The sequence below is a fragment of the Comamonas sp. E6 genome, from assembly GCF_001010305.1.
In the GTDB taxonomy this organism is placed as follows: Bacteria; Pseudomonadota; Gammaproteobacteria; order Burkholderiales; family Burkholderiaceae_C; genus Comamonas; species Comamonas thiooxydans.
The window spans coordinates 1-57228 of the sequence record NZ_BBXH01000002.1; the positions used below are offsets into that span (position 1 = coordinate 1).

At 58.7% G+C, this 57228-nt stretch carries 49 protein-coding genes, 1 other RNA gene and 3 pseudogenes; 22 read left to right on the forward strand and 31 right to left on the reverse strand.

Annotated elements, in window-relative coordinates:
* Positions 1-52: 52 nt before the first annotated feature.
* Positions 53-811 carry a 3-hydroxyacyl-CoA dehydrogenase gene (locus CSE6_RS00120; RefSeq protein WP_059439650.1) on the reverse strand — a complete coding sequence of 253 codons (759 nt, stop codon included), beginning with the start codon at positions 809-811 and terminating at the stop codon, positions 53-55.
* 271 nt (positions 812-1082) lie between these two features.
* A complete protein-coding gene (locus tag CSE6_RS00125; protein ID WP_003067688.1) occupies positions 1083-1631 on the reverse strand; it encodes a phasin family protein in 549 nt (182 codons plus the stop codon).
* 351 nt (positions 1632-1982) lie between these two features.
* On the opposite strand from CSE6_RS00125, the gene CSE6_RS00135 reads away from it, so the two are divergent.
* The 7 genes from CSE6_RS00135 (at position 1983) to CSE6_RS00165 (ending at position 10142) form a co-directional block, all read left to right on the forward strand.
* Positions 1983-2462 carry a thioesterase family protein gene (locus CSE6_RS00135; protein ID WP_012837589.1) on the forward strand — a complete coding sequence of 160 codons (480 nt, stop codon included), beginning with the start codon at positions 1983-1985 and terminating at the stop codon, positions 2460-2462.
* Positions 2463-2692: 230 nt separating this feature from the next.
* On the forward strand, positions 2693-3928 hold the full coding sequence (gene pncB / locus CSE6_RS00140) for a nicotinate phosphoribosyltransferase (RefSeq protein ID WP_059439651.1): 1236 nt from the start codon (positions 2693-2695) through the stop codon (positions 3926-3928).
* A gap of 82 nt (positions 3929-4010) precedes the next feature.
* On the forward strand, positions 4011-5429 hold the full coding sequence (locus tag CSE6_RS00145) for a sodium:proton antiporter (RefSeq protein WP_012837591.1): 1419 nt from the start codon (positions 4011-4013) through the stop codon (positions 5427-5429).
* 115 nt (positions 5430-5544) lie between these two features.
* On the forward strand, positions 5545-6522 hold the full coding sequence (locus CSE6_RS00150; RefSeq protein ID WP_059439652.1) for a D-glycerate dehydrogenase: 978 nt from the start codon (positions 5545-5547) through the stop codon (positions 6520-6522).
* Positions 6523-6658: 136 nt separating this feature from the next.
* A complete protein-coding gene (locus CSE6_RS00155; RefSeq protein WP_012837593.1) occupies positions 6659-7066 on the forward strand; it encodes a tautomerase family protein in 408 nt (135 codons plus the stop codon).
* Positions 7067-7341: 275 nt separating this feature from the next.
* Complete coding sequence (gene rmuC, locus CSE6_RS00160; RefSeq protein ID WP_083994654.1) at positions 7342-8952, forward strand: DNA recombination protein RmuC; 1611 nt, start codon at positions 7342-7344, stop codon at positions 8950-8952.
* Positions 8949-10142 (forward strand): MFS transporter, encoded by a 1194-nt coding sequence (locus tag CSE6_RS00165; RefSeq protein ID WP_034358972.1) that lies wholly within the window; start codon positions 8949-8951, stop codon positions 10140-10142. The genes rmuC and CSE6_RS00165 overlap by 4 nt, the downstream gene beginning before the upstream one ends.
* A gap of 64 nt (positions 10143-10206) precedes the next feature.
* Here CSE6_RS00165 and lapB read toward each other — a convergent pair whose 3' ends face one another.
* The 9 genes from lapB to gyrA all read right to left on the reverse strand — a co-directional run bounded on the left by lapB (position 10207) and on the right by gyrA (position 22346).
* Positions 10207-11364, reverse strand: a complete 1158-nt coding sequence (gene lapB / locus CSE6_RS00170) for a lipopolysaccharide assembly protein LapB (protein WP_003067672.1) — start codon at positions 11362-11364, stop codon at positions 10207-10209.
* Positions 11354-11689 (reverse strand): lipopolysaccharide assembly LapA domain-containing protein, encoded by a 336-nt coding sequence (locus CSE6_RS00175; RefSeq protein ID WP_034378993.1) that lies wholly within the window; start codon positions 11687-11689, stop codon positions 11354-11356. The genes lapB and CSE6_RS00175 overlap by 11 nt, the downstream gene beginning before the upstream one ends.
* A 110-nt stretch (positions 11690-11799) precedes the next feature.
* Entirely contained in the window at positions 11800-12120 is a 321-nt protein-coding gene (locus CSE6_RS00180) for an integration host factor subunit beta (RefSeq protein ID WP_003067668.1), read from the reverse strand.
* Between the two features lie 109 nt (positions 12121-12229).
* The gene (gene rpsA / locus CSE6_RS00185; protein WP_003057144.1) at positions 12230-13912 is read right to left on the reverse strand and encodes a 30S ribosomal protein S1; all 1683 of its coding nucleotides are present in this window, start codon (positions 13910-13912) and stop codon (positions 12230-12232) included.
* 199 nt (positions 13913-14111) lie between these two features.
* Positions 14112-16184, reverse strand: a complete 2073-nt coding sequence (locus CSE6_RS00190; protein WP_059439654.1) for a bifunctional 3-phosphoshikimate 1-carboxyvinyltransferase/cytidylate kinase — start codon at positions 16182-16184, stop codon at positions 14112-14114.
* A 107-nt stretch (positions 16185-16291) separates the two neighbouring features.
* Positions 16292-17188 (reverse strand): prephenate dehydrogenase/arogenate dehydrogenase family protein, encoded by an 897-nt coding sequence (locus tag CSE6_RS00195; RefSeq protein ID WP_012837598.1) that lies wholly within the window; start codon positions 17186-17188, stop codon positions 16292-16294.
* On the reverse strand, positions 17188-18288 hold the full coding sequence (gene pheA, locus CSE6_RS00200; RefSeq protein ID WP_003067663.1) for a prephenate dehydratase: 1101 nt from the start codon (positions 18286-18288) through the stop codon (positions 17188-17190). Before pheA ends, CSE6_RS00195 begins: the two co-directional genes overlap by 1 nt.
* A 122-nt stretch (positions 18289-18410) precedes the next feature.
* Positions 18411-19520, reverse strand: a complete 1110-nt coding sequence (serC, locus tag CSE6_RS00205; RefSeq protein WP_059439655.1) for a 3-phosphoserine/phosphohydroxythreonine transaminase — start codon at positions 19518-19520, stop codon at positions 18411-18413.
* A 129-nt stretch (positions 19521-19649) separates the two neighbouring features.
* Positions 19650-22346: a DNA gyrase subunit A gene (gene gyrA / locus CSE6_RS00210; protein WP_034358983.1), complete on the reverse strand. Its 2697-nt coding sequence runs from the start codon at positions 22344-22346 to the stop codon at positions 19650-19652.
* A gap of 229 nt (positions 22347-22575) precedes the next feature.
* Between gyrA and ompA the strand changes: the two genes are divergently transcribed.
* The 5 genes from ompA to CSE6_RS00235 all read left to right on the forward strand — a co-directional run bounded on the left by ompA (position 22576) and on the right by CSE6_RS00235 (position 26547).
* Positions 22576-23220 (forward strand): outer membrane protein OmpA, encoded by a 645-nt coding sequence (gene ompA / locus CSE6_RS00215; protein ID WP_003067660.1) that lies wholly within the window; start codon positions 22576-22578, stop codon positions 23218-23220.
* Positions 23221-23303: 83 nt separating this feature from the next.
* Complete coding sequence (gene ubiG / locus CSE6_RS00220) at positions 23304-24017, forward strand: bifunctional 2-polyprenyl-6-hydroxyphenol methylase/3-demethylubiquinol 3-O-methyltransferase UbiG (protein WP_003067659.1); 714 nt, start codon at positions 23304-23306, stop codon at positions 24015-24017.
* A gap of 5 nt (positions 24018-24022) precedes the next feature.
* Complete coding sequence (locus CSE6_RS00225) at positions 24023-24682, forward strand: HAD-IA family hydrolase (protein ID WP_034379006.1); 660 nt, start codon at positions 24023-24025, stop codon at positions 24680-24682.
* 19 nt (positions 24683-24701) lie between these two features.
* Positions 24702-25078, forward strand: a transfer-messenger RNA (tmRNA) gene (gene ssrA / locus CSE6_RS00230).
* Between the two features lie 218 nt (positions 25079-25296).
* Positions 25297-26547 carry an integrase arm-type DNA-binding domain-containing protein gene (locus CSE6_RS00235; protein ID WP_012837638.1) on the forward strand — a complete coding sequence of 417 codons (1251 nt, stop codon included), beginning with the start codon at positions 25297-25299 and terminating at the stop codon, positions 26545-26547.
* A gap of 1732 nt (positions 26548-28279) precedes the next feature.
* Here CSE6_RS00235 and CSE6_RS00250 read toward each other — a convergent pair.
* Complete coding sequence (locus tag CSE6_RS00250) at positions 28280-28462, reverse strand: hypothetical protein (protein WP_123974922.1); 183 nt, start codon at positions 28460-28462, stop codon at positions 28280-28282.
* A 177-nt stretch (positions 28463-28639) separates the two neighbouring features.
* Between CSE6_RS00250 and CSE6_RS25965 the strand changes: the two genes are divergently transcribed.
* A complete protein-coding gene (locus CSE6_RS25965; protein ID WP_019043395.1) occupies positions 28640-28777 on the forward strand; it encodes a hypothetical protein in 138 nt (45 codons plus the stop codon).
* Positions 28778-29029: 252 nt separating this feature from the next.
* Here the strand turns inward: CSE6_RS25965 and CSE6_RS00255 are convergent, their stop codons facing one another.
* The 8 genes and pseudogenes from CSE6_RS00255 to CSE6_RS00295 all read right to left on the reverse strand — a co-directional run bounded on the left by CSE6_RS00255 (position 29030) and on the right by CSE6_RS00295 (position 36262).
* A complete protein-coding gene (locus CSE6_RS00255) occupies positions 29030-29680 on the reverse strand; it encodes a hypothetical protein (RefSeq protein WP_012837641.1) in 651 nt (216 codons plus the stop codon).
* 305 nt (positions 29681-29985) lie between these two features.
* Positions 29986-31110: a porin gene (locus CSE6_RS00265; protein ID WP_012837642.1), complete on the reverse strand. Its 1125-nt coding sequence runs from the start codon at positions 31108-31110 to the stop codon at positions 29986-29988.
* A gap of 123 nt (positions 31111-31233) precedes the next feature.
* The gene (locus tag CSE6_RS00270; RefSeq protein ID WP_122974738.1) at positions 31234-31548 is read right to left on the reverse strand and encodes a tripartite tricarboxylate transporter substrate-binding protein; all 315 of its coding nucleotides are present in this window, start codon (positions 31546-31548) and stop codon (positions 31234-31236) included.
* A 12-nt stretch (positions 31549-31560) separates the two neighbouring features.
* Complete coding sequence (locus CSE6_RS00275; RefSeq protein WP_012837644.1) at positions 31561-32535, reverse strand: tripartite tricarboxylate transporter substrate binding protein; 975 nt, start codon at positions 32533-32535, stop codon at positions 31561-31563.
* A 342-nt stretch (positions 32536-32877) separates the two neighbouring features.
* Complete coding sequence (locus CSE6_RS00280; protein ID WP_034358988.1) at positions 32878-33630, reverse strand: IS5 family transposase; 753 nt, start codon at positions 33628-33630, stop codon at positions 32878-32880.
* 44 nt (positions 33631-33674) lie between these two features.
* Positions 33675-34601: pseudogene (locus CSE6_RS00285) on the reverse strand (IS481 family transposase).
* Positions 34602-34739: 138 nt separating this feature from the next.
* Positions 34740-35234: a bacteriohemerythrin gene (locus CSE6_RS00290; RefSeq protein WP_012837647.1), complete on the reverse strand. Its 495-nt coding sequence runs from the start codon at positions 35232-35234 to the stop codon at positions 34740-34742.
* 65 nt (positions 35235-35299) lie between these two features.
* Complete coding sequence (locus CSE6_RS00295) at positions 35300-36262, reverse strand: PDR/VanB family oxidoreductase (protein ID WP_012837648.1); 963 nt, start codon at positions 36260-36262, stop codon at positions 35300-35302.
* 277 nt (positions 36263-36539) lie between these two features.
* Between CSE6_RS00295 and CSE6_RS00300 the strand changes: the two genes are divergently transcribed.
* From CSE6_RS00300 to CSE6_RS00310, 3 genes are all read left to right on the forward strand, one after another.
* On the forward strand, positions 36540-37883 hold the full coding sequence (locus CSE6_RS00300; RefSeq protein WP_012837649.1) for an MFS transporter: 1344 nt from the start codon (positions 36540-36542) through the stop codon (positions 37881-37883).
* A 43-nt stretch (positions 37884-37926) separates the two neighbouring features.
* Positions 37927-38919: an ABC transporter substrate-binding protein gene (locus tag CSE6_RS00305; protein WP_012837650.1), complete on the forward strand. Its 993-nt coding sequence runs from the start codon at positions 37927-37929 to the stop codon at positions 38917-38919.
* 290 nt (positions 38920-39209) lie between these two features.
* On the forward strand, positions 39210-39803 hold the full coding sequence (locus CSE6_RS00310) for a MarR family winged helix-turn-helix transcriptional regulator (protein WP_012837651.1): 594 nt from the start codon (positions 39210-39212) through the stop codon (positions 39801-39803).
* Between the two features lie 61 nt (positions 39804-39864).
* Here CSE6_RS00310 and CSE6_RS00315 read toward each other — a convergent pair whose 3' ends face one another.
* Together CSE6_RS00315 and CSE6_RS00320 are read right to left on the reverse strand one after the other, a co-directional pair.
* Positions 39865-41040: a Gfo/Idh/MocA family protein gene (locus CSE6_RS00315; RefSeq protein ID WP_029158425.1), complete on the reverse strand. Its 1176-nt coding sequence runs from the start codon at positions 41038-41040 to the stop codon at positions 39865-39867.
* A 19-nt stretch (positions 41041-41059) separates the two neighbouring features.
* Positions 41060-42391 (reverse strand): Rieske 2Fe-2S domain-containing protein, encoded by a 1332-nt coding sequence (locus CSE6_RS00320; RefSeq protein WP_012837653.1) that lies wholly within the window; start codon positions 42389-42391, stop codon positions 41060-41062.
* Positions 42392-42818: 427 nt separating this feature from the next.
* Here CSE6_RS00320 and CSE6_RS26660 point away from each other — a divergent pair, with 427 nt between their 5' ends.
* Positions 42819-42941: a hypothetical protein gene (locus CSE6_RS26660; protein WP_255443327.1), complete on the forward strand. Its 123-nt coding sequence runs from the start codon at positions 42819-42821 to the stop codon at positions 42939-42941.
* Positions 42942-43334: 393 nt separating this feature from the next.
* Here the strand turns inward: CSE6_RS26660 and CSE6_RS00325 are convergent, their stop codons facing one another.
* The 3 genes from CSE6_RS00325 to CSE6_RS00335 all read right to left on the reverse strand — a co-directional run bounded on the left by CSE6_RS00325 (position 43335) and on the right by CSE6_RS00335 (position 47432).
* Positions 43335-44873 carry an IS3 family transposase gene (locus CSE6_RS00325; RefSeq protein WP_034358991.1) on the reverse strand — a complete coding sequence of 513 codons (1539 nt, stop codon included), beginning with the start codon at positions 44871-44873 and terminating at the stop codon, positions 43335-43337.
* A 298-nt stretch (positions 44874-45171) separates the two neighbouring features.
* Entirely contained in the window at positions 45172-46248 is a 1077-nt protein-coding gene (locus CSE6_RS00330; protein WP_012837655.1) for an IS110 family transposase, read from the reverse strand.
* A 416-nt stretch (positions 46249-46664) separates the two neighbouring features.
* Positions 46665-47432 carry an IclR family transcriptional regulator C-terminal domain-containing protein gene (locus tag CSE6_RS00335; protein ID WP_012837656.1) on the reverse strand — a complete coding sequence of 256 codons (768 nt, stop codon included), beginning with the start codon at positions 47430-47432 and terminating at the stop codon, positions 46665-46667.
* A 109-nt stretch (positions 47433-47541) separates the two neighbouring features.
* Here CSE6_RS00335 and CSE6_RS00340 point away from each other — a divergent pair, with 109 nt between their 5' ends.
* Genes CSE6_RS00340 through CSE6_RS00360 form a run of 5 tightly spaced genes read left to right on the forward strand, consistent with a single transcriptional unit; the run spans position 47542 to position 52192 of the window.
* Positions 47542-48510 carry a tripartite tricarboxylate transporter substrate binding protein gene (locus CSE6_RS00340; RefSeq protein WP_019043844.1) on the forward strand — a complete coding sequence of 323 codons (969 nt, stop codon included), beginning with the start codon at positions 47542-47544 and terminating at the stop codon, positions 48508-48510.
* A gap of 15 nt (positions 48511-48525) precedes the next feature.
* Entirely contained in the window at positions 48526-49767 is a 1242-nt protein-coding gene (locus CSE6_RS00345; protein WP_019043843.1) for an aromatic ring-hydroxylating dioxygenase subunit alpha, read from the forward strand.
* Complete coding sequence (locus tag CSE6_RS00350; RefSeq protein WP_019043842.1) at positions 49764-50228, forward strand: nuclear transport factor 2 family protein; 465 nt, start codon at positions 49764-49766, stop codon at positions 50226-50228. Before CSE6_RS00345 ends, CSE6_RS00350 begins: the two co-directional genes overlap by 4 nt.
* The gene (locus tag CSE6_RS00355) at positions 50225-51172 is read left to right on the forward strand and encodes a PdxA family protein (protein ID WP_019043841.1); all 948 of its coding nucleotides are present in this window, start codon (positions 50225-50227) and stop codon (positions 51170-51172) included. The genes CSE6_RS00350 and CSE6_RS00355 overlap by 4 nt, the downstream gene beginning before the upstream one ends.
* A gap of 9 nt (positions 51173-51181) precedes the next feature.
* A complete protein-coding gene (locus tag CSE6_RS00360; protein ID WP_019043840.1) occupies positions 51182-52192 on the forward strand; it encodes an FAD-binding oxidoreductase in 1011 nt (336 codons plus the stop codon).
* A gap of 20 nt (positions 52193-52212) precedes the next feature.
* Here the strand turns inward: CSE6_RS00360 and CSE6_RS26665 are convergent, their stop codons facing one another.
* The 6 genes and pseudogenes from CSE6_RS26665 to CSE6_RS00400 form a co-directional block, all read right to left on the reverse strand.
* Complete coding sequence (locus CSE6_RS26665) at positions 52213-52842, reverse strand: DDE-type integrase/transposase/recombinase (RefSeq protein WP_122974732.1); 630 nt, start codon at positions 52840-52842, stop codon at positions 52213-52215.
* Positions 52843-53071: 229 nt separating this feature from the next.
* Positions 53072-53371, reverse strand: a pseudogene (locus CSE6_RS00375) (transposase); the annotation flags it as partial.
* Between the two features lie 605 nt (positions 53372-53976).
* Positions 53977-54720: a hypothetical protein gene (locus tag CSE6_RS00385; protein WP_123974928.1), complete on the reverse strand. Its 744-nt coding sequence runs from the start codon at positions 54718-54720 to the stop codon at positions 53977-53979.
* An 80-nt stretch (positions 54721-54800) separates the two neighbouring features.
* Positions 54801-55124 carry a helix-turn-helix domain-containing protein gene (locus CSE6_RS26765; protein WP_080571293.1) on the reverse strand — a complete coding sequence of 108 codons (324 nt, stop codon included), beginning with the start codon at positions 55122-55124 and terminating at the stop codon, positions 54801-54803.
* 118 nt (positions 55125-55242) lie between these two features.
* Complete coding sequence (locus CSE6_RS00395) at positions 55243-56316, reverse strand: hypothetical protein (RefSeq protein WP_012837667.1); 1074 nt, start codon at positions 56314-56316, stop codon at positions 55243-55245.
* Positions 56317-56401: 85 nt separating this feature from the next.
* Positions 56402-57178 (reverse strand): annotated as a pseudogene (locus CSE6_RS00400) (YqaJ viral recombinase family protein); the annotation flags it as partial.
* Positions 57179-57228 lie beyond the last annotated feature (50 nt).

Genomic DNA, 57228 nt, shown 5'->3' on the forward strand with positions numbered 1-57228 from the left:
CTTTGCCCGGATCCGGAGAGAAGGCCTTGCGGCAAGGCCTTTGATTTACCCATTATTTCGGGGCCATACGAATGGCGCCGTCCAAGCGGATGACTTCACCATTGAGCATGTCGTTTTCCAGGATTTGCTTGACCAGCTTGGCGTAGTCCTCGGGCTTGCCCAGGCGACTGGGGAAGGGCACGCTGGCGGCCAGAGCATCCTGAACTTCCTGCGGCATGGTGAACAGCATGGGGGTGCCGAAGATGCCGGGAGCAATCGTCATATTGCGAATACCGCTGCGAGCCAGGTCGCGAGCAATGGGCAGTGTCATGCCGACCACGCCGCCCTTGGAGGCAGAGTAGGCGGCCTGACCGATCTGGCCGTCATAGGCTGCGACGCTGGCGGTAGAAATCAGCACACCGCGCTCGCCGGTAGGCTCTGGCTCATTCTTGCTCATGGCATCCGCTGCCAGGCGAATCATGTTGAAGGTGCCGACCAGGTTGACCATGATGGTCTTGGTATAGACGGTCAGGCTGTGCGGGCCGCTCTTGCCTACGGTTTTCTCGGCCGGTGCAATACCGGCGCAGTTGATCAGGCCGGCGAGTTTGCCCAGGCTGGTGGCTTTGGCGACCACGGCCTGACCATCGGCCTCATTGCTGACATCGCAGCGCAGATAGACGCCATCGATCTCACTGGCTACGGCCTCGCCGCGCTCTGCATTCATGTCGGCAATCACGACCTTGCCGCCGTTGGCGGCCAGCATGCGCGCCGTACCTTCGCCCAAGCCTGAAGCGCCACCGGTCACGATGAATACGCGATCCTGAATCTGCATGAACTGTCTCCTTGTTCGATGTCTATTGACGTTGACGTAAACGTCAATTATGCACAGAGTGAAGGAACTGGCGACCTGAGGAAAGCGCGCATAAAAAAAAGCCCAATCGGGAAGACTGGGCTTTGAAGGGATCCATGAAACGGGGGTTTCAGGAGGATCCAAGGAGACAACTTGCGCAAGGTCAGCATCTGATTCAATGTATGCCGACCTGACATGCTGGTGATTATAGGGTAAACCCTAGTCTTTGCCAAGCATGTCAGTAACCATGTTCTTAACGCTTGGCAGCGGTCGTGGCCTTGACAGCTTCGGTTGCTGTCTTGGTGGCAGCGTTGAAGTTGGCTTCGGCCATGTCGGAGGCTTGCTTCACAGCCTTTTGCACGGATTCGAAAGCGTTGTTGGCGGCAGAGACTGCGCTCTTGACCATGGCAACAGCGGATTCGGAACCGGCAGGAGCATTCTTGGTCGTGTTGTCCAGCAGGGCATTGAAGTTCTTGCGAGCTTCGGTGGACTGGGCTTCCAGCGTCTTGTTGAATTCGCCGGCAGTGTTGCTGGCGATGTCGTACAGGTGGCGGCTGTAGGAAGCGGTTTTCTCGGCCAGCGGCTGGAACAGGCCTGCTTGCAGAGTCAGCAGTTCCTGAGCGTCCTTGACGCTGAGCACGGCCTGGGTGTGCTGGGCAGCTTCGGCCAGTGCGGCGCGCGAGGCGGTGACGTTCAGTTCCACCAGCTTTTCCACGCCTTCGAAAGCTTTGCTGGTCAGGCCGAACAGTGTCTCGAAGTGGGCTTTTTGTGCGCTCAGGATTTGGTCAGGGGTCAGGCTCATGGCAATTCTCCAAAATTACGGATCTAACAAAGGGATCGGACCGGAGGAAACGTCTGCCCTGACATGACCGCTATCTTTGCCAGCCGTATGTTGCAGTGCAGCATGGGTGCATTGTGAAAGAGAATTTGTGGCAATGCAAGCTTTAATTTGTTGCGCTGCAGCAAAAAAATTAATGACTCTTTGTTTTTGATAAGTATCTGATTTTTAAAAGACTTTGTTATGTCTGATAACTGACAAAAATTGAAGTGGCGTGTTTTCTTTGTGCGGTGCGTCATGCGTTGATGAGTGACAACCTGCAAGCCCTGTCGCGGTGGTGCTGGCGGCGCCGGGGCGGCTCTGCAAAATGACTGCATGACTGCATCGTTATCTCATGGCAAACCTTTGCGCGCCCAGCCGCAGGCGCGCGACTCCTATCCCGTGTTTCGTGAAATCAGCACCCGCTGGTCGGACAACGATGTTTACGGTCATGTGAACAACGTCATCTACTACAGCTGGTTTGATACCGCGGTCAATGCGTATCTGATAGAGCAGGGCGCGTTGGATATTCATGATGGGCAGACGATTGGCCTGGTGATAGAGACCCAGTGCAATTACTTTGCCTCGTTGGCTTTCCCGCAAGCCGTGGAAGCGGGTATTCGCGTGGCCCATCTGGGGAGCTCCAGCGTGCGCTATGAAGTGGGTCTGTTTGCCAGGGGGGCGAGCCAGTCGGCTGCTGCCGGGCATTTTGTGCATGTCTATGTCGACAGACAGACGCGCCGGCCCGTGCCTTTGCCCGAGCCCTTGCGGGCGGCACTACAGTCACTGCTGCGTGCAGAGCCCGCTGGTGAATAGCAAAAACGATAGCTTCTTGCGTATGTATATCAAAGGTTTGATTCTGATCCGATTGATATATCTGGCGGCAAATCCGAAGCCCGCATCTGCAAGAAGCGCTTAGGGGCCGTGAGTACGGTGCAGGGTGTGGAATCGCCTACACTCACCAGTCTCTGTTGAGGCTGGCGCAGCCTGTGTTTTGAGCCAGCCTTGTTCCATGACTGAACGGACCGTCAGGCCCACCGTCGTCCATGATCATCACCAGTCTGCTAGACACCGACCTGTACAAATTCACGATGATGCAGGTGGTGCTGCATCAGTTTCCGGGCGCGCAGGTGGAGTACCGCTTCAAATGCCGCAACCCTGGCGTGCAACTGGCTCCGTACGTCAATGAAATCCGCGAAGAAATCCGCTCTCTGTGCAAGCTGCGCTTTCAAGATGCCGAGCTGGCCTATCTGAGTTCGCTGCGTTTCATCAAGAGCGATTTTGTCGATTTCCTGAGCCTGTTCCAGCTCAACGACAAATACATCACGGTCACGCCCCTGGCCAGCGGCGAGATCGACATCACCATCCAGGGCCCTTGGCTGCACACCATCTTGTTCGAGATCCCGGTGCTGGCCATCGTCAACGAGGTGTATTTCCGCAATACCCAGCCCGTCCCCAACTTTCTGGAAGGACGCAAGCGCCTGGACGAGAAGATCGAACTGCTGCAGGCGCCTGGCCTTGAGTCGCTCAAGATTGCCGATTACGGCACCCGCAGGCGCTTTTCCAGGGCCTGGCATGAAGAGGTGCTGCGGGTGCTTTGCGCCAGGCTGGGTCATTCGGGGGCGGCGCGCGTCAACGGCCAGCGCAAGGGGCAACTGGCGGGCACCAGCAATGTGCTGTATGCGATGAAGCTGGGCCTGATCCCGCTGGGCACCTTGGCCCATGAATATCTGCAGGCCTGCCAGTCGCTGGGCCCGCGCCTGCGCGACAGCCAGATCTTCGGCTTCGAGTCCTGGGCGCGCGAGTACCGGGGCGATCTGGGGATTGCGCTGTCCGACGTCTATGGTATGTCGGCCTTTCTGCGTGATTTCGATCTGTACTTCTGCAAGCTTTTTGACGGTGCGCGTCATGACAGCGGCGACCCGTTTGACTGGGGCGAGCGCCTGATAGCGCATTACAAGGCCAACAAGATCGATCCGTTGAGCAAGGTGCTGATCTTCAGCGACGGGTTGACCATCCCCAAAACCATCGGGCTGTTCGAGCGCTTCAACGGTCGCTGCCAGCTGGCGTTCGGCATCGGCACCAATCTGACCAACGATTTGGGAAATCCCCGCGAGCATGTGCCATTGCAGATCGTGATCAAGATGACGCGCTGCAACGGCCAGCCCGTGGCAAAGCTATCGGACACACCGGGCAAGAGCATGTGTGACGATGAAAAATACCTGGCCTATCTGCGCCAGGTGTTCAGCATTGCGCCGCCGGAGCCGGTTTCGCCTGCATAGAAATCAAAGAATCATTGGCGGGAGTTATGCCTGTTGCAGGGCAAAGAGCAGAGAGGATGGGCGTTTGAACAGCAAATCTTTTATGAAAGCCGCTGCGGCCGCGCTGCTGACGCTGGCAGCGGCCACCGCGCAGGCCGCAGACATTGACGGCGCAGCCATGTCCGTGGCCTGGGGCCTGCCGTTTGTGGGCATGCTGCTGTCCATTGCGCTGCTGCCGCTGCTGCTTCCGCAATTCTGGCATCACCATTTCGGCAAGGTCACCGCCGGCTGGGCGCTGGCCTTCCTGCTGCCTTTTGCGCTGGTCTATGGTCTGGGCGCGGCGGGCGTGAATCTGGTGCATGCCTTGCTGGCCGAGTATCTGCCATTCGTGATCCTGCTGACCGCCTTGTACACGGTGGCCGGAGGCATCTATGTGCGCGGCAATCTGCGTGGTTCGCCGGGGTTGAATACCGCCATCCTGGCCATTGGAGCGGTGCTGGCCAGCTTCATGGGCACGACCGGGGCTTCGATGCTGCTGATACGTCCCTTGCTGCGCGCCAACGACAACCGCCGTCATCAGGCTCATGTGGTGGTGTTTTTCATCTTCATCGTCTCCAATGCCGGGGGGGCGTTGACGCCGCTCGGAGATCCGCCGCTGTTCCTGGGCTTTCTGAAGGGGGTGGACTTCTTCTGGACGGTGAGCCATATCTGGGGCCCGATGCTATTCCTCACGCTGGCGCTGCTGGCCATCTTCTATGTGATAGATCACAAGCTGATGGGGCAAAAGGGCGAGACCGATCTGCCCGATCCCACGCCCAGCATGGATGTGACCGGGGCTCAAAGCCGCCTGGGCTTTGAAGGCCGTGTGAACTTTGTGCTGCTGATGGTGGTGGTGGCTCTAGTGCTGGTCAGCGGCATCTGGCGCACTCCTGCGGGTATCGAGATCGCCGGGACCCATGTGGGCCTGCCCGGTCTGGTGCGCGATCTGGGTTTGCTTGCCGTGGTTCTGCTTTCGCTCAAGCTCACACCCGCTCGTGTGCATCAGGCCAATGAGTTCGGCTGGGGTCCCATGCAGGAAGTGGCCAAGCTGTTTGCAGGTATTTTCCTGACCATCATTCCCGTCATCGCCATGCTTAAAGCCGGTGTCGATGGCCCGTTCGGAGCCGTGGTGCGCGCAGTCACCAATGCCGATGGCACGCCCAACCCGGCCATGTATTTCTGGGCCACGGGTCTGCTGTCCTCCTTCCTCGACAACGCTCCGACTTATCTGGTGTTCTTCAATACCGCCGGTGGCGACCCCGCGCACCTCATGACCGAGATGGCGCTGACGCTGACAGCCATTTCTGCCGGTGCCGTGTTCATGGGAGCGAACACATACATTGGCAATGCGCCCAATCTCATGGTCAAGGCGATTGCCGAAGATCGCGGCGTGAAGATGCCGGGCTTTTTCGGCTACATGCTCTGGTCGGTCTGCGTGCTGGTACCTCTGCTGGTTTTGATTACCTGGATTTGGTTTAGGTGATGGCTCTCCCCTTGAGGGGGGTGACATCATTGCTGCGGGACGGTCCTTGCTTGATAGCTCGGGCTGTGCCGGGCGAGCTGATATGTTCTAAAAAGATGAATGAGGAGACAACGCGATGAGTCAAAAGCCCCGTATCTTGATTGCCCGCGCCATTTCACCCGAGGTGGTGCAGCGGTTGCAGCAGCATTTTGAAGTGCAGTCCAATCAGGACGATGTGGTCTGGTCTCCGGCAGAGCTGGCACAGCAGTTGCAGGGCAAGGATGGCGTGCTGACCACGGGTTCGCAGCGCATCGATGCCGAGTTGCTGACCGCCTGCCCGCAGCTCAAGATCGTGGCCAACATGGCTGTGGGCTACAACAATTTCGATGTGCCCGCGATGACGGCCGCAGGCGTGCAGGGCACGAATGCCCCCGATGTACTGACCGAGACCACGGCTGATTTCGGCTTTGCCCTGCTGATGGCCACGGCGCGCCGCATTGCCGAGAGCGAGCACTATCTGCGTGCCGGGCTCTGGAAGGACTGGCATTACGACCTGTTTGCGGGTGCCGAGGTGCATGGCAGCACGCTGGGTATCCTGGGCATGGGCCGCATCGGTCAGGCCATTGCACGCCGTGCGGCCTACGGCTTTGGCATGGAGGTGATCTATCACAACCGCTCGCGTCTGGATGCTGCGCTGGAAGCCGAGTGCAAGGCCAGCTATGTCGGCAAGCAGGAGCTGCTCGAACGTGCAGACCATCTGATGCTGGTGCTGCCATTCACCCCCGAAAACCGCCACACCATAGGCGCGGCAGAAATTGCGCAGATGAAGCCCACAGCCACGCTGATCAATATTGCGCGTGGCGGCATCGTCGACGATGCGGCTCTGGCCCAGGCACTCAAGGATAAGCGCATTGCCGCAGCGGGGCTGGACGTGTTCGAGGGTGAGCCTGTCGTGCATCCGGATCTGCTGACCGTGCCCAATGTGGTGCTGACACCTCATATCGCCAGCGCCACCAAGGGTACGCGTACGGCCATGGCGGGGCTGGCGGCAGACAACCTGATCTCGTTCTTTGCCGGCAAGGGGCCGCTGACGCCCGTCAATCAGTTGGCCTGATGCCGAGATTAGGCCGTATCACGTCATATCAGTTTGAGGGCGAATACGTGCTCTGAGTGCGTTGTCGGCTTTGATAATTTCTGCCCGCTTGGCGTCTGTGCGCACAGCGGGCTTTTTTATATCAAGCGAGACAGCAATGCCTTTTATCCGCACCAGCGTCCACAAGGACACCACGCCCGCCCAGCGCCAGGCCATCGTCAACGGTATTCATCAGGCCCTGATCGACGGCATCGGCATGCCCGCCGATGAGCTGTTCAACATGGTTGAGGAATATGACGAGCAGAAGTTCTTCTTCAGCCGCACTTTCAACGGCTACAAGCGCTCGGACCGCGTGGTCGTGGTCGAGATCACCATGCGCCGTGGGCGCAGCGATGCCATGAAGCGCGCGCTGTATGCCAACATCGCCGCCAATCTGGAAAAAGATGCGGACGTCGCACCCAGCGATGTGTTCATCTTCACGCACGAAAACGACTATTCCGACTGGTCCGTGGGCGGCGGCAAGTTCGCCATGGCCATTGCCCAGCAAGTGGGCCCCGACGCCTGATTCTTGCGTCAACCGATTGCAGCCTTGCTGTCACCAAGGCTGCAGTCGGAAGCAGCACTTCTGATCGCATTGAATTTTTCTTGGCTCTGAGGACTGATAATTTGCCTGCGCGCTAGTGCTTGCAAACTTCAGTCTGCAATGCCTAGGGCGGAAATTCAATGAATAGGTCTGTAGCGCTTTTCTGATAAGCGCTTGCAGCTATGAAAAAAGAGTGCGAAAGGCGTGGCAAGACAGTGACTACGTGGTGGCTTGGGTTGGCGGCGCTGGCCGTATTGATGGTGGGCCTGCTTCTGGTGCTGCTGTGGTGGCTGCAGGGGCTGCGCCGTCAGACGGAACTTGCTCTCGGCCCTGATGCGATGAGGCTGCAAGCCCAGCTGCTGCAGGGATTGCAGGCGCTGGATGTCAGGCTGCAGCAGTTGGAGCGCAGCAGCCAGAGTACCCAGATGACGGTGGCCAAGAGCGATGGAGCCCTGGACCGTGTCACCCAGCATGTGCAGACCCAGTTGGCCCAGGCCCAGCAAGATGCACTGGCCGCACGGCGCGAGCAGGCGGCGGCGCTGGCATCCTTTCGTGAAGACGTTGCCCAGCTAGCGCAGCGGCTGACGGGTGACAGCCAGCAAGCCCGCGCGGCACTGGCCCAAAGCAGTGCCGAGCAGGCAGTCCATGTCCAGCAGCGCTTCGAGGCCCTGGCCGAGACGACGCGCGGCACGCTGGACTCGCTCAAGGGCGATATCCAGCAGCAGCTCACGCATATGAGTACCAATATGGGGGCTGCGCTCAAGGATCAGCTGGGAAGCAATGGCGAGCAACTGCGCCATCAGTTTGCCGTGTTGCAGGATGCGGTGAGCCAGCAACTGGCTGCGCTGGCGCAGGGCCAGCAGACCACGGCCGAGCAACTGCGCACAACGCTCAACGAGCGACTGGCCACGATTCAGAGCGAAAACTCCCTCAAGCTCGACGAGATGCGCCGCACTGTCGATGAAAAACTGCATGCCACGCTGGAGCAGCGTCTGGGCGAGTCCTTCAAGCTGGTCAGCGATCGGCTGGAGCAGGTGCACAAGGGGCTGGGCGAGATGCAGACCCTGGCGGGCAGCGTAGGCGATCTGAAGCGCGTGATGACCAATGTGAAGTCGCGCGGCACCTGGGGCGAGCTGCAACTGGGCAGCATCATCGACAATGTGCTCACGCCCGAGCAGTACGCGAGAAACGTCAAGACCGTGCCTGGCAGTGATGAGCTGGTCGAGTTCGCCATCCGGCTGCCGGGCCGCAACGACGAGCAGCCCATCTGGCTGCCCATCGATGCCAAATATCCGGTCGAGCATTACCAGCGCCTGCAGGATGCCCAGGACAGCGCAGATCGCGTGGCCATTGCCGCTGCAGGCAATGCCTTCGAGACATCGATTCGCGGCGAAGCCAGAAAGATCGCGAGCAAGTACATCGCGCCGCCGCACACCACGGACTTTGCCGTCATGTATCTGCCCACCGAGGGCCTGTTCGCCGAAGTGCTGCGCCGTCCGGGACTGGTCGAGGCGCTGCAGAATGAGCATCGCATCGTGATTACCGGTCCCGCGAATCTGGCCGCCATGCTCAGCAGCCTGCAGATGGGCTTCAAGACGCTGGCGATCGAGAAACGCTCCTCCGAAGTCTGGGGCGTGCTCGGTCAGGTCAAGACCGAGTTCGGCAAGTTCGGCGAGGTGGTGGAGGCTACGCGCAAGTCCATCGATGCCGCCGCGCGCAAGTTTGATCAGGTGGGTGTGCGCACGCGCGCCATTCAGCGCCATTTGCGCAATGTGCAGGAGCTGCCGAATGGAGACGGTCAGGGTCAACCCCTGTTTCCGGCTGCGTCGGCTGAGGGTGATCAGCTTGCCGCCGAGGACCAGGAATGAACGCGGCCCTGCTGCGCCTGATTCTTGCGCAAGTCTGTATCCACGGCACCATGACGGGCATGCGCATGGCCACGCCGCTGCTGGCGCTCAAGGAGGGCTATAGCGCGGCTGCGGTCGGCATGCTGCTGGCGCTGTTTGCGCTGACCCAGGTGTTTCTGTCCCTGCCCGCGGGGCGCTATGCGGACCGTCACGGGCTCAAGCGCCCGCTCATCATCAGTGTGGTGGCCGCCTGTTCCGGAGCGGGAGTGGCGGTGCTGTTCCCGATTTATCCGGTGCTGTGCCTGAGCGCTTTGCTGACGGGCGGCGCAGCCGGCATGGCACTGATCGCCCTGCAGCGCCATGTGGGGCGCATGGCGCACAACAAGGACGAGCTGCGCAAGGTCTTCAGCTGGCTGGCGATCGGGCCGGCCATCTCCAATTTTTTGGGGCCTTTCGCGGCCGGTCTGCTGATCGACTACGCCGGCGGCGAAGCGGCCAGCACCACAGGTTTCAGGGCGGCCTTCCTGCTGCTGACCCTGATGCCTCTGGCGGCCTGGTTCTGGGCAAGAACGGTGCAGGAGCTGCCCGCGTTGCAGACCGAGAGTGCGAACCAGAAGGCAACGGCCTGGGATCTGGTACAGAACCGGGGCTTCAGGCGCCTGTTGCTGCTGAACTGGGCGCTTTCCTCTTGCTGGGACGTGCACACCTTTGTCGTGCCAATTCTGGGCCATGAGCGCGGACTGCCTGCCTCGGTGATAGGCAGCATCCTGGGTGCTTTTGCGATTGCTGCGGCCGTGATCCGCATGCTGATGCCCATCATCACGCGCCGCCTGGCCGAATCGCAGGTGGTGCTGGGGGCCATGGTTGCGGCCTGCGCCTTGTTCATCGCCTATCCCTTCATGCCAGGAGCCTGGACCATGGGTGCCTGTTCAGTCTTGCTGGGCGTAGTGCTGGGATCGGTGCAGCCCATGGTGATGAGCATGATCCATCAGATCACGCCACCCGAGCGCCATGGCGAGGCGCTGGGATTGCGCATGATGGCCATCAACGGCTCCAGCGTGCTGATGCCGGTGCTGTTCGGCTCGCTGGGCACGGTGGTCGGTGTCTCGGCTCTGTTCTGGGCCGTGGGGGTTCTGGTCGGCGTGTCTTCGCGCCTGCCCTGGTTGATCGGCAAGCAGGATATGCCGGCCGATGAGTGGGGTGACCATTAAACGAGCCGCCTGCATGCATTGAAAAAGAGCGCCCAGGGGCGCTCTTTTGTCTTCTGGAAGTGCTTTACAGCTCTTCGACCCTGCGTGCGGGGTAACTGTCCCAGCTCTGACAGCCGGGGCAATGCCAGAAATGGGTGCGGGCTTCAAAGCCGCAGGCTGCGCAGCGGTAGCGGGTCAGGGGCTTGGTGGCGTGGTTCAGCGCCTTCTGCACGGTGGCATGGTACTGCTCTTCGGTCAGTGTCTCGCCTTCCAGCCATTGGGCGGCAGCCACCAGGGAAGATTCATGCTCCAGGTGTTGCACCAGGCGCTGGCGGCCGGGGGCTGCAGCGTCACCGCTTTTCTGATCGACTGCGACCAGTGCCTGCAGCAGATCCAGCGAGGGTGCCTGTTCATAGTGCTTGAGCAGCAGATCGCGAGCCTCGGCGAGCGCGCCTGTTGCCTCGGCCACTTCCACAAGCAGGCTGGCTGCCAGGGGCAGGGCTGCTGGGCTGTTCTGCGCCAGCGCCTGAAGACTTGACAAAGCCTGTGCGGAACGGCCCTGTCGATGCTGGAGCTGGGCGAGCTCCAGTCGGGGACGCGGAGCTTGCGGCGCAGTCTCCAAGGCCTGTTGCAGCTGCGCAAACGCCTTGTCGAGCTGGCCATGGGCCACCTGGGATTGCGCGTCTTCGCAAAGATAGTGGGCCAGCCGGGTGCTGAAGTCCCCCTGGCCGGCGGCCTGCATCTTGCGCACGATGGCCGCTGCCTGGGCCCAGTCGCGCGAGCGCTCGTAGATGGCCAGCAGCGCCAGGCGTGCTTCGCCTTCGTACTGCGTGCCTTCCAGGCGGTTCAGTGCCTCCTCGGCGCGGTCCAGCAGGCCGGCCTTGAGAAAGTCCTGTGCCAGTGCATGCTGGGCACGGTCCCGGTCGGGGCGGGTGAGGTCGGCGCGGCTGAGCAGATGCTCGTGGACGCGCACTGCACGGTTGTATTCGCCGCGGCGGCGAAACAGGTTGCCCAGTGCAAAGTGCAGTTCGGTGGTATCGGGGTCGTTCTGTACGGCCTCGATAAAGGCATCGATGGCCTTGTCCTGCTGCTCGTTGAGCAGAAAGTTCAGACCTTTGAAGTACGCCTTGGGAGCCTGGCGGTTGTCGGCTCGCACCTGGCGCAAATCCCAGCGGGAGGCCAGCCAGCCCAGCACAAAGGCTGCAGGCAGGCCCAGCAAAATCCAAGTCAGATTAAATTCCATGCACGTCGCCCGGCGCAATGATCGAAGAAGAGTTCTGTTCCTTCACCGCAGGTGCTGCACTGGTGGCGTTGGCTGCGGCGTTCGGTGCCTGTTGAGTGGCCTGTGCTTCGCGCGCTGCGCTGCGATGCTTGAGCCAGCGTGGCACCATGCCCAGCACTCCGACAAAAAGGCCCAGCGCGAAAGCAGCCAGAACCACCAGCACCAGAGGTGCCGTCCAGGCCGTGCCAAAGAAGAAATGCACGGTGGCGTCTTGCTGGTTGTTGAGTGCGAATGCGAACAGAGTGAAAAAAATGGCTGCCTTGAGCAGCCACAGCAGGTATTTCATGCTTCCCTTTATGCGCCTTGTGTGACGGGAAGATTTTAGGCCAGCCCATGCGCGGACTGGCAAACGGACGGCGTGGTCAGCCCTGATGTGGCTGACGGTGCCCGCGGACTTCAGGCGATCTGCGGCTGCTGGGCAGCGGAGTCTTCGGCCTTGAGATTGTCCACGGCTTCGCGCAGGGCCTTGCCGGGCTTGAAATGAGGCACGCGCTTGGAGGGAACCTGAACGGACTCGCCGGAGCGGGGGTTGCGGCCTATGCGGGGCTGGCGGTGATTGATGGCAAAGCTGCCAAAGCCGCGAATTTCAATACGGTGACCGCGCACCAGGGCATCGCTGACGGCATCCAGAATGGTTTTGACGGCCTGCTCGGCATCACGTTGGTTGAGTTGGCCAAATTGGGCGGCAAGTTCTTCGACGAGATCGGATCGGGTCATCGGGTGGCGGAGGCTCTAGGTTGAAAACAACAACGGGCGCACAGGGCGCCCGTTGTCTTTGACGCTTGGCGGTCAGTCAGGCGAGCTGGCTGACCGGCTGATGCAAGATTTACTTGTCAGCGTCCAGCTTGGCGCGCAGCAGAGCGCCCAGGCTGGTGGTACCAGCGTTTTCCTTGGAGGACTGAGCCGACAGGGAAGCCATGGCGACTTGCTGTTCAGCGTGATCCTTTTGCTTGATGGACAGCTGGATGTTGCGGCTCTTGCGATCCACGTTCACCACCACGGCAGTCACTTCGTCGCCTTCCTTCAGGACGGAACGAGCATCTTCCACGCGGTCTTGCGAGATTTCGGAAGCGCGCAGGTAGCCGATGATGTCTTCGCCCAGGTCGATTTCAGCGCCCTTGGCGTCCACAGTCTTGACCTTGCCGGTCACAACTTGGCCCTTGTCGTTCACGGTCACGAAGGTCGTGAAGGGATCGCTGTCCAGCTGCTTGATGCCCAGGGAGATGCGCTCGCGCTCAACGTCCACGGCCAGCACGATGGCTTCGACTTCTTGACCCTTCTTGTAGTTACGAACGGCGGCTTCGCCGGCTTCGTTCCACGACAGGTCAGACAGGTGCACCAGGCCGTCGATACCGGCAGCCAGACCCACGAACACGCCGAAGTCGGTGATGGACTTGATGGGGCCCTTCACGCGGTCGCCGCGCTTGGTGTTCTGGGCGAATTCTTGCCAGGGGTTAGCCTTGCACTGCTTCATGCCCAGGGAGATGCGACGCTTGTCTTCGTCGATTTCCAGAACCATGACTTCCACTTCGTCGCCCAGGGACACGAGCTTGGTGGGAGCAATGTTCTTGTTGGTCCAGTCCATTTCGGAAACGTGCACCAGGCCTTCGATGCCGGGTTCCAGTTCCACGAATGCGCCGTAGTCGGCAATGTTGGTGACCTTGCCGAACAGACGGGTAGCGGAGGGGTAGCGGCGAGCCACGCCCATCCAGGGATCGTCGCCCATTTGCTTCAGACCCAGGGACACGCGGTTCTTTTCGGTGTCGAACTTCAGGATCTTGGCAGTGATTTCCTGGCCGGCAGTCACCACTTCGGAGGGGTGACGCACACGGCGCCATGCCATGTCGGTGATGTGCAGCAGGCCGTCGATACCGCCCAGGTCCACGAACGCACCGTATTCGGTGATGTTCTTGACCACGCCCTGAACGATAGCGCCTTCCTTCAGGGTTTCCATCAGCTTGGCGCGCTCTTCGCCCATGGAGGCTTCCACCACAGCGCGGCGCGACAGCACCACGTTGTTGCGCTTGCGATCCAGCTTGATGACCTTGAATTCCAGGGTCTTGTTTTCGTAGGGAGTCAGGTCCTTGATGGGACGTGTGTCGATCAGCGAACCGGGCAGGAATGCGCGGATGCCGTTGACCAGAACGGTCAGGCCGCCCTTGACCTTGCCGGAAGTGGTGCCGGTCACGAATTCGCCGGATTCCAGAGCCTTTTCCAGCGACAGCCAGGAAGCCAGACGCTTGGCGGTGTCACGGGACAGGATGGTGTCGCCGTAGCCGTTTTCGATGGAGCCGATGGCCACGGACACGAAGTCACCCACTTGGACTTCGACTTCGCCCTGGTCGTTCTTGAACTCGTCGAGGGGCACGTAGGCTTCCGACTTCAGGCCGGCGTTCACCACCACGAAGTTGTGCTCAACGCGCACGACTTCAGCGGTGATAACTTCGCCAGGACGCATTTCGGTGCGTGTCAACGACTCTTCAAAAAGGGCGGCAAAAGATTCAGACATGTAGTTCCTTGCCCGCAACCAGGTTTCCGTCGGCACCATTGCCAAGCGTTTTTAAGACTGATTGCGGAGGTTGTGGGTTTGAGGCCCACGGGGGTTAAAGGTTAACAACCTTGCTGCCGGTCCGCGGTCTGCGAGAACCTGGCATCAAGGGCCAACAAGCCAGATGCAGGGCTGGCCTTGAAACTTCAAGCTAGAAATTTCAAGGACGACCGAACGGCTGGCGTTCCTGCCACCACGACAGCACCTGGGCAACCACTTCTTCAATGGTCATCTCGGAGCTGTCGAGCTGCAAAGAATCCTCGGCGGGCTTGAGCGGAGCGGTGCTGCGATTCATATCGCGCGCGTCGCGCGCCTCAAGGTCTGCCAAAAGGGTGGACATATTAGCTGAAATTCCTTTGGAAATCAACTGTTTATATCGGCGCTCGGCGCGGCACTGGGCAGACGCCCACAAATAGACCTTCAGCGGGGCGTGGGGGAAGATGACCGTGCCCATGTCGCGGCCATCGGCAACCAGCCCAGGCAGGGCCTGGAAGGACAGCTGCAGATCCACCAGCGCGGTGCGCACGGCAGGCAGGGCCGATACGCGCGAGGCATTCATGCCGGCTTCTTCGCTGCGAATGGCCAGGCTGATGTCCTCGTCGCCGAGCCAGACACGCTGCTGCGCATCGAAGCGCACGGGCATGTCCAGTGCCATCTCGGCAATGGTTTCCTCGTTCGACTCGTCAAGCGTCATGCCGGCACGCGATGCGGCCAGGCCGGTGATGCGGTACAGCGCGCCGGAGTCCAGCAACTGATAGCCCAGGGCTCTGGCGACTTCTGCGGCAATCGTGCCCTTGCCGGAGGCCGTTGGCCCGTCGATGCAGATCACGGGAATATGCTCGCGCTCGGCTTCGCTGACGGAGAACAGCGCCTCGAAATAGTCGGGGAAGGTCTTGGCCACGCATTTTGGGTCTTCTATGCGCACCGGCAGCTTGGCCGGGTTGAAGGCCGCCAGGGAGAAGCACATGGCGACGCGGTGGTCGTCATAGGTGTGGATGCTGGCCGCTTTCCAGGCGGCCTTGCCGGCTGGAGGGGTGATGCGGATGTAGTCAGCCCCTTCTTCCACCGAGGCGCCGAGTTTGCGCAACTCGATCGCCATGGCGGCAATGCGGTCGGTTTCCTTGACGCGCCAGCTGGCGATATTGCGCAGCGTGGTCACGCCGTCGGCATACAGCGCCATGGTGCCCAGCGTCATGGCCGCGTCGGGAATATGGTTGCAATCAAGGTCGATGGCCTTCAGAGGCCAGCTGCCACGGCTGACCTGCAGCCAGTTGGGGCCGCTTTCGATCTGTGCGCCCATGGCCTGGGCGGCCTCGATGAAGCGGATGTCGCCCTGGATCGAGTCCTGGCCCACACCCAGAATGCGTATGCTCTTGGGCTGCGGCGCGTTGTCGGCATCGGCGTCATCGGTGGTGCCGGTGGCAATCGCGCCCAGAGCGATGAAATAGCTGGCCGACGAGGCATCGGCCTCCACATGGATGGCGCCCGGCGACTGATAGCGGCTGCCTGCGGGGATCACAAAGCGCTGCCAGTTGTCGTTTTTCACGGCGATGCCGAAGCGCGCCAGCAGCTCCAGCGTGATGTGGATATAGGGCCTGGAGATCAGCTCGCCCACCACTTCGATGGTGATGTCGCGCTGTGCCCCGGGGACATTGGCCAACAGGGGCAGGGCCATCAGCAGCGAGGTCAGGAACTGGCTGGAGACATCGCCGCGTACCTTGATGGATTCGCTGCCCAGCTGGCTGAAATCGGGCTGGCCGATCTTCAGGGGCGGAAAGCCTTCATCCTTCAGGTAGTCGATCTTGCAGCCCAGCTGGCGCAGCGCATCGACCAGGTCACCGATAGGGCGTTCGTACATGCGGGGAATGCCCGTCATCTCGAAGTCACCGCCCAGCACCGACAGCGCCGCAGTCAGCGGGCGCATGGCCGTGCCGGCATTGCCCAGGAACAGCGTCGCCGCGGTGCCGGCCGGCAACTGACCGCCGATGCCGGTGACGTCAATCGCCTGGCCGGGTGTGACGGCATCCGGGGTGATGCTGCAGCCCAGCTGCTTGAGTCCGGCCAGCATGACGCGGGTGTCGTCCGAATCCAGCAGGTCGTGAATGGTGGTGGTGCCCTGGCTCAGCGCCGCCAGCAGCAGCACGCGATTGGAGATGCTTTTGGAGCCGGGCAGGCTGACGCTGCCGTTGGCGGAATCCAGTGCGGGCAGGTCCAGAAATTCAGTGGTGAACATAAAACTCTCGTAACCCCCTGTGCAGCCTGGCTGCTTCGACACCGGGCTGCGCGGCGGGCGTTGCCCGGTGTCTGTGGCGGTTGGGTGAATAGATCGACGCCGCTAGTTTAAGAGCCTCGCTTGCCGCCCATGGTCCATTCGGCGCGTGCGGCACTGGCCAGGGTCAGGCGGTCCTGCAGTCCCTGGCCGTCGTTGGCCTGCATCAGCCCTTCGAGCTGCTCCAGCGCCTGGCGGAACTGACGCGACTGGGCCAGGACCTGATCGCGGTTGGCCAGCAGCACATCGCGCCAGAGCTTGGGGTCGCCTGCGCCTATGCGCGTGAAGTCGCGGAAACCGGGTCCGGCCAGCGCCAGCATATCGTCGGCGCCGGGCTGGTTCAGCACGCTTTGCATCATGGCAAATGCCAGCAGATGGGGCAGGTGGCTGACGGTGGCGAGTGCGCTGTCATGGGCCTCGGGCGACATGGCCGTGACCTTGCATCCCAGGGCCTGCCACAGCGCCTGGGCCTTGGCCAGATGCGCGGTCAGCGTGCGCTCCGTCGGTGTCAGCACGACCTGGGCGCCCTGGTAGAGCTTGACATCGGCGTGCTCCACGCCGGCCACTTCCTTGCCGGTGATGGGGTGGGCGGGCACAAAGCTGCCGATCTGGTCGCGCAGTGCCGAACGTGCGGCCTGCACCACATCGACCTTGGTGGAGCCCACGTCCATGATCATCATCTGGGGCGTGACCAGATGCTTGATGGACTTGAGCGTGGCCTCGGTGGCCGCCACGGGCACGGCCAGCAGCACCAGATCGGCGCCGGCCGCCGCCAGCAGGGCGGAAGGTGCCTCCACGTCGATCACGCCCATCTGGCGCGCACGTTCGGTGGTCGAAGGCGATTTGCTGTAGCCCACCACGCGCTTGACCAGGCCGGCCTTCTTGAGTGCCAGGGCGAAGGAGCCGCCCATCAATCCGCAGCCGATCAAGCCGAGCTGCTCGAACGGCTGCAATTCCTGAGTCGCCATCACTTGCTCACCGGGTAGGTGCCCAGCACCTTGTAGAACGCGCACAGGCCCTGCAGCTCCTGCAGGGCGGCGGCCACATTGGCCTGGGCCGGGTGGCCTTCGATGTCGATGTAGAAGTAATACTCCCATTGGCCGGTGCGGGCCGGGCGCGACTCGAAGCGCGTCATCGAGACGCCGTGCTTTTTCAGCGGCACCAGCAGGTCATGCACGGCACCTGCGGTGTTGGGCACCGAGACCACCAGGCTGGTGCAGTCGCTGCCGCTGGGCGCGGCCGTGGCCAGCGTGTGCGGCAGGCAGATGACGGCAAAACGCGTGCGGTTGTAGGCATCGTCCTGGATCGCGTGGCTGACGATGTGCAGGCCGAACTGCTGGGCGGCGCGCTCACCGGCAATGCCGGCCCAGTTGGGATGCAGGGCCGCCAGGCGCGCGCCTTCGGCATTGCTCTCCACGGGGCGACGTTCGGCATGGGGCAGATGTTTGGACAACCAGCCCTGGCACTGGGCCAGAGCCTGGGGGTGGGCGGCCACGACCTCGATGCCGTCCAGCGTGTTGCTGGTGCGCATCAGATTGTGGCGGATCAGCATGCTGACCTCGCCCACCACATGGCAGGGCGTGTGCAGGAACATGTCCAGCGAGCGCGTGACCACGCCTTCGTTGGAGTTCTCCACGCCCACCACGCCGTACTGGGCGCTGCCGGCGGCCGTGGCGTGAAAGACTTCCTCGAAACTGTTGCAGTACATCAGGTCGGCCGCGCCGCCGAAGTACTGGATCGCCGCTTCCTCGCAGAAGGTACCGGCCGGGCCGAGCACGGCCACGCGCTGGGGGGATTCCAGCGCCAGGCAGGCCGACATGATTTCGCGCCAGATGGCGGCCACATGCGCGCCCTTGAGCGGGCCGGGGTTGTTGGACTTGATCTTCTCGATCACCTGGGCCACGCGGTCCGGGCGGAAGAAGGCCGAGCCTTCCTTCTTCTTGAGCTCGCCCACCTGCTCCGCCACATGGGCGCGCTGGTTGACCAGCTCCAGCAACTGGCGGTCCAGGGAATCGATCTGGTTGCGCAGCGACAACAGCTCGGGGCTGGCTTGGGGTTCTTGGCTCATGAATCTCTCAAATTTCGTAGCTGCTGGCGCTTGTTGCACAAGGAATTCAAACCAATACCTTGGTGAAGTACTTGCAGATCAAGCGGTGGCAGCTCATCTTTTTACAAGGCTAAGGGTGGGGCTCAGGCCTGACGTTGCTCGAAGTCACGCATGTAGTCGACCAGCGCCTGCACGCCTGCTATGGGCATGGCGTTGTAGATGCTGGCACGCATGCCGCCCACGGACTTGTGGCCCTTGAGCTGCAGCAGGCCGGCTTGCTTGGCGCCGGCCAGGAAGGCGTCATTGCGCGACTCATCATGAAGGAAGAACGGAATGTTCATGCGCGAGCGGCAGTTCGCGGCCACCTTGTTCACGTAGAACGAGGATTGGTCCACATAGTCATAGAACAGCTTGGCCTTGGCGATGTTGCGCGCTTCCATGGCGGCCACGCCGCTGAGGCCGCCTTCGGTCTGGCGCTTGAGCCACTGGAAGGTCAGGCCGGCCATGTAGATGCCCCAGGTGGGGGGCGTGTTGTACATGCTGCCGTTGTCGGCCACGGTTTTGTAATCAAACGCCGAGGGGCAGACGGGCAGGGCATGGCCCAGCAGGTCTTCGCGCACGATGACGATGGTCAGGCCCGCGGGGCCGATGTTCTTTTGCGCGCCACCAAAGGCCAGGCCCACGCGGCTCCAGTCGATGGAGCGCGAGGCTACATGCGAGGAAAAGTCGATGACCAGCGGTGCATCCGAGCCCAGGGCCTGGAGGTCGGGCAGCTCGTGGAATTCCACGCCGTGAATGGTCTCGTTGCTGCAGATATGCACATAGCTGGCGCCACGGCTCAGATTCCAGCTGCTGGCGGCGGGAATCGTGGTGTAGTCGCTGTCCTTGGCGCTGGCGGCCACATTGGCATCGCTGGCGTACTTGGCGGCCTCCTTGGCCGACTTCTGGCTCCAGCTGCCGGTCACCACAAAGTCCACCACGCCGGCGCGCGACAGATTCATGGGCACGATGGCGTTTTCGGCAATGCCGCCGCCCTGCATGAACAGGATCTTGAAGTGGGCGGGCACGGCCAGCAGCTCGCGCAGATCGGCTTCGGCGGCTTCGTAAATGCTGATGAATTCCTTGCCGCGGTGGCTCATTTCCATCACCCCCATGCCGGAGTCGTGCCAGTCCAGCATTTCGGCGGCTGCGGTTTGCAGCACTTCTTCAGGGATGGCGGCGGGGCCTGCGGAGAAGTTAAAAGGGCGGTTCATCAGATTTACGCTCAAAACATGTGAAAGCGCTTGTCTGGCTTGCGCTTTCAGCTATCAAAACATTGGGCCACGGGCATGGGGCCATGCCCGTGGCGTCCGGTCCGTATCGGGGCAGCCGGGGCTGGCCGATCAGGAGGCGTCGCCGGACTCGGCTGCGCCTTCGGCGCTGGCACTGCCGGATTCATCGGCTTCGCCGTCCTCGCCGGCATTGTCGTTCGCATCATTTTCGACGATGCGCTGCAGGCCGATGAGCTTGGCACCTTCGTCCAGATTGATCAGCGTCACGCCTTGCGTGGCGCGGCCCAGTTCGCGGATTTCCGCCACCCGGGTGCGCACCAGCACGCCGGTGTCGGTGATCAGCATGATCTCGTCCTCGGGCGCCACCAGGGTGGCAGCCACGACCTTGCCGTTGCGCTCGGACTGCTGGATTGCAATCATGCCCTTGGTGCCGCGGCCGTGGCGCGTGTATTCGCTGATGGCCGTGCGCTTGCCGTAGCCGTTTTCGGTGGCGGTCAGCACGCTTTGCGAACCCGCCACCACGTTGCCCGTGCCGTCGTCGGCCTCGGCGACCAGCATGGCGATCACGTTCTGATGCTCCTCGATGTTCATGCCGCGCACGCCGCGCGCATTGCGGCCCATGGGGCGCACATCGTTCTCGTCAAAGCGTACCGCCTTGCCGCCGTCGCTGAACAGCATCACATCATGCTTGCCGTCGGTCAGCGCAGCGCCGATCAGGTAGTCGCCCTCGTCCAGGCCGACAGCAATGATGCCGGCCTTGCGCGGGTTGCTGAACTCGGTCAGCGCCGTCTTCTTGACGGTGCCCATGCTGGTGGCCATGAAGACGAAGTGATCTTCGGGGAAGCTGCGGTTTTCGCCGGTCAGCGGCAGCACCACGTTGATCTTCTCGCCTTCCTGCAGCGGGAACATGTTGACGATGGGGCGACCACGCGAGCCGCGCGAACCCGAGGGCACTTCCCAGACCTTGAGCCAGTACATGCGGCCACGGTTGGAGAAGCACAGCAGATAGTCGTGCGTGTTGGCAATGAAGAGCTGGTCGATCCAGTCGTCTTCCTTGGTAGCCGTGGCCTGCTTGCCGCGGCCGCCGCGCTTTTGCGAGCGGTACTCGGACAGGGGCTGGCTCTTGATGTAGCCGGTGTGCGAGAGCGTCACCACCATGTCGGTGGGCGTGATCAGGTCTTCGGTGGACAGGTCTTGCGCGCTGTATTCCACGGTGGAGCGACGCTCGCCCTTCTTGGACTGACCGAATTCGGCCTTCACAGCGTTGAGTTCTTCACCAATGATGATGGAGACGCGCTCGGGCTTGGCCAGGATGTCCAGCAGGTCTTCGATGACCGACATGACGTCCTTGTACTCGGCCACGATCTTGTCTTGCTCAAGGCCCGTCAGGCGTTGCAGACGCATCTGCAGAATTTCCTGGGCCTGGGTCTCGGAGAGGCGGTACAGGCCGTTTTGCTGCATGCCGAATTCGACTTCCAGGCCCTCGGGGCGATAGTCGTCGGCATTGACCACGCCGCCGTCGGTGCGCGTGCGGGTGAGCATCTCGCGCACCAGCTTGCTGTCCCAGGATTTTTCCATCAGCGCGGCCTTGGCCACGGGAGGTGTGGGAGCGTTGCGGATGATGGCGATGAAGTCGTCGATATTGGCCAGTGCGACGGCCAGACCTTCCAGCACATGGCCGCGGTCGCGCGCCTTGCGCAGCTCAAACACGGTGCGGCGGGTCACCACTTCGCGGCGGTGCTCCAGGAAGACCTGGATCAGATCCTTCAGGTTGCAGAGCTTGGGCTGGCCGTTGACCAGGGCCACCATGTTCATGCCGAAGGTGTCTTGCAGCTGGGTCAGCTTGTAGAGATTGTTGAGCACCACCTCGGGCACTTCGCCGCGCTTCAATTCGATCACCAGGCGCATGCCGGACTTGTCCGACTCGTCCTGAATATGGCTGATGCCCTCGATCTTCTTTTCGTGCACCAGCTCGGCCATGCGCTCCTGCAGCGTCTTCTTGTTGACCTGGTAGGGCAGCTCGTCAACGATGATGGACTGACGCTGACCCTTGTCGATGTCCTCGAAGTGGCACTTGGCACGCATCACCACGCGGCCACGGCCGGTGCGATAGCCTTCCTTGACGCCGTTGATGCCGTAGATGATGCCGGCCGTGGGGAAGTCCGGTGCGGGAATGATCTCCATCAGCTCGTCGATGGAAGCTTCGGGGTTCTGCAGCAAATGCAGGCAGCCGTCCACTACCTCATTGAGGTTGTGCGGCGGGATATTCGTGGCCATACCCACGGCAATACCCGAGGAGCCGTTGACCAGCAGGTTAGGCAGGCGGCTTGGCAGCACCAGCGGCTCCTGCTCGGAGCCGTCGTAGTTAGGGCCGAAGTCCACCGTCTCCTTGTCGATGTCGCCCAGCATTTCATGAGCGATCTTGGAGAGGCGGATTTCCGTGTAACGCATGGCGGCGGCGCTGTCGCCGTCCACCGAGCCGAAGTTGCCCTGGCCATCGACCAGCATGTGGCGCAGCGAGAAGTCCTGTGCCATGCGCACGATGGTGTCGTAGACCGCGCTGTCGCCGTGAGGGTGGTACTTACCGATGACGTCACCGACGATACGCGCCGACTTCTTGTAGGGGCGGTTCCAGTCGTTATTGAGTTCGTGCATGGCGTACAGAACGCGGCGGTGCACGGGCTTGAGGCCATCACGCGCATCAGGAAGCGCCCGGCCCACGATCACGCTCATGGCGTAATCGAGATAACTGCGACGCATCTCCTCTTCAAGGCTGATGGGCAGAGTTTCTTTAGCAAACTGGGTCATGTCTAGTGATACTTTGACGGCTGGAAAACAGCCATTTTAGGTCGAATGGCGTGTGGCAGCAGAGCAACATAACTGAGGAATTACATAGCTGTACTACTTGTTGGTGCCTAGTTGACAACACTCTTGCATGTTACGTATGGCACAATCATTTCAACGTTTTTGGTGATGGTCACTGATGACGTCCACAGATTCGCAGCCCTGCTGCGGCTTTTTCCCCAAGAGGAGAACCATGAAGAAACTGAACAAAGTGGCGATGTTGTTTGCCTCTGCTGCCCTCGTGACAGCCGCTGGCGCACAAGTGAAGGCTGCTGACGGTGGCAAGACTATCGACAACTGGCAAAACGGCACCAGCGAACTGGTGTGGAAGAACGGCACGAACGAACTGTGCTGGCGCGATGCCAACTGGACTCCTGCTACTGCCGCTGTTGATTGCGACGGTGCTCTGAAGGCCCAGGTTGCTGCTCCCGCTCCCGCCGTTGTGCCTCCCGCTCCTGTGGCTCCCCAGCCTGCAGTGGCATCTAAGGTTACCTACTCTGCTGACGCTTTCTTCGACTTCGACAAGTCCGTGCTGAAGCCCGCAGGCAAGGCTAAGCTGGACGACCTGACCGGCAAGATCAAGGACATCAACCTGGAAGTCATCATCGCCGTGGGTCACACTGACTCCGTGGGCTCCGATGCTTACAACCAGAAGCTGTCGGTGCGTCGCGCTGAAGCTGTGAAGGCTTATCTGGTGTCCAAGGGCATCGAAAAGAGCCGCGTGTACACCGAAGGCAAGGGCGAAAAGCAACCCGTGGCAGACAACAAGACTGCTGCTGGCCGCGCTCAGAACCGTCGCGTGGAAATCGAAGTTGTGGGCACCAAGGCTGCTCAGTAATCTTTCGATTGCTACACAAAAAGCCCCGGCAACGGGGCTTTTTTTATGCCTGATTCATTGCTGTAATCGCGGACAATTGCCTCATGAGCAACACTATCAATGCCGACCCGGCAGAACTGGAAAAATTCTCCAGCCTGGCCCATCGCTGGTGGGATCCCGAGAGTGAATTCAAGCCACTGCATCAGATCAACCCCCTGAGACTGGACTGGATCAATGCCCAGGCCCCATTGGCGAACCAGAGGGTGCTGGATGTGGGCTGTGGCGGTGGCATTCTTGCAGACTCCATGGCGCGCAAAGGGGCCAAGGTGGTGGGTATCGATCTCGCAACCAAGGCTTTGCGCGTCGCGCAGCTGCATGCTCTGGAGGCGGGAACGCCCAATATTCAATACCATGAGGTCAGCGTCGAGCAACTGGCGCAGGAGCAGCCGGCAAGCTTTGATGTGGTGACCTGCATGGAAATGCTGGAGCATGTGCCCGATCCTGCGTCCATCGTGCGGGCATGTGCCCAGCTGGTCAAGCCTGGTGGCTGGGTGTTTTTTTCCACCATCAATCGCAATGCCAAGGCTTTTGCGTTGGCGATCGTGGCTGCCGAATACATGCTCAAGATGATTCCCAAAGGGACTCATGAGTACGCCAAGTTGCTGCGCCCAAGCGAGTTGGCTCGCTTTGCGCGCGAAGCCGGCCTGGATGTGCAAGGCAGCAAGGGCATGGAGCACAACCCGATCTCGGGCCGCTATTGGCTCAGCAATGACACCTCGGTCAATTACATGCTGGCAACACGCCGCCCGCAGGAGTGACAGCCATGTGGAAGCACGTTAGAGCCGTTCTTTTCGATCTGGATGGCACTTTGATAGACAGCGCTCCTGATCTGGGAGCTGCAGCAGACAAGATGCGTGTGGATCGCGGCATGCCGTCGTTGCCACTCCATGCCTACCGCCATATGGCTGGGGCTGGAGCGCGTGGAATGCTGGGTATTGCGTTCGGCATGACGCCTGACTCTGCAGGCTTTGCGGAAATGCGCGAGGAGTTCTTTCGCAATTACGAGCAATGCATGACCGAGCGTACCTATGCTTTTGATGGCGTGCCCGAGTTGATCCGGGCGTTGGAAGCCGGCCCGCTTCTATGGGGTGTGGTGACCAACAAGTCCATGCGCTTCACCGAGCCGCTGACCCGTCAGATGCCCTTGTTTGCTCAGGCTGCGGCCGTGGTGAGCGGGGACACTACGCCGCATTCCAAGCCTCACCCCGAGCCTCTGTTTGAAGCCGCACGACGCATGCAGATTGCTCCCGAGCATTGCATCTATGTCGGAGATGACGAGCGCGATATCCAGGCAGGTGCAGCAGCGGGCATGAAAACTGTCGCAGCACGCTATGGCTACCTGGGCGCGACAGCAGATACGGTTCACTGGGGTGCCGATGCACATATCAATTCACCGCTTGAGCTGTTGAAGTTGCTGGGATGAGGCTAGAATAGGCAACTAAGGGGCTGTCCTGGTTTCGACGTGGGTTCGGGACCGGTGCGGTGCATGTCGAGCTTGAGTGATGCTCGTAAATCTCCATTCAAAAAACTAACTGCAAACGACGAACGTTTCGCACTCGCCGCTTAATCCGGTGAGCCTTGCAACAGCACGCTAGTGGGCTGGGCAAGGGGGTAGCAATACCTCCCGGCTGCAAGGGAATTTACATTAGCTGGCTGGATACCGGGCTTCTTGGTATTTGGCGAGATTTTAGGAAGCTGGCTACCCAAGCAGCGTGTGCCTGCGGGGTTTGGGTGGCGAGATTTAAAACAGAGCACTAAACATGTAGATCTGTCCGGCGAAGGCTTACGGACGCGGGTTCAATTCCCGCCAGCTCCACCATCCACCTGTACAAAGGGGTTCAATGAAGTTCATTGAACCCCTTTTTCTTTTGAGAAATCAATGACTTATCGTCTTTTTATGTCTTAAGTGATTTCATTGCTGCCAATGCATAGAGGGGGAACAGTTGGGGGAACAAGCGGGGGTAATGGTAAATTTACCCACTATTGTTCCCCCTTTCCCCTCTGGGGGAGGCCTTTGTGAGAGGATTTGTTCCCCCTATGTTGACTGATGCACAGTGCCGAAACGCAGTTTGTTCCCCCGGTGCCAAGCGAGAGCGTTTTTCTGACGCAGGCGGCCTTTACCTTGAGGTCAGCCCTGCAGGCTCTCGACGCTGGTTCTGGAAGTATCGAAAAGATGGTAAAGAGGGGCGCCTGGCGTTAGGCCGCTATCCGGAAGTTAGTTTGACTGCTGCTCGGAAAGCTAGGGATGCTGCTCGGTTGCAGAAGTCAGAAGGCATCGACCCCGCTAAGGCACGCAAGCTGGAAAAATTGGTCAACCCAACTGGGGTAGCTGACACATTCAAAGCGGTGGCGCTGGAATGGTACGAAAAGCAGGTGCCGCGCTGGAGCCCAGGTCATGCTGAGCGAATGCATCGTCAACTGGAGCGCGACTTGTTCCCGTGGATTGGTGAACGGGAAATGGCGCAGATCCAGCCCATGGAGTTACTCGCTGTGCTACAGAAAGTGGAAGCGCGCGGGGCTGTGGAGACCGCTGACCGTGCACTGATGTTGGCGCGGCAGGTCTGGCGCTACTGGCTACCAACAGCCAGCAATACTCAACGTGACATCACCGAAGGCCTGAAAGCTCGATTGACTCCATATCGAGGCACGAACTTTCCTGCGATTGTGGAGCCCCAGCGCTTTGGGGAGCTTCTGCGAGCCATGTACGCCTATAAAGGTGGACCCTTTGTACGCACAGCTCTTTTGTTAGCTCCTTTGCTTTATCAACGCCCAGGTAATCTTCGGATGATGGAGTGGGCAGAATTGGATCTGGATGCAGCGCTTTGGAAGATCCCTAGCGCCAAGATGAAGCGTAGCGTGCAGGAAAAAGAAAATGGGGAACCGCATGTGGTGCCACTGCCAAAGCAAGCTGTGGCGATGCTGCGTGAATTGCTGCCGCTTAGTGGCCGTGGACGATATGTATTCCCTGGTCAACGTGACCACGACCGCCCAATGTCCGATAACTCTGTGCGTACAGCTCTGTACAGCCTGGGAGTTGGCGAAGAGCAAAGCTGGCATGGTTTTCGAGCGAGTGCCAGAACCATGTTGGTCGATCAGCTTGACCTTGATCCGCTGGCGATTGAGGCCAATCTGGCGCATGCCGTCAAGGATGCCAACGGACGTAGCTACAACCGGACGAAGTACTTGGCAAAGCGCTTCGATCAGGTTCAGCAGTGGGCTGATTACTTGGATCGCTTGCGCGAGGGTGCTGCCGTGATCGAGTTTCCACAAAAAAACAAAGTTATGTGAGACAAGCCAGCGAATAGGGCACTGGATTGTGTGTTATGAGTGGATGCTTTAGCAGCATGATTTTGCGCCCGCGACCGATCAATGTGTCGTACTACGCTTTTACGGCGACGCCTAAACCCCAGATCATGGAGCTGTTTGGGCGAACGGGCACGGACGGCACGCCCGTGCCCTTCCATGTGTATTCTGTGCGCCAAGCCATTGAAGAGAAGTTCATCTTGGACGTGCTGCGTGGCTACCCGTGCCCGGGGTCGGTGTTACCTCCAGTGAGCTTTTAGCTCCCCAGTTGCGTACCCCGGTACGCCGCGGAACGGATTCGCGCGCGCTTCTCGCTCAGGCCGGGGTGGATGAGTCAGTCATTGAGGCGATGTTTGCTGATGGCGTGGCAAGTGAGCCCTGAATCGCCCCGGGTCGGAGTGATTCAAAGCCACCTTTTGCTCTCCCACTGTACTGCACCATCTCGCAATCAAAGGTTGCGTGGTTGGGAGGCAACAGTAGAAGCTGAGGTGGTACCGGCGCTGACAGCCTACTGCCCCGGCCTGAAATGGTTATGTAGCCCGTGCACACTTCAATGAGGGATTGCCGGGTGACATAGCGAACCAGGTCGTCCAGTAGTTCTGCGTTCAGAATTTTCTTAGCGTATGCGGCTACGTATCGAGCCGCTCAATCCAGCAGGTGTCAGCTTCCTGGCCATGCACTTTTCGAGCGTCTCTGAATGTGGGGTTGTGTGGATGCAGCCCATATTTGATGAGGTCTTGTAGCATGGCCGTCCATCGGCGCATGCTTTGTCAAAACCCGTAAGCGCCTGCTGCATGCTTTTGACGGGACTCTGTGTGTACTGCTCCATCCAGGTCTGTGCGTTGTATGAGCCAAATCTACCGCGTAGGCCATTGTGACCACCGGAACTGATTCCGGGGCTCCATGAGGTATTGCCACTCAGTGCCAGCACGACGGAAACTTCAAGCTCGCAATTCTGGCTTTGCGGGTTCTCTTGCCGGCATCCGGCAAATGCCCCTTCGATGGCCGCGGCTGGTGTCTTGGCGCAAGCGCCACCCCAACGAGAACCGCCCGCGTTGCTAACTACAGCTCCCCAGGCCGGGCCAATGCACTCCCGGCCTGCCAAGAGTTGATAGGTGGCGGGGCGCAGATAACGGTCGTTTGCCCGAGCGGCTTGAACCCGAGCCACAGCCTCTTGTCCACTGGAGGCTGAAACCATAATGGGAGCGTCCTGTTCGAAGCCGCTCTCAACGACGAAATAGATGTTGCCGGGCTCCATGTCCGAAGGCCAAATGGGGCGCACGCTATCGTTGGCATTTGTCACTGGGCGCGCGGCCTTGCGGCCGCTCCCGTTGATATCCGGGGAGAGGGGATTCGCGCTGCTCGCCTGAGCTGACGGGCGTTCAGCGTCTTTCAACGGGTCGCAGTTTCTGCCCCGGGCTCGCTTGCATTCTGATGAAAGTTGGCGATACGAGTCGAGAAATTCTTTTTTGTGAGCCTCTGTGGCTTTTCCGCAGCCTCTGTTGGCGTATGCGTACAACTTCGCGGCACGCGCAGTGTTTACCTCAGGGGTATTCGGAAGGCTATTCATTCCCTCCAAATCTTTGGCCATGATTTCGCAGCCGTGAGGCGACGCATGAGAAATGTCATTTGAGGGGGATGCGTGAACTAGTAAGCCGGTCCAAAGCAATACTGCGATTGCAAGTAGGTAACAGACCCTCATCCTCATTGCCTCCAACTAGGAACGGCCAGAATCTAGCTGGACGTTTTGTAAACCAAATACCGCATTCATGGGAGCCCGCGGCGACCAGCGACTGGGCTGCAACTGGTGGTTCTTGGTGACCAACTCGGCCAGCATGCGGTTGGGGACCTCGGCCATCGCCGCGGAATCCATCGCCTGCAGCGTCTTGGGGTCGAGCATTGCGCGGTCCTGCATTCGAGGACCGATTGTGCGCAACCGAGGAGGCAGGAAGCCTCGGGCATATGCCGATTGCCCGGCGGCTGGAATCCGGCACGGGCGAACCGATGAAGTCCATAGGCACGGGCGGGGGCAAGCCTGGGAAGACCCGGAAGACCGACTCTCCGTCATCATCAAAAGATGAACGAAGTGTTCTCGGGAAACCTTTCAGATGCCGATTTCAAGGGCTACATCACCATGTTGATCGGCAAGATGGTTGATGACCCATCCCTTCAGGAGCAAGCGCAGGCCAACGATACGGTGGATGCCATTTGCTAATGGCGCATACGAAACCAAACTCAATAATGCAGTGGTGGACGCTTTAGAGAGTCATTACAGTATGGTCGATCAAGCTTTGCGACATGAAAAGGTGTTCAAGGGCTTGGCGAATCTGTTAGTGGCAGAGGTATATCGACAGTTGCGCGAACCTGTTTCCGCACATGCCACACGTTAATATAAAAAAAAAGAAGTGTATTCATGGATGCCCAGCGCACTAGGCGCTGGGCATCCATAACGGGTGTGCTTTAGGGCTCAGCCCTCGCTGAGTGCTCGCCAACCGTTCTCAGTCTTGCGCATGGTGATCTTGCCCTTCATCTGAAGCTGCTGATCTTGCAGCCAGTACAGGACGTCCTGTGCCTTGGCGGCATCGTTGCGGATCTGAAGCAGCGCAGGATACAAAAACTTGGTGGAGCCTCCATTCGGGCATCCTGCAACGTACATGGACCAGACGCTGTCTGTCACCTTGTTGTAGATGGTGTTCGTGGGCTGGTCGCGCTCTTGCTTTTGCCGTGCTTCCTGCTCCATCGCATCGAGCGCCTGCATCTTCTGGCGCAGGCTGCTTGGCAGCGGATGCTCGTTTTCCCACTGGATCAGCGCTTTCCGATATGCGTCTTCTTCCAGGAAACCCATTCCCGGTGGATTGTTGAAGTTGAAGTCTTCGCGACGGGGGGCGCTGCTGTTGTGTTCCTTGCGTAACGCCAGGATCTCAGTCTTGAGCGTTGCGATTTGCTGCTGGTCGGCCTTTCCGGCATCCTCCCAGGCTTTCACGCGGTCACGCTCCTCCTGGTAGGTCTGGCGCATGCGCTTCAAGGTGTCGGGGTCCTTGAGCTCGATGTCGTACGTGAATTCGACACGGTAATGACCATCCTCTTCATAGCCGTTGGTCTTTTTGATGTGCGTCACCTTGGCGTTCTCGCAGGCGGCGAACGCCGTCGCTATGTGGTGGCGGTGTCCCTGGACCCAGCCAGTCGTGGCGGTTCACGCTTTGTCCATCAAAAGCTGAGGGTCGGGGACGTCATCCAGATTAGCGGACAGCACAATCATTTCCCCCTGGTCGAGACTGCCTCCCATAGCGTGTTGGTGGCCGGAGGGATCGGCATCACGCCTGTTCTTGCCATGCTAAGGAGGCGGGATGCCCTGTGCAGGACGGCGCACCTCTAGGCGCAACAAAGCATTGAAAGGATGCTTTGTTGCGCCTAGGGCGGCCCTCAGAAGTTGTGCCGGACTCCCATGTAGATATTGCGCGAGCTTCCGTTCGCCGAGCCGACTAAAGTTGCTGGAGCTTGAGCAGTTCCGGTGCCCAGTACATACTGCGATCCGTTCTTGTTGGTAATCCGTGCGGCGCCAAAGTAGAGACGCGTTCGCTTAGACAGGTCATAGTCACCGCCAAGGGCAATCCAATTGGCATCGCGATTGCCAGTCGAGGTCGTGTAGTCGGAACGGTCGTTAACTCGAGTGAACTGGGCAATGGCGGTGAACGGCCCGAATGGCACGCGTACGCCAACGTTGGTCAGCCTGAACTCGCTCCTTGAAGTCCCAGGCATTCGGGCGATGGTGCCGGTGCAGGTGCTGCAGGAGTTCTTTTCAACCGTCGTACCGAAGAAAAACTTGGCGAAGCGGGCATCATAGGACCCCCCAAGCACCATTGCCGAGACCTTGCCTGAAGCAGCGTTGTCCGCGCCATCCTGCTGTTGGAAGCCAGCATTGAGGTCAAAGCTATCAACCTGATAGCGTGCAGATACTCCGTAACCGCGACCGATCGTCGCGGACTTCTCGCCAAAGGAATACTGCCCGCGCACCTCAAGGCCACCCCAACGTGGGGATACATAACTGATGGCGTTGTCCTGGCGCGCCGCTATCCCCATCGGCAACACCTGACGCTGCGTTGTTGTGTTGATGTTTCGGGTGAGCGACAGCAGCCCGCCCGCCCCCTCCCAGATGAAGGCATCCACATTACCCTGTACTGAATAGTAGGGCGTAGGAATGCGCCCCATCTGCACGGTACCGAGCCTTGTATCGCTGAGGCCAACCGATGCTTCGCGCCCGAACGCACGGCCGCCTTGGGCCAATGTACCTTCATCGAGATAGAAGCCTTGCTCTAGGCGAAAAACGGCGGAGAGCCCTCCTCCCAGGTTCTCTACACCTCGGAAACCTAGGTTACTACCAGCACTGCCGCCCGAATACACGCGACTGATGCTGGAGCCGCCCGAGCGGGGCGAGTCGACGCCGGAGTCCATGCGTCCATAAATGGTGACATTTCCTTGCGCGTTTGCAGCTCCGCAAACGTTGAGCAACACAGCGCATGCCACAGCATGCTTGGCTAGTCCGATCATTGGTGCCTCCTTCATTTTGTTTGGGGCCTTTGCCCCAATTCCTCTTCTTCACAATGCGCTTGATTCTTTACGGGCAGCCCTACGCGCAACCTTCCAGCATCCGCATGAGTGGCTGTTAGCTCATCACTCTGGTTGGACTTCTGCCCGTGTCAGCACCGCACGAGTTTGTTTGAGCTCTTCTTCGATGTTCTGGGCAAAGGTTGTTGGGGACTCCCTGGTCGGCAGCACGCCCAGCGTTTCCAGGCGCTGCTTTACGTCGGGCAGTTCGGTGACTTTGCGCAGGGCATCGCTCAGATGGGCGAATTCCGCCGCAGGCAAATCCCTGGTGGCCCAGAAGCCATAGATGCTCTTGGTCGCCACGCTCGGATCCCGTCCCTCGGCGGTGGTCGGAATGAGCCTGAGCAGGCCCGACAGCCGCGTTTGCGAGGTCGTCGCAATAGGCTTCCGGTTCTATTCCGGTTTCAGGTTGGCCAGCTTGGCCGCTGCAATGACCCGGCTATTTTCAGATGCGAGCTTTGCCGCCAACTCGGCAGGACCTCCAGCAATGGAGTCGACTCCTGCTTTTTCCAGTTTGCTCTTCACTTCGGGATCGTTGACGGCTTTCTTGACCGAATCGCTGATCCTGTTCCGATACGCCTCAGGCGTTCCTTTCTTGGCCAGCATGACCACGGTAAAGCCAAAGTCGAAGTTCTTGGCGTACTCGGAAATGGCAGGAATGTCCGGATTGGCCTTGCTGCGAGCCAAGGTGTTGGTCGCCAGTATTCTGGCCTTGCCACTTTGGACGAAGCCCGTCAGGTTCGGGGGGGAGGCGAATGTTATGTCGACTTGGTTGCCGATCAGTGCCGGAATGGAGGCGGAGCTACCCTTGAATGGGACATGCTTGACATTGATGCCCAGCGAATGGGCCATGGCCTCTGCCGTCAGGTGGTGGATTGAACCGATTCCGGAAGACCCGTAATTCAACTCGCCAGGATGCTCTTTCGCATATTGAATGAAATCCTGCATGTTCTTGAAGGGGGCGGAAGAGTTCGTTACCAGGAGCAGAGGGGCCACACCGACCAGGGAAACGGGATCCAGATCTCTCTGGGCATCGTACTTGAGGTTCTTGATAATGATCGGAGAAACCGCTAGCAGAGGGCCGTCCGTAACCAGGAGGGTATGACCATCAGCAGGGTATTGCTTGATGGCCGTGACGGCGACGCCGCCGCCGCCGCCGGGCTTGTTTTCGACAATTACCGGCTGCTTGAGGTCTGCCTGCATTTTCTCGGCTAGAACCCGGGCCACGGTGTCCGGCAGTCCCCCTGGAGCGTAGGGTATGACCAGCTTTACGGGCTTGTTCGGGAAATCGCTATCAGCATAGGCAAAGATTGACAACGCCTGGAGGGCAATTGCAGCCGATATTTTCAAGAAAGTTCCTCTTGTCATGACATGTCTCCTGATTTTTGTGATTTCTTACGGCACCGACGCCATCCGCTCATGTACCGGCATTAAGATGTCCGCACAATTCCTGTTTAAAAAATGACATGCACATTTGCAGCCAGCAGCAACGATGTCGGCATGCGGGCGACGCAGATTGATGCGAAGTCGGGCTTGGCCACCTCTTCTAGATGGTGGAGGCAGCTTCGGCTGCGGCGCACAAAATCTTGTTCTCTGCGTCGCAACTGCTTCTCTTCATTGACATGCCTCACCTCTATTTTATTAGACGTCTAAAATTATTATTAGAGGGCTAGCGTGATTTTTGGTCGGTGATATCCCTAGGGCTCGTCATCAATTGAGCCAGACGACAGCGGCCGCAAGGTGGATCCCTCCCAAGAATGCCGCTGCCGTTTTGTCATAACGCGTGGCAATGCCCCTGTACTGCTTCAACCGCGCAGAGAAGTTCTCAATGAGATGCCGCTCTTGGTAGACATGGCGGTCATACCCGCGCTGAGTTTTGCACGTCCGAATACTGGGAATGACAACCTGCTTGCCCTGGCGCAGCAGTGGTTCAACCACGCGTTCATGGGCGTCATACGCTTTGTCGGCAATCACGGCTTGCGCGTCGGTGCGCGCAAGCCAGACATCTGCACCTTCCAAATCCGATGCCTGCCCTGCTGTGAGATGGAAACCAGTGGGGTTGCCAAGAGCGTCAACGGTGGCATGGATCTTGGTGCTCAAACCTCCTCGGCTGCGACCGATGGCTTGGCTTTGCCCCCTTTTTGCACCCGCGCTGTGCTGATGGGCACGCACGATGGTTGCATCGATCATGGCGTACTCGTTATCAGGCAGCGCACTGAGTGCTTCAAACACCCGCAGCCACACGCCCGAGCGGCTCCAGCGCATGTGGCGCAGGTGAACGACTCGAAAGTCGCCAAAGCGCTGGGGCAGATCGCGCCAAGCAATACCGCAGCGATAGCGATACAGCACAGCGTCAACAAGGAGACGGCTATTTTTGGCAGGAGCGCCCACATGCCCGGCCCTGCCAAGAAGTAGGCTTTTGATTTGCTCCCATTGGGCATTGGTCAGTGCATGTCTACGAATGACGCTACTGATAACGTAGCAACTATCGTATTAGATGACACGTCCTAGTTGTTTAGTCCCGGCATTTGATGGATTGGATCAATCCTGAAGCGTTTGGGCTCGGATGTCCACTGCTTGCAAATGAATTCATACGGGGTCAAGCCCTTGAGCGTCTTGAGTCTTCGGCCGAAGTTGTAGGCATCGATGAAGTCCGCCAGATGCTGTCGTAGCTGCTCGTGATCGTCGTAATGGAAGCGTTTGACGGTAGCTTCTTTGATGGTCCGATTCATTCGCTCAACCTGGCCATTAGTCCAGGGATGCTTAATCTTGGTGAGGCGATGTCCAATGCCATGTTCAGTGCAGACGCGGCCAAAAATGTGATCGCCAGCGTACCGATCGCAGGCACGGTTCGCAAACTGGATACCGTTATCGGTCAGTACCGTATGGAGGGCGTATGGCACTACCTTGATCAGATTGCGCAAGAACTGTGCAGCAATCATCTTGCCGGCCTTGGCATGGAGTTCGGTCATTGGCCACAAACAGATAGAGCTTGCCTTCGGCTGTTTGCACCTCGGCAATGTCGACGTGAAAGTAGCCGATGGGGTAGATCTTGAACTTCTTCTTGGCAGGCTTGCCGCCACCCACCTCTGGTAGCCGCGAGATGCCATGACGCTGCAGACATCGATGCAGCGAGGAGCCGTCAGATACGGGATGGTCGGTTGCAGTGCATAAAGGCAGTCGTCCAGTGGCAGCTAGGTATGCCTGCGAAAGGCGACGATCGCAGCCTCATCCTCAACGGATAAAACGGTGGAGCGCGGCCGCCTCGGCCCTGTTGGTAGATCGGTGACCGAGGCCCGCTTCTTCCACTTCGCCACCGTCTTCTGATTGATGCCATAGCGCGCAGAAAGCGCTCTCAGGCTCTCTTGACTATTTTGTATTGCTCGACGGACTGCCTCTGCCGTTGTGGCGCTCCCGTGCAGAACCTGGCCCATAGTGCTTCCTTCCATTCAAGGTAAAAGATTGCACCATCAAAACCTGGGATCAAATAGAGCATGGATCCCGCGTTCTGGTGGGGATATCTGGGTCTTGGCTTGGGGAGAGGGGTGTCTCGGATGCTCCTTGGAGCACTGTCAAAGCTTGCGTCGCAACACGATGGGCTTGCCGCCCATATTCAGCTTGGTCATCCAGGCGGCCAGTGCGGAATCCAGATAGTCTGCATGACCTGGGAACCACTGGAAGAGGGCCATGCCGATATCCTGGACTATGTCGGCGCCGGCTTGTCCTTGTGCAACAGCTTCCTTGACCTCGCGGACCGACTTCAGCACTGCTGCATGCTCGTCGAGATGGCAGTCCCGAGGAGGGAAGTTCGTGGTGCGCATCCATTCATCTTCCTGCTCGAAATGGCTGATGGCATGCTGCTCGAACTGTTCGATGGCCTGGGCGGCATTCTTCTCCGTGCAGGTCACCAGTTTCAGCGCAGTCGCGTAGAACTCCTCATGCACATCATCCATGGGCGTAAATCCCAGTAAGCGTGCATCGGTCCAGGCGAGACTGTTGTCGTCGACCGGCGTGGGTGCACTGGCATCCCGAGCCCTGGTGGCTGAGGTAGAAGTCTGCTCATCCATGTTCAATGTCCCTTGTTATGTTGGTAGGCCAATGCCTGGCCGTGCCAACCGAAGTGGCTGGTGGCTCAGAGGTCCAGTACCAATTCCGCAGATTTTGCACGCGATACGCAGACCATAATCTGTGCATCCTTTTCATCGTCCCGTAGCACGAGATCCCGGTGGTCCGCTTCGCCCGAGCACAATCCTACCCGGCAGGAGCCGCAGGTACCGCTTTCGCAGGAGCTTGCCACGCGCACGTTCGAGGCACGCAGAACGTCCAGAATCGAGCGGTCGCTCGGAATTTCCAATGAGGTGCCGGTGCGCTTAAGCTGCACCGTGAATGGCGTGTTTTCCTTTGTGTTGGCATTGCCGGCGCCGAAACTTTCAAAGTGAACGGTGCCGGACGGCCAGTGGCCTGTCATGTCCTGAACGGTATCCATCAGCGACTGCGGTCCGCAGCAATAGACATGTGCAGCCTTGGGACGCTCGAATAAGGCCCAGAAGTCGAATGCTTTCGCCGGGTCGCCGAAACTGTGGTGGATCTTCACCAACGAGCGCCATTCGTCGCTGCTGAGCTCGTCGAGAAAGGCCGTGCCCTCTGGATCCCGAGCCAGATAATACAATTTGAAGTCCCGCAGGCCTTCCGCCTTCAACTGGCGTGCCATGGACAGCATGGGCGTGATGCCGATGCCGCCAGCCACGAGAATGAACGACTTGGCGCGTTCATCAAGCGGAAATTCGTTGCGCGGCAGAGAGGCTTCGATCGAATCCCCTGCGGATGTGTCGTCGACCAGACTCATCGAGCCGCCACGGCCATTGCTGTCGCGCTTCACGGCGATGACATAGCGATTGCGCTCTTGCGAGTCGTTGCAGAGCGAATAGCTGCGGCGCATGCCGTTGGGGGCCACCAGCGTCAGATTCGAGCCAGCCTCGAACGGGGGCAGCGGCGCGCCCTCTGGATGGGTAAGTTCAAAGCGCCAGATGTCGCGTGCAATCTTTTCCTTCTCCGCGATCTTCAGACGCAGAAAGCCGCTTTCCTGGGTGGTCATGCCTGTCTTCCTTTACTTGCTCGACAATATTTGCAATTCTATTATTAGAGATCTAATTATGCAAGCGGAGTAGTTGACTTGCGCACGGTTTCGCGCCAGGGGAAAACCCTGCTTGTCGCTACTCTCGAAGCCTCGTAATCTAATAAATAGATATCTAATGAATAGATTTCTAGCAATAAAGGCTTGATTGCGGCGGCCGGTAAAGCGAACTCAGACGTGTTCGCTGCTCCGCCAGCTCAAGCCGGCAGCAGACAAAACGCCTCCAAGAGACTCCGAAATGACAGATTCCACGTTGAACTACGTGGGTGCGCTTCCGCATCAAACTTCCGACCCGGCAACCGTCGAGACAACCTATCGCAAGATCACTCTCAGGCTGATGAGCTTTCTGTTCTTCTGCTGGGTGCTCAACTATCTTGATCGCGTCAATATCAGCTTTGCGCAGTTGCATCTGAAGCACGATCTTGGTCTGAGCGATGCCGCTTACGGTCTGGGCGTGAGTCTGTTCTTCATTGGCTACATCCTGCTGGAGGTGCCGAGCACGCTGCTGCTCAGGCGCATCGGCGCACGCAAGACCATCACGCGGATCATGCTTTTGTGGGGGGGGATTTCTACTGCCATGGCATTCATGAACGCCCCGTGGCAGTTCTATCTGGCCCGGACGCTGCTTGGCGCGGCGGAAGCAGGCTTTTGGCCCGGCATCATTCTTTATCTCTCGTTCTGGTATCCCGCCAAGCTCCGCGCCCGCATCACGTCGCGGTTCCTGCTGGCGATTGCTGTGGCCGGCATCATCGGCGGTCCGCTGTCGGGTCTGATCCTCGAGAACTTCCATGAAGTCTGGGGCTTTCGCAACTGGCAGTGGCTGCTGTTCTTAGAAGGCCTGCCGGCCGTGGTCGCGGGCATTGTGGCTTGGTTCTACCTGACCGACAAACCACAGGATGCGAAGTGGCTGACCAATCAGGAAAAGCTCATCGTCCTGAACGCCCTGGAAGAAGAGAACCGCCAGAAGCCGGAGAACGCTCCGAGCAGCCTGATGGCCGCTTTGCGTGATCCGCGCGTCTATGTGATTGCTGCAGGCTGGGCCACGGTACCCATTTGCGGCACGATCCTGAACTACTGGACGCCCACCATCATTAAGCAGACGGGCGTTTCCAACATGCTGCACATCGGCTTTCTGTCGGCTCTGCCTTACTTGGTCGGTGCCGTTGCCATGCTGTTTATTGCCCGCAGCTCCGACCTGCGATTGGAGCGCCGCTGGCATTTCGCCCTGTCGACCACCGCTGGTGCCATTGGCGCGTTGATGCTGACGTTGTTTACAGAAAGCCCGGTGGCTGCGATTGTATGCCTGAGCCTGGTTTCGGTGAGCTATTTCGCTGCGGCGGCTATTGTCTGGACCATTCCGCCGAACTATCTCACGGGTGAGGCTGCAGCAGGCGGGATTGGCGTCATCAGCAGTCTGGGGCAGGTCGGAGCTTTTTTTGCGCCCATCGTCCTGGGTTGGGTGAAAAGCGCTACCGGCAGTTTCTCGGCTGGCATTTTGCTGGTGGCTGCGCTGGTCTTCATCGGAGGCCTTGCCGTCTTCTTTGGCGTGCCACGCCAGCAGGCGTCACAAACAGGCGCATGACAATGCGCTCCGAATCGATTTTGATCGTCACAAAGGAATCAACATGAGCAAGCTTCAACTGTCCATCGCGGTGGGCAATTACGACCGGATGCGTCCGCTGATCGACGGCGACGTCCAGATCGACGGTGTGGACCCGGTGTTCATGCTGCAGGATCCGGAAGAAATCTTCTTCCGTGCGTTCCGCACCGCCGACTACGACATCTGCGAGCTGTCGCTCAGCAGCTACTCGGTGAAGACCGCAGCCGGCACCTCGCCGTACATTGCCGTGCCGGTGTTCCCTTCGCGGGCATTCCGCCACAGCTCGGTCTACGTGCGTGCCGATCGCGGCATCAACAGCCCGGCCGACCTCAAGGGCAAGCGCATCGGCGTGCCCGAATACCAGCTGACCGCCAATGTGTGGGTGCGCATGTTCCTGGAAGAGGAGTACGGCGTGAAGGCCTCCGACATCCAGTGGGTGCGCGGCGGCTACGAAGATCCGACCCGCATCGAGAAGATCTCGCTGAAGCTGCCCGAAGGTGTGTCGCTGGTGAATGCGCCGGAAGGCCGTACCATCTCGAACCTGCTGGCCGATGGCGAAATCGATGGCGTGATCGGGCCGCGTGCCCCGTCGTGCTTCGACCGCGGTCACCCGCAGGTCAAGTACCTGTTCGAGGACCCGCAGAAGGCTGCGGCCGAATGGTATGAGCGTCGCAAGCTGTTCCCGATCATGCACACGCTAGGCGTGCGCAAGACCCTGGCAGAGCAGCATCCCTGGCTGCCCGGCGCACTGGTCAAGGCCTTCGAGCATTCCAAGGCGGTGGCACTGACGCGCCTGAGCGACACTTCGGCTACCAAGGTCACGCTTCCGTTCATCGAGGACCAACTGCGCAATGCGCGCCGCCTGATGGGCCAGGATTTCTGGTCGTATGGTTTTGCCGAGAATGCCCATGTGGTTGACCGTTTCCTCGCGCAGCACCATGCCGAAGGACTGTCGAGCCGCCGCCTCCAGCCTGCTGAGCTGTTCCACCCGGCCAGCCTGGAGAGCTTCAAGATCTGATCTCATCAGCTGCTGCGGATATTGCCGCGCACTTGGTCGACCAAGTGCGCGGCGTTTTGTATGTACAGTCTGCTTTTCCGTTAGCCGCAGCATCACGTCTACAATGCACTCGCCCTGCGATGGCGCAAGGTATCCGTACCGATACCGTGGTGCTCGGCTTGTTCGTATCGGTGTGGTTGGCATACCTTTTGAATTGACAAAGCATGAGTGCAGAACCGGGGAAGCGGTCCGTGCACTTGTGAAGGCACTATGATTTCAAGCAGTCTGACGATGGCCGTGAAGGAGAAAGCATGACAGCCAGACCCTCTTCCAGCAAGGCACCGGATTCCAAAGAGAACCCGATCCTGCGGCATTGGCGCGAGGCCGTACCGGATGATCGTCTCGCTCACCTGGTGAAGGATGCAGGCCGGGCGATGGTTCGGGGGCTGCAGATGCGCCTGGCTCAGTATGAAGTTTCTTTCGGTCACTGGGCGTTTCTGCGCATTCTGTGGGTCACCGATGGACTGACGCAGAAGGAACTAAGTGACGAGGCAGGTACCACCACGCCGACCACTTTCAGTGCGGTGTCGGCGATGGAGAAGCTGGGATACGTCGAACGCCGCTATGCGCCCGGCAATCGCAAGAATACCCACGTGTATCTCACGCCTCGCGGTCGCAGCCTGGAAAGCAAGCTGGTTCCATTGGCCGAAGAAGTGAACGAGATCAGCGTCAAGGGCCTGAAAGGCTCGGAGATCGATATCGCGCGCAAGGTGCTGCTCACGATCATCGAAAACATGGCACGCGACGAAGCAGAGAAGGTGCATGACTCCGTGCTGCGGATTCCTTCCACCCGGGAAATGGGGCACCTGATTGCCGCTCGCGGCGAGGAGTGCGAAAACTGTTGAGCAGGCTCCAGGAAAGAAAAAACCTCGCATTGCGAGGTTTTTTCTTTCCTGGAGCCTGCTGTCAGAGCAGTACGTCCGTACCCGTTTCGCTCGACTTCAGAATCGCGATGCAGATTTCCAGCGTGCCTTTTGCCCACTCCCCATCATGCAGGGGGGCTTGGCCCAGGATGACGGCATCGTATAGTTCGTCGATCACCTCGGCGCGCGGCACGGTCGGGCGCGAAAGCGCAAGCGTTTCGCGCTGCTTGTCGCCGTACACGACGACGGAATCGGGTAGGGGGCGCAGGTCGGCACGTTCGCAGGACACGATCACCGGGCCGAAATGCTGATGACTGCGTGCCGGCTCTTCTGCTGCCCACGAGGGCTGCTTGTAGGCGGCACCACCGTACGTACCGGCAGCCTTGAGCTTGGCTTCGTCCTCTGCCGAGGCAATGGTGGCCAGACGCTTGCGCGCACTCCCGTAGGCATCCGGATTCAGGTGATCGCCCATTTCACCGATCCAGCCAGTCCACTCGTCACTGTTGAAGTGACCGTAGCCGTTGTACGAGAGCGAGGCATAGGCGCCGTTCTCGAACCAGATCAGGGCGGAATAGGCGCCTTCGGTCGGGCGCAGCGGATCCCAGCGACCGACGCTTGCGCGCAAGCGCGTGGCACGCGAGCTCGCGAGCATTCGCACGATATCGACCTGGTGCGCAGCCTGGCTGAAGACGGCACCACCGCCTTCGGCCGTCATCAGTTCTTCGGGCCGGCGCGGACGATACAGGTAATCGGTGTAGTTGAAAGCTTGGATCATCTTCACCGCACCGAAATCGCCCGAGCGGATTAGCTCGCGCGTGCGCCGGTACGGCGTATCGAAACTGTGGCAGTGCCCGACGATCAGATGCACGTTCGCGGCGCGGCAGGCCGCGATCATGCGATCACAGTCAGCCGCGTTGAGCGCCATCGGTTTCTCGACCAGCACATGCTTGCCCCTGGCTGCGGCAATCTCGGTGTGTTGGGCGTGGAACTGGTGCGGGCTGGCCACGTAGATGGCTTCCACATTCGGATCTTCGGCCAGGTCCTGCACGTCTGTGTAAGTCCTTGCGTTGAAGTCGGCAGCGAACTGCTGCCGAGCTTCCTCGCGCGGGTCACACGCGGCAACGAGCTGGACCCTGGGGTCCTGAAGGAAGGTGGGCAGCATCAGCGAGAATGCCCGCCCCAGTCCTGCAACCCCGATCCGTAAACGGCGCTGTTCCATGGCCAGTTCCATCCGTTGATTACTGCTTGACCTGGTAGTCGGTCGCGGCCTCGGCGGCTTGTTCGTCCGACACGGCATGCTTGGCGCTCACGTAGCGGACCTGGTATTCACGCCAGTCGGTTTCCTTCGGCACCACAGCCTGGTATGAGCAGATCGTGCCAGGGATTGTCTTGGCACCGGTGCCGATGGCCTTGCCGTCCTGCTTGTATTCGGCGATGGCATCGAGCATGCGACGACGGAACTCGACAATGGCGAGATCGCTGGCACCCAGGCGTTCGTCCGAGCGGTTGGCGATGGGGCCCATCGTGACCCACATGGCGATGTCCTGGTTCGGGAAGCCGGTGATGCCGGTGAAGTTGCCGGCCTTCATAGCTTGGCGGTCTTGCCAGAAGCGGTTTTCGTGATTGCGCAGAGGACGGTAGCGTTCATCAAGGTCTGGGCCGACTTGAGTATGCAGGAACTTGCGCCAGGTTTCGGTTTCCGGCGTGGTAGCTGCATCACCCCAGGCGATGAAGTAGAACACCGTATTGGTGTCGTCCATCGGAACGTTGACGTTGGCGACGTTGTACAGGTTGTTCGGCGGAATCAGCACAGTGCCGGGTGCGACGAACACGGTCGAGCGCACATAGTCGTGCGTGGAGGCATTGAAGATCGGGCGGCGCAGGGCGGCGTAGCGGAAACCATATTCGGTGCGCTGGACTTGCAGGCGGGGAGCCTTGTCGGTGGAGGGGCGCAGCCAGTTATTGTCCGTGGCTTCGGCGCCGGTCACGCGTGCCGGCACAAAATCCGACGAGTGCAGGCTAGAGCTGTGTGCGGAATCGATGGCGCCTTCGAGGATCTGTGCCCAGTTGCATGGCAGCAGTACCTTGCCGATGCTCACACGGGTGTCTGCAGTCGGTGCCCAGGCTGGAGCGACGAATTCGGGGATGGCGTCCTGAGCACCCATGTAGGCCCAGACCATGCCGCCCCATTCCTTGGTCGGATAGGCAGTGTGTTTGACCTTTTCGGCCATGCTGCTGGCGGCGGGCTCGGAGACCATTTCGAGCACGTTGCCTTGCACGTCGAACTTCCAGCCGTGGTACAGGCAGCGCAGGCCGCCGTCTTCGTTGCGGCCGTAGACCAGCGAGGCGCGGCGATGTGGGCAGTACTCGCCAACCACGCCGACGCGACCTTCGCTGTCGCGGAACACGACGAGGTCTTCGCCGAGGATGCGTGCCTTGACCGGCGTGCCGTCCGGTTCACGGACCTCTTCAATCAGGCAGATCGGGGTCCAGTGTTCGCGCATCAGCTTGCCCATGGGGGCTTCGCCTTCTACGCGGCACAGCAATTCGTTTTCTTCATGAGTCAGCATCGTTGTCTCCTGGCGATTACTCGCCTTCAGCAGTAGGGGTACTTAATTATATTAGAGATCTAGTTATATTGACAAGCCTGTTTGACAAGATTGTGTGGCTTCGATGGGGGCGGCCTGTGGCCAATCACAAACCTTTGATTGAGAGACATGAAACAAAGCCCTCTCGAAATTCTCCGGAAGGGCTTGGGATGCTGTATCAGAGGCTGGCAATCCAGCTTGATGTTGCTCGACTTGATCCACTTAGCACGCACGGCCCCGCCGCTACATGGATATGCTGGAAGAGGTCGGCATGAATCCAGCCCTCCTGGCGCGACTTCCGCATCAGGTATCAGGTGGCTAGCGGTAGCGTGTAGTCATTGCGCGCGCACTGACCATGAATCCGCGCCTGCCAGTCTGCTACGAACTCGTGTCAGCTCTGGACGCCACAGTGCGTAATCAAGTCTTGGCCTTGCTTACCAAGCTGTGCAAGGAGCGAGACTTGATGCTGATCTTCACCGGCCACGTCTTCAATGTGATGGAGTCGATTGTCGATGAAGTGCCGGTCATGTAGCGTGGAAAAATCGCGGAATATGGCTCGGCCAAAGAGATGTTCTCCTTGCCGCGCGAAGCCTCACGCGGGAGTTGCTAAAGGCGGGGCGACTGTCGAGCGCGCTGCGGTTGGTCGAGAAACAGACAGTCCTTGTCGGCGACTAGGCGGCGATGTGTTGCCGCGGCCCTGAGCACCATAAGCTTGATCGAATGATCAGGAAAGCTGGCCGTCTGGGCCGAATTCACTTTACATCCCTTGCCTGATCTCATGCCGTGGCAGCGATTCGCCCTGGATTTGAACTGTTCTAGGAGTTGGACGGTTACCGTGCTGCCGAGCAGGAGGTGTTTCTCAGTCTGTATTTCGCAGGGCTGAGTCCTTGTGTTGGGGGGGGGCGGATAAAAACTTGGACTGGTTTTATGCGGCTAGGCCAAGCTTGTGCCGGTATTCCACAGGACTTAAAAGTCCCAGAGATACCTTGATACGTTTTTCGTTGTACCAACGAATGTACGCATCGACAGCTTCAATGAACTGCTCAATCGTTGTTGATTGCCAGTTGTTGGGATAGAACAGCTCCATCTTTAGCCTTCCAAAAAAGCCTTCGCACGCAGCGTTGTCTGGTGAGCACCCTTTGCGAGACATCGAGCGAGTCAACTTTGCATCATGGACCCTCGAGAGCCAGCCTGGCCAGCGGTAGTGAGCTCCACGATCAGAATGAATCACAGGGCGGCTCTCGCTGCCTTGAACAGCATCAATGGCCGCATCCAGCATTGTGTTGACGAGATGTGCGTTGGGATGAGTCCCAATCGACCAGCTCACCACCAGCCCGTCAAAGCAATCAATGACTGGCGACAGGTAAACCTTGCCAGCAGGAATCTGGAATTCAGTAATGTCGGTGAGCCACTTCTCATTGGGCGCAGCGGCACGGAAGTCTCGATTGATGAGGTTTTGCGGGGCGGCACCTATCTCTCCAAGGTAGGAGTTATATCTGCGGCGTTTGGGCTTGGCCACGATCAAGCCCTCCTGCTTCATCAGCCGACGAACCACCTTCTCTGAGATGCCCGTGCACTCCTTGAGCAGAGATGCCTGCACCCTGCGGTACCCATAGCAACGGTAGTTGTTGTCGAAGATCTCTGTGATGCTTCGGCGTACATCCAAGTATTTGTCAGCCAGCTTCAGCCGGGCACGATGGTAAAAGTACGAGCTTCTAGCAAGGCCAACAAGAGAAAGCAGTTCTGGTAATTCATACTGACCGCGCAACGCTTCAACCAGCACAGCCTTATCTTTGTTTGCCAGCCTATGCAGATCAATGCCAGCCCCATTTTTTAAGACTTCATGGGCCTGCTTGAGAAGCTCACGCTCTATCTTTAGTCGCCGAATATCCTGGCGCAATGATTCAACTTGGCGCCTGAGCGCTGCTGCATCCAACACAGGCGATCGCTTTGGACTGTGTTTCATCGAGGTGGGGGCACAAGGGCCAAGCAACTGATTTTTCCAGTTGTACAAGGTCCCTCTGCATACCCCAAACTTGACCGCTATCTCCTGCGCAGTTGATTGACGGGTACACAGTTGCACCACGCCCTCGCACATCAAGGCATCAGGCTTTGTAGTCGGCCAAGACCTGCCGACCATCGATTTACTGATCTCAGGGCAGTCTTGCCGAACCCACGCAGTCAACGTTCCTCGACCCGGGTAACCCAAAACCCTCATCGTGGCGGCAATACAGCGATCGTGGGCGAGGTAATGAGCAACCGCCACCTGTCTTTGCTGTAGCGAATATTTCGGTGCTCTTGGTGCTTGGCTCGCTGGCAAATCCTGATGCTTCAGGTAGTGCTGATACCAGCCTTTCAATGCGTTCTTGGTTGGGTATCCCAACTGGCGAATCGTGGCTCTGACACGCAAGCCAAGCTTGATATAAAGCTCAACTGCACGAATCCTGTCTGCGTATGAGTACATGAACTACCTTGTATGGATGCCTCCCAGCCATGAGTAGTAACCCGCAATGCTTTGTGAAGAAGTCGGCTGCTGCCTTGTATCCGGCCTGTGATGTGGACGCTGGGTTGCCCCTTGTCCGCTGGCCCCGATGTAATCCGCTGACGAGCGCCTCATCTCCTAGGACGGACTTTTGAAGTCCGGTAGTTCATCCAGGTTTAGCTCGTCCCGGTCTGACCTGTTTCACATCACGCTGCTTTGTTGCTGCCTCATCGCCTTCAAAGGTTCACATCCTCCTTTCTCGGGTTGATCTGCTATCCGTTCAAGCCCCAAGCGGCCTGGTGCTCTGGTGGCCTCGTTGGTAGTCCTGCTGTCGGGCCGTAACGGCCCAGATCGTTCGCGCCATCTTGGCCGCCTGTGCCACGATCACAACGTTCGTTGGCCTCCTGGCTTGAAGCTGTTCCAGCCATGGGCCGGGCTCTTTCGCATGTCTCAGTACCGCACGCGCACCGTGAATAAGCAAAGTCCGCAGGTAGGTGTCGCCCCGTTTGGAGATCCCCAGAAGATTTACCCGGCCACCTGTGCCTCGTTGCTTGGGTACCAGACCCAGCCAGGCACAGAATTCGCGCCCCGACTTGAATGCCTTGGCTTCTCCCATAGTGGCGATGGCCGCTGTAGCCGAGAGCAGGCCTACCCCGGGTATCGCCGCCACACGCTTCATGTCCACGTCAATGCGCAGGACCTCTGCAAGCCTCACCTCGATGGCCTTAATGTCTATCGCCAGTTGCTTGATGCGCTGGGCCTGCTCGCGCAGGCTATCGACGACATACTGTGGAATGCTGTTGGCAAGCGCCTCCAGTGCGAGTTCCAACTCGCCCAACAACGCCTTCTTGCCTCGCGCTAAGGTGGCTCCAAACTCATAGAGTAGTCCCCGCAACGCATTGATCTGCATGATCTTCATCCGCATCAACATCTCGCGCTGACGATGCAAGGTGAGCGTGGCTTGTTGCGCCAGCGTCTTCACGCCCACGAATTTGGTACCCGGCTGCTGGATCGCCAGCCAGATGGCGCGTGCATCTGTAGCGTCGGTCTTGTTGCCGTTCACGAATGGGCGCACGGCTTTGGCATGAATCAGCCGCACGGCATGGCCCTGCGCCGTCAACTCACGGGCCCAGTGGTGCGCTCCGCCGCAGGCTTCGATGCCGATCAAGCAAGGTGCACGGTTGGCGAAGTGCCCTAAAACCTTGGCCCGCTTTAGCTGCACGTTGACAATCTCGCCTGTGCTCATGTCCACGGTGTGAAGTTGGAACACGCTTTTGGCGATGTCCAGTCCAATGACCTGCAGGCCGGCCACCTGACCGATGATTTGCCCCGCGCTTTGGGTAGTACAACGATGCATGACGAAACCTCGCTGATGTTTGTGAAGACATTGGTCTATCAAGCCACGGGCACTTTGATACCGTATCCATTCAAGAGCCCAGCTCGTCTAGCGAACAAGCACACTCCCAAAACGGTCACGCTGTTCATCTTTATGCTTCTGCGGCCTTTGAGCTGCCCGTAGGCAGGGAGGCATCCATTACATCTCCTGGTAGTCCAAGTTTTTGTCCGCATCCTCGGCGGGTCAGTTCTGCGTGGAAATCAACAGCCTGTGCGTCAATATGCAACTCCTGTTTAACCGGGAGAAGACACTGCTGAGGACGCCATCAAGGAGCACTATGGTTCTGCCAGAACTCCTTGCTCAGTTGGCTCTTGCGCGTAGTTCCTACTTCTACCGTTGAGCTTGCGCTGCGGTAGCAGCAAGGACATCGTGGAGCACTACAACCCCTGCGGATATAGCTTTTTTTCCAACTCATTGCGAGCGCGCTTCAGCGGTATCAAAAAAGTCTCCTTGAACTCACTCATGCTGAGTCTCTCTGCCCTAACAGCAATGCTCATGGCAGCAATTGTGTTGCCTTGAGGGTCGCGCACTGGCGCTGCCATAGAGCGCACCCCCAGCTCCAGCTCTCCGTCGCTGCATGACCACCCTGATTGCCGGCAAGTTTCAAGCAGACCTAGCAGCTCCTCCAAGTCAGTCACCGTATGAGGGGTCAGTGCCACCCGCTCGATCATCTCTAGCCTTGCACGCGCCTCCTGTTGGGGGAGTCCTGACAACAGCATCCGACCAATCGCAGAGCAGTACACCGGCAACCTAGATCCTATTCCTAGGCCCGTGCTCAAGCTGCGCCGTGCGGTCGAACGACCAATGATGATGGCATCGTCCTCCAACAAAGTACCAAGCGAAGCGGATTCTCTGGTGCGCTCCGACAGTGCATCCAGTAGTGGCTGGGCCAATGCAGGCATGGGGCGCGATGACAGAAATGAATAGGCGATCAGCAGCGATTTGGGCTGCATCCAGAACAGTTTGCCGTCGCTCTCTAGATAGCCAAGCTGTACCAGTGTGCTGAGCGAACGTCTGGCGGATGCTGGCGTGGACTGCGTGAGCCTGGCTACCTCTGACAGCGTCAGCCGGGTATGCCGACGGTCAAAGCAAGTCAGTACCCCCAATCCCTTGCGCAGCGATTCCACAAAGTTCTTGTCCTGCATAGCGATCAAATCAAGGTGTTTTCAACATTTTTGCGCATAGCGCAAAAACAGGTTTAACACAAAGTACGACATCCTCATACTGCAGTTCCCCACACAAGAAGGAGACAAGATGCGCAACGAATCTATTCGCAGACGCGAAGCATTGATCGGCATTGCCGCTGCGGTCGCTGCAACAGGTAGCCTGGCTCAGTCAAATCAACCTCTCAAGATCGTCGTGCCTTTCTCAGCGGGAGGTACCGCCGATGTACTGCCGCGCCTAGTAGCCGAAAAAATCCGCGCGGACTACGCAGGTGGCGTGATCATTGAAAACAAGCCCGGGGCTGGTGGAAACATCGGTGCCGATCTAGTGTTCCGGGCACCGCCAGACGGAATGACTGTGCTAGCCTCCCCTCCGGGGCCCATCGCCATCAACCACAACCTCTATCAAAAGCTCAGCTTCGACCCGACTCGCTGGGTACCGGTGACGATTTTGGCCACAGTGCCCAACGTCCTGGTCATCAACCCGAAGCTGCCTGTTAAGTCACTTGGCGAGTTCATCGCATACGCCAAAGCCAATCCCAAAAAAGTGACTGTGGCGACGCAAGGCGACGGCTCCACATCCCACCTGACTGCTGCCATGTTTATGCAGCTGACTGGCACTGAACTGACTGTCATCCCTTACAAGGGAACAGCCCCGGCACTGATTGACTTGATCGGCGGCAATGTGGATGTGTTTTTCGACAACATCAGCTCGTCGGCCACCTACCACCAGGCCGGCAAGGTGCGCATTCTGGCCGTTGCCGACGAGCAGCGCTCTCAAATATTGCCCCAGGTCCCCACCTTCGCCGAGCAGCAATGGCCCGCCATGCAAGCCGTGACTTTCTTTTCTGTTGTGGCTCCCCCAGGCACGAGTGCAGAAATCGCTCAGAAGCTTCAGAAGCAGATGGCCCTGGCTCTGTCATCGAACGACATCCGCAAGCACTTTCAGGAACAAGGTGCCGTGCCTTGTGGTTGGGACCCGTCCAAGACTGCTCAGTTCATCCGCCAGGAAACCGAGAAGTGGAAGAAGGTGCTGAAGGCCGCCAACGTCAAGCTCTAACTCTTAGGAACCAACATGCAAGAATCCATCATCCAGTGGCATGGGGCCACTAATACGCGCGTGCCTTTTGGTATCTATACCGACACAGCCAATGCTGATCAGGAACAGCAGCGCATCTATCGCGGCGAGGTCTGGAACTACTTGTGCCTGGAATCTGAAATTCCCGGGGCCGGTGATTTCCGCACTACCTTTGCCGGTGAAACACCGATAGTTGTCGTACGGGATGCCGACCAGGAAATCTACGCCTTCGAGAACCGCTGCGCGCATCGCGGCGCTCTCATCGCTCTGGAGAAATCGGGCCGTACGGATAGTTTCCAGTGCGTCTATCACGCCTGGAGCTACAACCGACAGGGAGATCTGACCGGCGTTGCCTTCGAGAAAGGTGTCAAGGGCCAGGGTGGCATGCCGGCCTCATTCTGCAAAGAAGAGCATGGCCCGCGCAAGCTCCGCGTGGCTGTCTTTTGCGGTTTGGTCTTTGGCAGTTTTTCCGAGGACGTGCCCAGCATTGAGGATTACCTTGGCCCTGAGATTTGCGAGCGCATAGAGCGCGTGCTGCACAAGCCCGTAGAAGTCATCGGTCGCTTCACGCAAAAGCTGCCTAACAACTGGAAGCTCTACTTCGAGAACGTGAAGGACAGCTATCACGCCAGCCTCCTGCATATGTTCTTCACCACCTTCGAGCTGAATCGCCTCTCACAAAAAGGCGGTGTCATCGTCGACGAGTCGGGTGGCCACCATGTGAGCTATTCCATGATCGATCGCGGCGCCAAAGACGACTCGTACAAGGACCAGGCCATCCGCTCCGACAACGAGCGTTACCGGCTCAAAGATCCTAGCCTTCTAGAGGGCTTTGAGGAGTTCGAGGACGGCGTGACCCTGCAGATCCTTTCTGTGTTCCCTGGCTTTGTGCTGCAGCAGATTCAGAACAGCATCGCCGTGCGTCAGTTGCTGCCCAAGAGCATCTCCAGCTCGGAACTCAACTGGACCTATCTTGGCTATGCAGATGACAGTGCCGAGCAACGCAAGGTCAGACTCAAACAGGCCAACCTTATCGGCCCGGCCGGATTCATTTCCATGGAAGACGGAGCTGTCGGTGGATTCGTGCAGCGTGGCATCGCAGGCGCTGCCAACCTTGATGCAGTCATCGAGATGGGCGGAGACCACGAAGGCTCTAGCGAGGGCCGCGCCACGGAAACCTCGGTACGCGGCTTTTGGAAGGCCTACCGCAAGCATATGGGACAGGAGATGCAAGCATGATCAATGAAATTCAAATCGCGGCCTTCAATGCCGCCTACGCGAAGACCATAGACAGTGATGCAATGGAGCAATGGCCAACCTTTTTCACCAAGGATTGCCACTATTGCGTCACCAATGTCGACAACCATGATGAGGGACTTGCTGCCGGCATTGTCTGGGCGGATTCGCAGGACATGCTCACCGACCGAATTTCTGCGCTGCGCGAAGCCAATATCTACGAGCGCCACCGCTATCGCCATATCCTGGGTCTGCCTTCGATCCAGTCAGGCGATGCAACACAGGCCAGCGCTTCCACTCCGTTCATGGTGCTGCGCATCATGCATACAGGGGAAACAGAGGTCTTTGCCAGCGGTGAGTACCTCGACAAATTCACCACGATCGATGGCAAGTTACGTCTGCAAGAACGCATCGCGGTTTGCGACAGCACGGTGACGGACACGCTGATGGCATTGCCGCTATGACAATAGTGCACCGTAGATTGGCTTTGGCCATCGGCGATCCCCACGGTATTGGCCCAGAAATCGCACTGAAAGCTCTCCAGCAGCTGTCTGTCACCGAAAGGTCTCTTATCAAGGTCTATGGACCTTGGAGCGCTCTCGAGCAAGCCGCACGGGTTTGCGAAATGGAGCCGCTTCTTCAAGACATCGTTCACGAGGAAGCCGGCACACTTACACAACCAGTTCAATGGGGAGAAATCACCCCGCAGGCTGGTCTATCTACGGTGCAATCCGCAACAGCGGCTATCCGAGCGTGCGAAAACGGCGAAGTCGATGCCGTCATTGCCTGCCCTCACCATGAAACGGCCATTCACCGCGCAGGCATAGCGTTCAGCGGCTACCCATCTTTGCTCGCCAATGTTCTTGGCATGAACGAAGACCAGGTATTCCTGATGCTGGTGGGGGCTGGCCTGCGCATAGTGCATGTCACTTTGCATGAAAGCGTGCGCAGCGCATTGGAGCGGCTCTCTCCTCAGTTGGTGGTCAACGCGGCGCAGGCTGCCGTGCAGACATGCACCTTACTCGGAGTGCCTAAACCAAAAGTCGCTGTATTCGGGATCAACCCTCATGCATCTGAAGGACAGTTGTTCGGCCTGGAGGACTCCCAGATCACCGTTCCCGCTGTCGAGACACTGCGCAAGCGCGGCCTAGCAGTAGACGGCCCCATGGGAGCTGACATGGTTCTGGCACAGCGCAAGCACGACCTGTATGTAGCCATGCTGCACGATCAGGGCCATATCCCCATCAAGCTGCTGGCACCTAACGGAGCCAGCGCACTATCTATCGGTGGCAGGGTGGTGCTTTCCAGCGTGGGCCATGGCAGCGCCATGGACATTGCCGGCCGTGGCGTGGCTGACGCCACGGCCCTCCTACGCACAATAGCCCTACTCGGAGCCCAACCGGTCTGAGGACTCTCTATGAACCACCAGATCCATATCCACGACTCCGATATCGCGTTCCCCTGCGCGCCCGGGCAATCCGTACTGGATGCAGCTCTGCAGGCCGGCATCGAGCTGCCCTATTCCTGCCGCAAAGGTAGCTGTGGCAACTGTGCGAGTACGCTGCTCGACGGAAATATTGCCTCCTTCAATGGCATGGCCGTGCGAAACGAACTCTGCGCCTCGGAACAAGTGCTGCTGTGCGGCTGCACTGCAGCCAGCGATATACGTATCCACCCGAGCTCCTTTCGCCGTCTCGACCCGGAAGCCCGAAAACGTTTTACGGCCAAGGTGTACAGCAATACACTGGCGGCACCCGATGTCTCGCTGCTGCGCCTGCGCCTGCCTGTGGGCAAGCGCGCCAAATTTGAAGCCGGCCAATACCTGCTGATTCACCTCGACGACGGGGAAAGCCGCAGCTACTCTATGGCCAATCCACCCCATGAGAGCGATGGCATCACATTGCATGTCAGGCATGTACCTGGTGGTCGCTTCAGCACTATCGTTCAGCAGTTGAAGTCTGGTGACACATTGGATATCGAACTGCCATTCGGCAGCATCGCACTGAAGCCTGATGACGCAAGGCCCCTGATTTGCGTTGCGGGTGGCACGGGATTTGCGCCCATTAAATCCGTTCTTGATGACTTAGCCAAACGCAAGGTTCAGCGCGACATCACGCTGATCTGGGGGGCTCGCAACCCCTCGGGCCTGTATCTTCCTAGCGCCATCGACAAGTGGCGCAAAGTCTGGCCACAGTTTCGCTACATTGCAGCCATCACCGACCTAGGCGATATGCCTGCGGATGCTCACGCAGGTCGGGTGGATGACGCGCTACGCACTCACTTTGGCAACCTGCACGATCATGTGGTGCACTGCTGTGGCTCACCAGCTCTGGTTCAATCAGTGCGCACAGCCGCTTCCGATATGGGCCTGCTTGCACAGGACTTCCACGCGGATGTTTTTGCGACAGGCCCGACTGGTCACCACTAGAAGTAGCTACCCATGCGATATCAACACGGCGGACTTGAGGCAGTAATAAAAGCATTCATGCCATTGCCGACGAACTTGCTTCCTCGCTGTACGCGTTTGTGGTTGACCGGCTCCGCCATTGAACTGCACAGCGTTGCAGTAACCCGTCGGTAGCCAAAGCAGCCATGGTTGCGCTCGAAGATGTTGGTGATTGATCGGCACACCAGGACATACTTCTCGTCAGCGTTGAGACGGGCGCGATGGTAGAGGTATGAACTGCGAGCCAAGACTAGCGAGGCGAGCGACTCGGCAAGCGATTCTTCATGGCGCAGGCCATAGCTTCTGACCAGGGCCGTGGAGCTGCGGCTGGTGAAGACCAGCCCATTGTCCGAGAGCAGTAGGAACGGCGCTGGCACACGCCCGAGTGTCCCGAACCGTGCAATCAGCACCTGCTCCAGTGCTGACTCCGCAGTCTTGGATCTCCCGCTACGCGACAGGTTCCAGCCCAGCAGTTCCCGGCTGTGGCAATCGATCACCAGGGCCATCGTGGTCCAGCCAGCCCGTCCGGCCCAGACCCGGCACATGTCGGTGGCCCAGCGCTCATTCAGTGCCTTGGCCACCGAGGGCAGGGATTGGATCCTGGGCCTGAAGCCTACCGGGCACTTTCGCACCTGCCAGCCCTCTATCTAGAAGATGCGCTGCACCGTGTTCTTGTTGAACCCCAGCAGATGCGCCACCGTTCGATAGCCGAAGGATAGGTTTTCCTCGAGCATGGCCTTGATCGGCGTCACCAATCGATCCTGCAACTTTGGCGCAGCCTTGACTGGGCGGCCCTGTTGGTGGAACAGGCCCTTGGCCTGGATCCATTCGCCTCGTGCGCGTATGTGTTCAGTAAAAGTAAACGGCCATGTGCACCTTGCTGCCGCGGCGGCGCTTGTCGTTGTCGTAGCTCGCACGCGGGTGACACTCGCAGGTTGACTGCAACGTACGCTCATCTAGCACTGCGGCACTGGACTGCCCCTGGCGCCCTTGGGCCACACGGATGATGGAGCGCAGGTCCGACACCATCGCCTCGGAGCATCCCGCCTCCCATGGCGGCAGGTCATTGGGCAGCAGCTGCCAAGGTGCACCTGCACGCACCAGCCAACGCAGCGCATTGAAGACCTCACGCAGGTCATGCGGGTAAGGCTTGCGGGGCATTGCAGCACTCTACTTGGGCTGCCGCGTGTCTTGAACGGAAGTTCATAACACGCTCTAGAACTGAGTGATCTGCCACTCATATTCATTCGCGATAGATGCTGCTGCTGCCATTTTCAGTTCAGCGCTATCACCCATTACATCCGCGTATCGCTTGCACAGCGAAAGCAGCGCTGCTTTGGAGCTGTCTGCAGTTTGTTGATTTCCACCCATGTGGCTACGGGTTGGTCGGTGAACAGCCCCTTGCCGTGAATGATGCCTGCCGCGTGCTGGGCGAACAGGGGCGGCAACGAACGGTTGGCGAAGTGAAGCCGCAACAGCTCGCGCCAGAAGTCCACCGGAGTGCGGATAGACCTGGGCGCCACGCGGTGGGATACTGGCTGAGAAACACCGCCTAGTTGGCGGGACGGTAACCGACCAACTTCTGGGGACAGTTCAAACCCGGGGTGATTCACTTATTCCGCGAAGGCGGCTACAGGATTTTTTCATTCAAGCGAGTGTTGTTGCGCCTAAAATTTAAGGGTGTCGGCGAAAGCACCTACAAAAAAATAAAGGCATGTGATCGGCACTGACTGCGCCAGTTAGTGCCGATCACTGCTTCGTGGTAATCAGTTATCGCTGATTACACGCCACCCATTTTCTGTTTTTCGCATTGGAATTGTCAAAGTTACTTTTACTTTATATTCGTCAAATAAAAGTTCTGGATCTTTGTTCTCACTACGTAATGATGCGAGTTGTTGTCCTTCAAAAAGATTTTTTGTGAATTGTTTCACACTAGGATTGCAGCCGTTGTAGTAGTTTCTGTAAATAATAGTCTCTTCATTGCCAAAAATTTTGAATGGCTTTTGATTATTTATCTCTTGTTCTCTAGATTCTACAAGTTTTTTCCAGATATTAATCTTTTCTTGAAGGGGTAATGGTATTTCTGGCGCTATCTCTGCGGATAGCCCTCGTTTAAAGACAATAATTTCATCGGAAGAGGGCATGTAAGGTGCATGCAGTTCGAATTCATCTGCTATTTTTTTTATTTCCGCTTCAAGTGTTTCTCTTGTTTCGAGAAATTTTTTATTTTTCTCTAGTCGTCTTTCTGATTCTTCTTTTTCTTCTTTCCATTGATTGCGCATAGTATCTAATAGGCTGGAATCTTTAAGTTCCAATCCGTAAGAAAATTCCACCCTATAGTAGCCATCCTCTTGATAGCCATTGGTCTTTTTGATGTCTACGATTTTGAGATTTTTGCAGCTATCGAACTTGGGCTCTAGATAAGCTTCTAGATCGCTATTGCTTGGGGAAGAGTTACAGCCGGTCAATGCGAAGCTTAAGGCTGAACAAAGAAGTATTCGTTTTTTCATAGGGCCATCTCTTAAATTTGAAATGAAAATACACACGCACTCTTCACACCTTGAAAAGAGGGCGGAGAAAAGTCTGAGCTTTAGGGTGTTTTTCGAGGAATTCCAGGTCGGAAATAAGGCGCAAAGTCGTTTAAATGCGCAGCATCGCGTTGTACGGCGAGGTCCCGGAAATGTCCATCCAAAGTCAGGAAGAATTCGGATGGTTTCATATCAAGGGCGGCGATGATGCGCTCCATGTTGACCAGCGTCACATTGCGCTCACCACGCTCCACGCCACCCATGTAGCTGCGATCCAAGCCGCAGTAATGCGCAAAACCTTCCTGAGAAAACCCTCGCGCGCTTCGGCACTCACGCACGGCCTGCCCAAATGCCTTGAGCACTGGAGATCGGTCTGCATTGGTCATTGGTTTGCTTGCCATGGGACGCAATGGTTACGATTCGTAGCATGCTTGGCCACAGTGCAAAAGCACACCGTGATAGCGATCACGGTGTGTAGAAACACTGCTTTAAGTGCTACGGTCGTCACAGCCACTGCTTTTGCGGATACGGACTATGCGTACCATTTCGCTGACTGGCCTGAGCGATAGGGGGCCAGTGCTCATTGGCTGCAGCTGTAGTAGGGGCGGTGGGTGTTTCGCACTCTTCGGGATAAAACTCTTCCACAATCTCAACCCCCTCATCGGGCGCATCTTCAAAGTTGCCATTGGCAAAGCCCTGTCGTGCGGCTCCGTCCAAGGCAGACTGATCAAACCCGGCTGCCAAGCGCTCAGCCGCCAAGGTGTGGGCTTGCCCAATGGCCTCGTTCAAAGAGGCACCAGTACGCACCACCAAGTCCGCGTAATAGATGGCCGATCGATGCGACTGCGTGGTGGACTTGCCACGCAGCTTGAGCTCCAGCGGCATGCAGGCCAGGTTGCCACCAGAGACTGCAGCGAAATATTGCAGCCGCGCTGCCAGAGTGCGAATGCTGTTGAAGCCCGTGGTTCTGAATACAAAGCTGCCCAACTCATCGCTGTCGCCAATACTCACGTTCAAGCGGCCGTAGGGCTTGCAATGGCCCATGCCAAACCGGCATGTATCCGGACCAGGGCAGGCCAACTCTTCCAGACCTTTGTCTGTCACACGCTTGCAGCTCTCGCCATTGCCGACGCACAGCGGGCGAGCGGTACTGCGATCGAACATGCAGTAATCAGCTCGTAGGTTCAAATCTGGATCATTGAACAGCACCCGCACTGGGATGCTGCGCAGCTTGCGCCTTGTCGTGCTCGGTGCAGCCGTTGGCGTATCTGCCACACCCATCTTGTCTTTGAGTGAGCGTTTGCCTGTGCGAGTTTGGGTAGCGCTTGCTGACGTTTCACTTTGCACATCGGAAGGCTCTGTGCCTTCTTTTATGCCGCAGGAAACTTGACCAGGTGCTTGGCTCTGGCGCAAAGCCTCATCCAAAGGGTGTAGCACCCACTGGCCTCGCTGCTGCACCTGCGTGGTGATGGTGAACTCATCGTCCTTTTCTGGCAGACGCTTGCCGTTCTTCTCCACCACCTTGCCAATCGAAATCCTGCCAATCACAGGCGGGGTGATCATCAAACCTTTGATCATGTCTTGCTCCAAAAAAGAAAGCTCTCTGGGGCTGTGAACCGCAGAGAGCAGAGGGGGATGGATAAAAAGGGCCGTGAGTCACCGCTCACGTTTCATTGACGCAAAATCGCCGAGCACCAGCCCGCGTGGACAGGTAGGCCTTGGCCAACTCTGGATGGTCTTTGTTGAACTGCGCCGTATTGAACACTTGGCCATCCTTGCTGCGCCGCCATGTCACGCTGCCGCCGCAGGCAAACGTTGCTTTGCCCGCTTCTCCCATATGGATCTGGATGGCCTGGCGCAAGCGGGCTTCATTTTTCTGTGCCACTTCAAGCTGCTCACGTGCCGCTAACAAGGCTTCAAACGTGGCATTGAGCTCTGGGTCATCACTCATGTCTACGTCATCGCCTGAACTGTTTGGATAGAGGCTACGCAAGGCTTTTTCTGCACTGTCCGATCCATCGCCAGCAGGCGGCGTTTTGCTCCCCACCATTTGCCAGAATGCGTGCTCCATTTCGATCAGTCGAGCAATCAATGTCTCGTCTCGCTCAATCCGTAAGATTCGCAGCTCCTGACCGCCGACCAGCACAGCTACGTCAGCAGCACGATGGCCAGTCACGGCCAACTGGTGCATCACCTGCAGTTGCACATACTCGGGAACACCGTCACGCCACAGGCGGGCGCCATGGATACCTGCAGTTTTGCATTCCAGAAGCTGCACCGCCGAAGAGCCGACCACTTCACGATCCACGTTAGCCAGCATCCAAGGATGCTCAGGATGCTGCAAAACCGCATTCACTCTGCGCACCTTGTTGCCTGTGCGCTTGGTGTAGTGAGCCGCCACAATGGGCTCCAGCATCGTTCCCCAGAACATGGGGCTGGTGTGTTAATTTCCACGCAAAACTGACCCGCCGGGGGCTAGTGGGGATGCGG

What these genes read in the sequence shown, in the direction of transcription:
- CSE6_RS00120 (WP_059439650.1), bottom strand. Translation starts at nt 811, where the DNA reads ATGCAGATTCAGGATCGCGTATTCATCGTGACCGGTGGCGCTTCAGGC.
- CSE6_RS00125 (WP_003067688.1), bottom strand. Translation starts at nt 1,631, where the DNA reads ATGAGCCTGACCCCTGACCAAATCCTGAGCGCACAAAAAGCCCACTTC.
- CSE6_RS00135 (WP_012837589.1), top strand. Translation starts at nt 1,983, where the DNA reads ATGACTGCATCGTTATCTCATGGCAAACCTTTGCGCGCCCAGCCGCAG.
- pncB (WP_059439651.1), top strand. Translation starts at nt 2,693, where the DNA reads ATGATCATCACCAGTCTGCTAGACACCGACCTGTACAAATTCACGATG.
- CSE6_RS00145 (WP_012837591.1), top strand. Translation starts at nt 4,011, where the DNA reads ATGAAAGCCGCTGCGGCCGCGCTGCTGACGCTGGCAGCGGCCACCGCG.
- CSE6_RS00150 (WP_059439652.1), top strand. Translation starts at nt 5,545, where the DNA reads ATGAGTCAAAAGCCCCGTATCTTGATTGCCCGCGCCATTTCACCCGAG.
- CSE6_RS00155 (WP_012837593.1), top strand. Translation starts at nt 6,659, where the DNA reads ATGCCTTTTATCCGCACCAGCGTCCACAAGGACACCACGCCCGCCCAG.
- rmuC (WP_083994654.1), top strand. Translation starts at nt 7,342, where the DNA reads ATGGTGGGCCTGCTTCTGGTGCTGCTGTGGTGGCTGCAGGGGCTGCGC.
- CSE6_RS00165 (WP_034358972.1), top strand. Translation starts at nt 8,949, where the DNA reads ATGAACGCGGCCCTGCTGCGCCTGATTCTTGCGCAAGTCTGTATCCAC.
- lapB (WP_003067672.1), bottom strand. Translation starts at nt 11,364, where the DNA reads ATGGAATTTAATCTGACTTGGATTTTGCTGGGCCTGCCTGCAGCCTTT.
- CSE6_RS00175 (WP_034378993.1), bottom strand. Translation starts at nt 11,689, where the DNA reads ATGAAATACCTGCTGTGGCTGCTCAAGGCAGCCATTTTTTTCACTCTG.
- CSE6_RS00180 (WP_003067668.1), bottom strand. Translation starts at nt 12,120, where the DNA reads ATGACCCGATCCGATCTCGTCGAAGAACTTGCCGCCCAATTTGGCCAA.
- rpsA (WP_003057144.1), bottom strand. Translation starts at nt 13,912, where the DNA reads ATGTCTGAATCTTTTGCCGCCCTTTTTGAAGAGTCGTTGACACGCACC.
- CSE6_RS00190 (WP_059439654.1), bottom strand. Translation starts at nt 16,184, where the DNA reads ATGTTCACCACTGAATTTCTGGACCTGCCCGCACTGGATTCCGCCAAC.
- CSE6_RS00195 (WP_012837598.1), bottom strand. Translation starts at nt 17,188, where the DNA reads ATGGCGACTCAGGAATTGCAGCCGTTCGAGCAGCTCGGCTTGATCGGC.
- pheA (WP_003067663.1), bottom strand. Translation starts at nt 18,288, where the DNA reads ATGAGCCAAGAACCCCAAGCCAGCCCCGAGCTGTTGTCGCTGCGCAAC.
- serC (WP_059439655.1), bottom strand. Translation starts at nt 19,520, where the DNA reads ATGAACCGCCCTTTTAACTTCTCCGCAGGCCCCGCCGCCATCCCTGAA.
- gyrA (WP_034358983.1), bottom strand. Translation starts at nt 22,346, where the DNA reads ATGACCCAGTTTGCTAAAGAAACTCTGCCCATCAGCCTTGAAGAGGAG.
- ompA (WP_003067660.1), top strand. Translation starts at nt 22,576, where the DNA reads ATGAAGAAACTGAACAAAGTGGCGATGTTGTTTGCCTCTGCTGCCCTC.
- ubiG (WP_003067659.1), top strand. Translation starts at nt 23,304, where the DNA reads ATGAGCAACACTATCAATGCCGACCCGGCAGAACTGGAAAAATTCTCC.
- CSE6_RS00225 (WP_034379006.1), top strand. Translation starts at nt 24,023, where the DNA reads ATGTGGAAGCACGTTAGAGCCGTTCTTTTCGATCTGGATGGCACTTTG.
- CSE6_RS00235 (WP_012837638.1), top strand. Translation starts at nt 25,297, where the DNA reads ATGTTGACTGATGCACAGTGCCGAAACGCAGTTTGTTCCCCCGGTGCC.
- CSE6_RS00250 (WP_123974922.1), bottom strand. Translation starts at nt 28,462, where the DNA reads ATGCTCGACCCCAAGACGCTGCAGGCGATGGATTCCGCGGCGATGGCC.
- CSE6_RS25965 (WP_019043395.1), top strand. Translation starts at nt 28,640, where the DNA reads ATGAACGAAGTGTTCTCGGGAAACCTTTCAGATGCCGATTTCAAGGGC.
- CSE6_RS00265 (WP_012837642.1), bottom strand. Translation starts at nt 31,110, where the DNA reads ATGATCGGACTAGCCAAGCATGCTGTGGCATGCGCTGTGTTGCTCAAC.
- CSE6_RS00275 (WP_012837644.1), bottom strand. Translation starts at nt 32,535, where the DNA reads ATGACAAGAGGAACTTTCTTGAAAATATCGGCTGCAATTGCCCTCCAG.
- CSE6_RS00290 (WP_012837647.1), bottom strand. Translation starts at nt 35,234, where the DNA reads ATGGATGAGCAGACTTCTACCTCAGCCACCAGGGCTCGGGATGCCAGT.
- CSE6_RS00295 (WP_012837648.1), bottom strand. Translation starts at nt 36,262, where the DNA reads ATGACCACCCAGGAAAGCGGCTTTCTGCGTCTGAAGATCGCGGAGAAG.
- CSE6_RS00300 (WP_012837649.1), top strand. Translation starts at nt 36,540, where the DNA reads ATGACAGATTCCACGTTGAACTACGTGGGTGCGCTTCCGCATCAAACT.
- CSE6_RS00305 (WP_012837650.1), top strand. Translation starts at nt 37,927, where the DNA reads ATGAGCAAGCTTCAACTGTCCATCGCGGTGGGCAATTACGACCGGATG.
- CSE6_RS00310 (WP_012837651.1), top strand. Translation starts at nt 39,210, where the DNA reads ATGACAGCCAGACCCTCTTCCAGCAAGGCACCGGATTCCAAAGAGAAC.
- CSE6_RS00315 (WP_029158425.1), bottom strand. Translation starts at nt 41,040, where the DNA reads ATGGAACAGCGCCGTTTACGGATCGGGGTTGCAGGACTGGGGCGGGCA.
- CSE6_RS00320 (WP_012837653.1), bottom strand. Translation starts at nt 42,391, where the DNA reads ATGCTGACTCATGAAGAAAACGAATTGCTGTGCCGCGTAGAAGGCGAA.
- CSE6_RS00325 (WP_034358991.1), bottom strand. Translation starts at nt 44,873, where the DNA reads ATGTACTCATACGCAGACAGGATTCGTGCAGTTGAGCTTTATATCAAG.
- CSE6_RS00330 (WP_012837655.1), bottom strand. Translation starts at nt 46,248, where the DNA reads ATGCATCGTTGTACTACCCAAAGCGCGGGGCAAATCATCGGTCAGGTG.
- CSE6_RS00335 (WP_012837656.1), bottom strand. Translation starts at nt 47,432, where the DNA reads ATGCAGGACAAGAACTTTGTGGAATCGCTGCGCAAGGGATTGGGGGTA.
- CSE6_RS00340 (WP_019043844.1), top strand. Translation starts at nt 47,542, where the DNA reads ATGCGCAACGAATCTATTCGCAGACGCGAAGCATTGATCGGCATTGCC.
- CSE6_RS00345 (WP_019043843.1), top strand. Translation starts at nt 48,526, where the DNA reads ATGCAAGAATCCATCATCCAGTGGCATGGGGCCACTAATACGCGCGTG.
- CSE6_RS00350 (WP_019043842.1), top strand. Translation starts at nt 49,764, where the DNA reads ATGATCAATGAAATTCAAATCGCGGCCTTCAATGCCGCCTACGCGAAG.
- CSE6_RS00355 (WP_019043841.1), top strand. Translation starts at nt 50,225, where the DNA reads ATGACAATAGTGCACCGTAGATTGGCTTTGGCCATCGGCGATCCCCAC.
- CSE6_RS00360 (WP_019043840.1), top strand. Translation starts at nt 51,182, where the DNA reads ATGAACCACCAGATCCATATCCACGACTCCGATATCGCGTTCCCCTGC.
- CSE6_RS00385 (WP_123974928.1), bottom strand. Translation starts at nt 54,720, where the DNA reads ATGAAAAAACGAATACTTCTTTGTTCAGCCTTAAGCTTCGCATTGACC.
- CSE6_RS26765 (WP_080571293.1), bottom strand. Translation starts at nt 55,124, where the DNA reads ATGACCAATGCAGACCGATCTCCAGTGCTCAAGGCATTTGGGCAGGCC.
- CSE6_RS00395 (WP_012837667.1), bottom strand. Translation starts at nt 56,316, where the DNA reads ATGATCAAAGGTTTGATGATCACCCCGCCTGTGATTGGCAGGATTTCG.